Source organism: Paenibacillus sp. MDMC362 (genome assembly GCF_003269305.1).
Classification (GTDB): domain Bacteria; phylum Bacillota; class Bacilli; order Paenibacillales; family Paenibacillaceae; genus Paenibacillus_AQ.
In genome coordinates this window covers 1-57,671 of record NZ_QLYT01000047.1, presented here as the reverse complement: position 1 = coordinate 57,671, position 57,671 = coordinate 1, and the positions used below count along the sequence as shown (strand labels likewise).

Below are 57,671 nucleotides of genomic sequence, written 5' to 3'. Positions count from 1 at the left end.
ATTTACACTGGAAAATAGATATAGATGGGATGAGAACCAAGTTGACCAAAGACAATAAACCACCGCTGTATCGTGTGATGATGGATGAGCTGAAATCACAAATTTCATCAGGCCACTATGCTCCTGAAGCCCAGCTTCCTACGGAGGCCGAGCTAAGCTCCACCTTCGGCGTGAGCCGTATTACAACAAGAAGAGCGCTTGAGGAGCTGGAGCGGGACGGGTTTATCTACCGTGTCAAGGGAAGCGGCAGCTTTGTTAAACCCCGGCAACGTGGGCAGGAGCAGCGGTCGGTTGGAATGGATAGAATGATATCGCTGATCCTGCCTTCCGAAGACGATCGCGGCACGATGGGATATATTCGCGGAGCTTCGGACTGGCTCAACGCGAACGGTTACTATTTGAGCATTCACCAAAGCGACTACGATTCCCAGAAAGAACGCGATCTGCTGGAAATGCTGACCCGAAAGGGCATTGCGGCCATTATATTGTATCCGCGGAACGATCAGACGAATTACGACATTCTGCATCGACTTTGCCTTGAGGATTATCCGATCGTGACGATCGATAAATATTTTGACAGTCTGCCGCTTGGGGCGGTGGTTTCTGACAATTTCAGTGGATCCTATCAAGCCGTATCCAGGCTGATTGAGCTCGGTCATCGAAAGATCGCGTTTCTTACAGCAGTCAGCATTGAATCAACCTCTTCGGTGCGTAACCGGTATTTCGGATACTGCCAAGCGCTGAAGGACCATGGACTTCCCGTGGATAGCCGTTATATCAGGCTGAATATGAAGGATTATCGGGAGAAGGTTGGCTTTGAACGATTTTATAATGAGCTGCTGGACTCTTACCGGACGGAAGGGGTAACGGCTGTTCAGACGGAGAATGATCTGATCGCCGCCAACCTGCTGAACCGCTGTTTGGAACGAGGGATCCGTATTCCGGAGGATATTTCGATCATAGGCTTTGATAATAATCCTGTCACAGAGCATGTCATGATTCCGCTGACCACCGTTGAGCAGAATTTTTACGAGATTGGACGCCAAGCTGCCGAACATGTTGTAAACTGGCTTGAGAGAGGGAAACAGACACCGGACCGGACACTGATCCCCGTCAAGCTGGTGGAGCGTGATACAACCGCAGCAGCTCCGAGAGGGAAAGTCACGGAGTAGATAGGATAGAAAGGATGATATGAAGGCTGATTGCCGGGCAGGGCTTTTTCCTGTTGCAATCAGCCTTTTTATTAGGTATGTAAAAGTTGAGTATAAAAATTCTCTACTTACTCAAACACTCCGTAAGGATGGTACATTATTTAGAGGCACGGAGGAGGTGAACAACATGTGTACCATTCATATGCTGGTGGGGATACCCGGCAGCGGAAAAAGCTATTATGCCAAACAATTATGCAAAAGCGAGCGGGCCGTCATGGTTGCGACGGACTCGATCCGTGAAAGATTGTTCGGCAGCGAATCCAAACAGAAAAATACGTATCTGGTATTTGATGCAGCTTTCGCCGAGATCGAACAGGCGCTTGCGTCCGGACGAAATGTCGTTTTTGATGCCACCAATGTCAGCCGGGAGCGGAGACAGAAGTTCCTGAAGCGATTTGGCGATCGATCGGTGGAATGCCATATCTGCACAACCCCTTATGAAGTGGCTCTGGAAAGAGTTAAGGGACGCAAACGCCGGCTCGACGAGAAGATCATGACGAAATATGCCAAGAACCTTGAATTTCCTGTCATGAGAGAAGGATTCAGAGATCTGCATCTCGTTCATGAGCACGGCGAAACGCAGCTTACAAGAGAAGAACTGGAAGTGCTGTTAACACGCAGACCGGGTCATGATGAGTTATTTCACTACTTGTCCCAATCTCCCTATTTCAATGTGATGCTGGGATATGATCAGGAGAATCCGCATCATTCCAAAACGTTGTCGGAGCACACGTATGCCGTGCTGGAATATATCCATGCTCTCTATGAAGGTGAGCATCTGCTGGCTATTCAGATAGCAGCACTGTTCCATGACGCGGGCAAGCCGTTCTGCAAAGTATGGAAGCAAGCCAGAGGGTACTATTCCTATTATGGGCACGAGCACGTATCGGCAAGCATTGCCTGCCATACATTGAAGGACCTTGGATATGATGATGCATTCATTCAGCACGTCGTTCAACTTGTGAGCTTTCATATGGAAATTTTGCATGGAGGGGATGCAGGAGCATCCAAAATCTATCATTTGTTAGGCGAAGATAGGCTGGCAGAGCTGTATTTCTTCGCGGAAGCCGATACCTTCGGCAAATAAGGAGGTGAACTACGATGAAAATAAAGTATCCCAAAACGATGCATTTGCCTTGGTCCAGAGGATATACGGATGACGATAAGATTTTACGAAACACGGACCATTTTACGGGACAGGAGGTCGTCATTACCGAGAAAATGGACGGGGAGAACACCACGATGTACCCCGGTTTCATTCATGCGAGGTCGCTGGACAGCAAGGATCATCCTTCCCGTCATTATGTGAAGACGCTGCACGGGGGCATCAAGTATATGATTCCGGATGGTTATCGTCTCTGCGGGGAAAACGTATATGCCAAGCATTCGCTTTTGTATTCGGCGCTGCCGTCCTACTTCATGCTGTTCTCCGTGTGGAATGAGTTGAATGTGTGCCTGTCATGGGATGAGACGGAGGAATGGGCGGAACGTCTGGGGCTGGTTACGGTTCCTGTCTTATACCGGGGAATCTGGGACGAGGATGCTGCCAAAGCGTGTTATACAAAGCAATCTTGCTGTGGCGGGGAACAGGAAGGTTATGTGGTTCGGCTGGCTTCCGCATTTGCATATGACGACTTTAAGCGCAGCGTTGTCAAGTTCGTTCGCAAGAATCACGTACAAACCGATGAGCATTGGCTAAGCAAACCGATCGAACCGAATCAATTGGCAACTGCGGAATAGACGATGGGTGAGTGTAATAAACATTAAGTTTTAGAAAATGAGGTGCTGATCATGTAATTCCAGATTGCTTTTTATATGAGATAATGTAAATAGATAAAGACAGGAGCTGCCGCTTAAATCGGGGCTTTTTTTATTGTTGTTTGTACATAGGCTTACCACATTTTGTTAGTTCAAGTATAATGAACCTATACACAAGGATCAGAATGCAGACCATCATTATTTCATGATAGGAGTGTAAAGATGAATATGAAGATGTTTCGAGTTTCTGCTCCTTCAGCGATCAGATTGATGATATCGATGTTGATTTTAGCCGCTATTCTTCTTGGAAATATAATAAGAGGCCATGAAGAAAGGGACTTCTTTTATTATGCCTGCATGGTGTGGTTAGTTTTTTGTTCCGCCGTGTTCATCATCTCCGTATATCGAACCTTTCTGATGAAACCAGGCGTGATGGAAATGGCTCAAGACGGAATCGTCATAAACGGTGCAGTCATTAACGTTGAAGCTGTGAAATGTTTGCTGATCAACCATGACAGGAAACCGGTGATCGGGATCAAGCCGAAAGGGCGTGCAATCGTACCTCTAAAGTTATGTTTTACGTTTGCGGAGGAGCAGACGGAGGGAATCAGGCAGCTGGAGTTTTGGGCACGCGAAAGACGTGTGAAGGTGTCTAAAGGTTTTTTTATGAGATGGCTGTAGGAAGCACTTACTTATTAACACCTAAAGGAGGATGATAATGGAGGGGTTATACTCATTTATTCTCCTTGTTATTTGTGTTGGTCAATGGGTCTTAAGGAAGATCATTGGCGTAGGCGAGGAAGAGATGCGTGATACACCGGTGCATACATAGTATCTTCTGGGCTCATGGGCTTTATTAATTCCGATACTCATCCTTATATGGACGATGGATAGGAGCAGACCCTATCCCATATGGCCGTTCTTATTATCCGTAATCTTCTGCTTTCGCGGATATATGGAGTGGAAATACATGCGTGAAAGCAGGCACCATCAAGTTTCGATCCTACTGGCTGCAGTTTCACTTTTCTTCACAGGTTTGATGATATTCATTCTCTTATTAAAATATAAAAAAAAGCAATCAATAAGAAATGTCCCGGAGATGGGTCAGCTATAATGTAATCAGGTGTTTAGACATGGATTACATAAGGGGAGAGGCAAACATGAATAATATGTTCAATCATTTAGATATGACCCGAATCTTGAACCGAATCGACACATTAAGCGCTCAATCCCAACCGTTATGGGGAAAAATGGATGCTGCCCAAATGCTGTCTCACTGCTCCGCGTTCCAAGATATCGCCATGGGCATCACAAACCCGCCAAGAGGCTGGTTAGGCAGGCTGGTAGGGAATCTCGCGAAGCCTGTGTTTTATAATGAAAAACCGTTACCTCGCAATATGTCTACGATTCCGGATATTTTGATTGCGGATCCAAGAGAATTTGAAACGGAAAGAGAACAATTGAAAGAAAAAATTATAGCATTCCAAAAGAACGGACCTGAGAGATGTACCACGCATCCTCATGCATTCTTCGGTAAATTGACTCCGGAGCAATGGGGGAGGGGATTATACAAGCATCTGGACCATCACTTGAAACAGTTTGGTGTGTAAAGCTCAGGAAACCTGTGCAGTATTGATGCGAATACCCCTCCGTAGAGCCAGCATACAACGTACGTTGACTTTACGAGGCAGGAGGGTTTTGCTGCAGATTATCTATTTTTTTCTTTATAACCAATCCGCGTATTTCTCCATTGTAAACTCGCCTTCCAGCTCCAGCCGGGTATCCGGCTTACTGCCGTCATTAATAGTTGACGTCCATCGTTGTTCCCGTCCAATATACGTAAATTATTTCTTTATTTAACTGTAGCGAAAAATACTCCAACAGCGCAGTGGTCCGCTCGCTTCCCAAAAGATCAGATAACACGCCAAGTCACCGTGGTTAAGCGAGGGAATACGAACCCAGGAATGAAATAGGGTAGAATATCCCGTATGAGGGGGCTGCGAGAGATGAAATATGAATTCAATATTACAGCGTCGATTTCCGAGCTCGTATGGTATCCGGATGAATGGTCTGACGAGTATAAGGTACACCCGAACTTCCAAGCGGTGATGAAACGCCTTGGCATAACGGTTCCCGTAAGAAATATATATGAACGGTACTTCGATAGTCCGGTGAATAGCGGACATGTTCTGGTATACCACGAGGTAGAGGATTCGGTCTCCTGCATCGTCCTGGACACGTATCGTGATCCGCTGGATCAGCTGGATATGATTCAGCTGGGTTGGCGAAGCCATAGTTCGGATTACGAGATTCGCCGGATATCCCGCAAATTTTATGATGAATGCGAGTTTGCGGTTCGCTATCAGGAAGGCCAATCGGTATTGTACGAACTGCTGCGCGAAGATCGATATCCGCGGCAATTCCGCTATGATACGGTATTTGAGCAGAAGATGAAACGATACGTAAATTTCGCGGGTTCCCCTACATCTAAGGAGTGAGCAATTATGAATATATCAAAATCGCATATTCATCCTTATCCGGCTCAGTGGCTGCACTTTGTGTCCGCCAAAGAAATTTACGACGGTAGCGTCGGCGAAGAAACCGAGTCCGAACACCTGCAGTTTACAAAGGAGGATATGCTTGGCTTTGATGTTGTGAACGGAAAATATCGGTTTGAAGTGGAGTGGAACTACTTTTTACTCGAGCAGGAACCGGATCATGAAACACTGATAGAAGCCTCTATTCTACTCAAAGGAGCTGCGCAAGGCAGTCATCTGCTTGGAATATACTTGAGCTGCGTCTTAAGCTAGGCAATGATGACGAATGTCCAGGTTAGAAATACAAGCAGCCTCGTGAATGGAGGCATGCTTGTTTTTTTATTCTATAAAATGGAAAAAACATTGCTGTATTGTTGCCGATTTCCGCTTACCTTTTAAGTGAGGTCATTCTTGTCGATCCGCCTCTAAGGCCCATTTCGCTCGATAAGCGGCAGGGGGGATGCCCTTGAACTTGGTGAACAGCCTTGTAAAGTAATGAACCGATGAGAACCCGGTTCGCTCTGCAATCACCTTGATGGGATCCTGGGTGTGCTGGAGCAGCAGCTCGGCTGCCCGGATCCGTTCGGTGCGAACCATAGAGGTAAAGGATTCATGAATGCTCTCCGCAAACAATCGGGATAATTGCCGCTCGGACACATTCAGGTAAGCCGCTACTTCGGGTAGTGACACAGGCCCGCTGAGGTTGTCTCTTATGTACAACTTTGCCTTTTGAATGAGTTGTAACGCGGATGACAGGAGAGGAGCGCTTTCGAAGCTGCCGGATGCCCCGAGCAGTCCAGGAAAGGATTGCAGGAGCACGTGCGCCAGCTTGGGCAGAAGCGATGCAGGCAGCGAGCCATCGGATTCCGACCGGACCAGCATGGATTTCCATATTTGAGTGGAGGGTGATTCGCCCGCCTGCTCGGTCCAAACAGCACATCGATCAAGCGCTTCCATGTATTTCAACGATACATCCGGAGCTGACGGTTTCTCCAACGCTTCAAACGCAACGAACAACAGATTCAGATCGTGAACGTCTTTAATCTGATGTAACCGACCAGGTCGTGTACAGAAAGCTACCCCCTCATATAATGGATATGACTGATTTCCGTCTGTATATACACCGGTCCCGCCATCCACATAACAAATCTCATAGAATGAATGCCGATGTATGGAATTGGCCGTCAAATGCCGGACGGTCCCCCAGTAATGGACAAGGAACGAGAGGGTCTCACCTTCAAGCCGTCCGGCATAACGATTAAGGCGTTCCTCGCTTTGGCTCCAATGATACAAGGCGGTTTACAGCTCCTTTGGCGTAATTTTGCAAAACGTCGTCATCCCCGTGCAAATACGATTTCGCTTACCCTTACTATAATTAAACTAGATATTCCATAAAATATCGAGAGGGTGCATGGTGATGATGGACGAGAAGGATGTGCAATTTTACAAAGAGAATGGGTATCTGCTGGTTCGGGGCGTTTATAATCAACAGGAAGTTGAGGAAATGAGAGTGGCAGTTGATGGGATTATCCAGAGGGCGGCACGCGCCAAATCGGATCAAAACCATGCCTGGCAAGGTGACTTCCTGCCGCCTGAGCAGCTTAAGAAGCTGGTCCTGAAAGGTTTCCACGATGTGCACTACCATGATGCTGCGTTCATGCGAGCGGCAATCCATCCCCGTATGACAGAAGCGTTGAACGGAATTATCGGACCGAATGTGCAGCTGCATCACTCGAAAATGCTGGTGAAGCCTCCTGCTAACGGGGCCGCGTTTCCCATGCATCAAGACTATCCGTATTTCCCACATCGCGATCACACCATGTTAGCAGCCAGCGTTCATCTCGACGATGCCGATATGGAGAACGGCTGCCTATGCGTTGTGCCGGGATCCCATAAACAGGGCGTATTGCCGCATATCGGCGCTTACTATTTGAACCATAAGGAGCATCCATTATCTTCGGGAACCCCGTGCCCAGCCAAGGCGGGCGATGTGCTCTTCTTTAATTACCTGACCATTCATGGCTCGGACGTGAACCGGAGCGATCGCACGCGGAGAAACATCCTGTTCCAATATCGTGATGCAGCGGATGTGCCTACAGCGGATGTTCACTTCGATTGGGGAATGGGCCTAATGGTAAGCGGAACCAATCCGGATTTCAACAACGTGAAGCCAAAATATGAAATCATCGGTTCGAAATGACCATATCATAGTGCTGAGCCCTTTGCTTTAATTCATAGCAGCTTAAAGCCCCCTGCGGGGCTTTTTTCTATGCTTGAAACCCTTGGCTGGTCATGTTGACAACTAACATGTAAAAATATTTCGTTGTAATGTAAGCCAGCCCCCCTATACTAGATGATAATAGGTCGGTTGATACAAAATGGGGGGAACGCATGAAACTTCAAGCTCCAGGCAAAGCATCGAAATGGTTCGTATATCAGAAAATCGTCATCGTTTTTATTCTATTATTGCTTCCTCTCATCTCGATGAATATTTGGTTGAATTATAAGGGGATGTCCGTTACGAAGGAGTCCCTCTTGAACTCCGCGACGGCAGGCGCATCCTTCTATTCCAAACAGCTCGATAAAGAGATGTATTTTATCCGGAATTTACAGCTGCAGCTGTTAAATGACAAGGATCTTCAGAAGCTGAGCTTTCGAGGCAGCATGCTGGAAGACTATGAAGAGGTGGAGCTCATTGATCAGGTCAGGGATCGGCTTGCAACCCTCATGGTCTCCAGTGAGTACATTGTGAGCGCCGGTGTTTACGTAAAAGATATCGAAAAAACAATCTCCACCACAACGGGCGTAACCAACACGCCCAATAAGGAAATGGAACGGATATCTTCCATGATGTCGGTTATGCCCAAGCCTTCTTTTTACCGCAGCGGTGACCGGATCTTTCTGATTGAAACCGAAAACAACGGCGGCATCTGGTCCTACATCGAAATTTCCAGATCCAAGCTGCTGGGGGCTTTAAGCGAAATTGCCAAGCTGTACCCGGAATCCGAAGTATTACTCGGGAGTAAAGAAGGGGGGGCCATATTAACGACAGCTTCGCGAGCCGAGTCATCCGAGGTCTTGAGTCATATCCTGGACAATCCCAGCCAGGAACAAAGTGTATCGGGGACGGGGCAGCTGGATGGCGCAGACTATTTTATCATCCAGAATGAAGTTAGCGCGCTGCATCTGTCCTTGGTCATGTATGTGAACCAAAATGAAATAACGCGGCCTTTAAGCCAATTCATTACATGGTTTTATACGTTGTTTATTCTGGCGGTGACCGTCATGGTGCTCTATTCGTTCTCGGTTAATCTGATGATCCACAGGCCGCTGTCCAAGCTTGTCAAAGCCTTTCATATGATCGAAACCGATAATTTGAACATCATGATCGAGTCCAGAAGTAAAGATGAGTTTCATTACGTATTTAACGGGTTCAACAGGATGGCGCATAAGCTCAAACATTCGATTGAGGAAAACTATGAGCAAAAAATAGCACTGCAGCACTCGCAGCTGAAACAGCTGCAGTCCCAGATCAATCCGCATTTTCTATATAACAGCTTCTTCAATATTTATATGATGTGCAAGGTTGGAGACTCGGACGGCGCAGCGGAGCTCTCGCAAAAGCTCGGAAGCTATTATCAATACATCACGAGAAGCGGCTCCGACGAGGTTCCTTTCTATACGGAATACAAGCATGCCCTCGATTACTGCGAGATTCAAGGCATCCGCTTCTCGAACCGGATAACATATGAGCATAGAGAAATTTCGGACATCCCTCCGTTCATTACCGTTCCGAGACTCATCATACAGCCTATTGTAGAAAATGCGTTTGAGCACGCGTTTGAAGACGGCATGGAGGAGGGGAAATTGTACATCAGCAGCGATTACCGGGATGGCCAATTACGCGTCACGGTGGAGGATAACGGGAAGCTGCTAACGAATGACATGCTGCAGCGTTTGCAGGATAAGCTTGCGATGGATTCGAAGCATATTGAAAAAACAGGTTTGGTCAACGTGAACAACCGGCTTCAGCTTAAATACGGGCCAGGCAGCGGATTATTCATCTCGCGCAGCGCATATGGCGGCTTAAAGGCGGATCTGATCATGATCATCGATGGGATAGAGGAGGGTTATCATCATGTATAGACTGTTGATCGTAGACGACGAACCTGTCATCGTCAACGGCTTGGTTCAGCTATTTCAGGAGCATGCACAATTGGAACTGGATGTATGCAAAGCTTATTCCGCCAAGGAAGCGCTGGACATTGCCATGAGAGTGAAGCTGGACATCCTGGTCAGCGATATACGAATGCCCCATAAGAACGGGCTTCAGCTAATTGATGAAATTACATACTATTGGCCGCATTGCCGAATCATTTTCTTGACCGGTTACAGTGAATTTGATTATGTGCATGAAGCACTGCGAAAAAACGTGGATAATTACATCCTGAAAACCGAAGGAATCGATCCGATTTTTCAAGCCGTTCAAGAGGCCACTTCTAAGCTTGATGAGGAGAATCGTCGCAGAATCCAGGCGGAAAAGGCAAAAGTGCATTTTCAAATCGCCGAGCCTCTGCTGAAACGGGAGCTGATCCGAAAGGTATTGAAAGGAGAACCTGTTCATCGTCTATTGTCCGAGCCTCGCTATGAAGAAGTGGAGTTCCGCATTGATGTAGACCAGCCGGCATTCTTTATCATGGGAAGGATCAGCGGCGCAGCGGAGACGAAAACAAGGGATGTGGCGCAAGCTGTTCAGATGACGTTTATCAACGATTTGCCCTCCTCATTTACATGCGAGCATGCTGTTCTGGATGATGTCTTACAGGTATGGCTGCTGCAGCCGGATGCGGAGCTTCGGGATCGTTTTCGCGGGGATGAGCCGGAGTATGAGCTGCATTGGCACAGGTTTATATCCTATATGAAGGGTATCCTGGAGCTGGTCCAAAATAAATGCGAGGAACTGCTCGGTGTTCATGTTTCTTTCGGGATATCCGGCAATCTGCTGCATAAGTGGGATACCTCGGGGCAGCAGCTTGATGTTATACAATCCATGCTGCAGAGCAGGGCTGCGCTTGGTCAAAATATGGTCATTGTGGACATTGAGAAGGCTAAAGAGCTTGAAGATAACGTGCGAGATTACGATCGGTTCAAGCAGGAAGATATGAAATTTGATGTGATTGACCAAATCCATAACTATATTTTGGAGCATTTATCCGGGGACGTCTCGTTGACCGCGATTGCGGAGGAAGTCCATTTTAACCCGTCCTATTTGTCTCGCTACTACAAGCAGCTGACAGGGCACAATCTGTTGGAGTACATCCAGGCGAAGAAGCTGGAGGGAGCGCTCCATCTGATGCTGCATACGAATATGAAGTTGCAGGAGATTGCCGCTCGGCTCGGATTCGAATCTCCTTCTTATTTCACGACATTTTTCAAGAAAAAGATGGGGGTCTCCCCTCAGGAATACCGAAATACCCAATAGGTAAAAAAAGTGAAAGCGATGTAAAAAACTTAAAATTGATAGCGCTTTCGGGCGAAATCTATAATGAGACGTAAGCAGCACGGATTTCAAGATTACGCCAGATAAAGGGGGAAAGCAATCATGAGATGGATCAAACTAGCGAAGATGATGTTGATAAGCACGATGACGCTTTCGGTAATGGCTGCATGCTCGAATCAGGTAAAAGAATCTGAGGGGACGCAAGCCAAAACACCTACAGAGGATGCAAAAACGAATACGGCACCGCCCGACCCTCTAGGCAAATATCCTGAAACGGTCACGGTCACGCAAGTGCTCGGCTACAATCCGCCGGAGGATCCGCGGACGCCGCAAGGGATTACACCTGAACAGAATGCTTACTTCAAAGATCTCAAAGACATGCTGAACATTGAGGTTCAGTACAAATGGACGGTGCCTTCCAGCCAGTTTGAACAGAAGTTTTCATTAGCCATGGCTTCGGCGGATCTGCCGGATGTGATGGAACTGGACCAGAAGAACTTCGAGAAGCTGAAGAAGCAGGGGATGCTTGCCGATCTTACCCAAGCTTACAACGACTTTGCATCACCAGCGTTGAAAAAGTACATGGAGTCTGACGGCGGATTTGCGATGAAGACGTTTACGTCGGAAGGCAAGCTGCTCGCGATTCCCGGATTTGAGGATCCTTTCCTGTCTACCCAGCTGCTCTGGATCCGGAAGGACTGGCTGGACAATCTGAAATTGCAGCCGCCGCAAACCATGGATGAGCTGGAACAGGTTGCAAGGGCTTTTGTGCAGCAGGATCCGGACCAAAACGGTAAAAGTGACACGTACGGTATCGCGATGCAGAAGAATCTGTTCTTCTGGGGCTTTGACCTGAGAGGTTTCTTCAATGGATTTGGCGCTTATCCGTCCATCGGGGACAATCAGTCGGCCTGGATTAAGGACGACAGCGGCAAGCTTATACCTGGACTCATTCAGCCGGAAGTAAAGACCGCGCTGGGCAAGCTGCAGTCCTGGTACAAGGAAGGAATTCTGGATAAGGAATTTGCCTTGAAGGACGAGAACAAGTCCGTTGAAGATATTACCGCAGGCAAGGTCGGCATTTCTTACGGCGAATGGTGGTATCCGAACTGGCCATTGAATCTCAATGTCGATAAAGATCCTAAGGCTGAATGGATTGCCCTTCAAATTCCTGGGCTGGATGGACCCGGGAAGTCGATGGTGCCCAAGATTCGCAGCAACAAGCTCGTGGTCGTGAACAAAAAAATGAAGAATCCGGAAGCTGCCATTAAGATGATCAACTTCTACATCGAGATGGGCAATAAAAAGTACATGGATCAGAATAAAGCGGAAAAAGGATATGTATACAATTGGTTCAACCCACGGATTTATAATCCGGCCCAAATCGATACGATCTATACGGAAGTAAACAAAGCGCTTGAAGCAAATCAATCGGAAATCACGCTGAATGACGAGAACTACAAGAATGTGGCCGACGTCTTCAAAGCAACAAAGGATTACCTTGCTGGTAATACCGTGGATGCCTCGAAAGGCGTGAATTGGGGCCAGTATTTCAGCCGGGCGGCGAAAGACGGCGGTTGGGGAATGACGCGTCAAATCAAAGAAAATCAGGCTTATGTGAACAATGAATTCTACGGCCTTCCCACGGCAACGCAAGTGGAGAAGGGATCCCAGCTCGATAAACTGATGCAGGAAACCTTCACCAAGATCGTCATGGGAGCTTCGCTGGACGAATTTGATAAATTCGTTCAGAGCTGGAAGTCGCTTGGCGGCGATCAGATTACGCAAGAGGTCAACGATTGGTACGGCCAGCAGAGTGCCAAATAATCTTTGAAGGATAGAACGGGAGGATAAGCCTTTATGAAGTTGGCAGATTCCTCCCGTTTTAAATGGACGGGGAGGTTCATCTGTGAGAACGCTGAAAAAAGAATATCTGCTGCATTTGATGCTGCTGCCTGGAGTTATCGTTACGTTAATTTATGCTTATGGGCCTATGGCCGGCCTCGTGATGGCTTTTCAACAGTTTGAGCCGCTGGCCGGGTTCTTCCACTCGGATTTCGTTGGCCTTGATAATTTTCGATATGTATTTGAACTGCCCGATTTCAAGCAGGTACTGTGGAACACCATTGTCATTTCCGTATTCAAAATGATTTTGTTTTTACTGGTGCCTCTGATCCTGGCACTGCTTCTCAACGAAGTCACCCGAAGATGGTTCTCGCGCTTTATCCAATCCGCCATCTTCCTGCCATTCTTTCTGTCCTGGACGGTGCTTGGCGGCGTCATCATAGAATTGTTCTCCTTGAATGGTCCGGTAAACGGCTTGCTGGGTGCCCTCGATATGGAACCAATCATGTTTATGCTGGATAACCACTGGTTCCGCGGGATCATTATCGGTTCGGACGTATGGAAAGGGATGGGCTATAACATGATTGTTATGCTCGCAGCCATAACTGGGATCCATGCAACGCTGTATGAAGCTGCAGAAGTAGACGGAGCGGGAAGATGGAAACAGATGATTCATATTACGCTTCCTGGCATGGCACCGATTCTCATCCTGCTGGGTGTATTAAGTCTTGGCGGAATTCTCAATGCCGGTTTCGAACAAATTCTGATTATGTACAACCCGACGGTTTATGAAGGTGCGGATATTATCGATACCTTCGTCTATAGGCTTGGAATGTTCAGTCAGCAATTCGGACCTGCCGCCGCAGTCGGCTTCTTTAAATCCGTCATCTCCCTGGCACTCGTGGCTGTGACGTACTATGCGGCTTATAAATATAACAATTATCGGATCTTTTAGGCTGGAGTGGAGGTAGGAAAATGCACAAACCAACGATCAGCAGAAGGCTGTTTGTAATCTTGAATACGCTGGTTCTATCCGCAATCACCTTGCTCGGCATCATTCCGTTCATTCATTTGCTCTCGATTTCGTTAAGCTCGAATACAGCGGCGATGGCGGGAGAAGTGAGGCTTTGGCCCGTCGGCTTCAACCTGGATGCTTACCGGTATTTGGGTGAAAAGGTGGAGTTTTTTCGATCGTTTCAGGTTTCGCTTACGCGGGTTGTGTTAGGAACGGCTGTGAACATGTTTTTGGTATTCATAACCGCATACCCCTTATCGAAATCAAATCATCAATTTAAGTTCCGAACGCCGTACGTGTGGTTTTTTGCCATTACGATGTTTTTCGGCGGTGGCTTGATTCCCACTTATATGATCGTAAAGAATACGGCCTTGATTGACTCCGTATGGGCGCTGATTCTTCCTGGGGCACTCAATGTTTGGAACATGGTCCTCATGCTGAACTTCTTCAGAACGATCCCGAAGGAGCTGGAAGAGGCTGCAACGATTGACGGTGCCGGACACTGGAGAATATTATGGCGTATCTACCTGCCGGTTTCCCTGCCGTCCATTGCAACGATCGGCCTGTTTACCATCGTGGGACACTGGAATGCTTGGTTTGACGGAATTCTATACTTGAATTCACCGGATAAATATCCGCTGCAAACCTATTTATCCACGCTTATTATGTCAATCAACTCCCAAATGACTTCGATATCGATCGAGCAGATTAAGGCAATGGAGAATTTGAGCGAGAAAACGCTCCGGACTGCCCAAATATTCATGGGAGCGCTGCCGATCATGGTCGTCTATCCGTTCCTGCAGAAGTATTTCGTTAAAGGGATGACGGTTGGCAGCGTTAAAGAATAAGTACTCGCATAAAAAGGAGAAGAAACGGATGAATAAGGTTAAGGTTGCCCTCATCGGAGCAGGACTGCGAGGCATCAATTATATGGAATATGCCCTGCTGCATCCCCATGAGCTTGAGGTGGTTGCCGTCGCGGAACCGAATCAGCAGCGGAGGGAACAGTTTAAAGCCAGGCATGGCCTGGAAGATTCGGCGTGCTTTGAGAATTGGAATGATTTCTTTGCAGGGCCCAAGCTGGCAGACGCGGTATTGATATGCACCCAGGATAAGCAGCATTTCGAGCCGACGATGCGGGCGCTGGAGGCCGGCTACCATGTGCTGCTGGAAAAGCCGATGTCTCCAGATCCCGAGGAGTGCATCCGGATGGGCGAGATGGCTTCGCAGGCCGGACTGGTGTTTTCCATCTGTCACGTGCTGCGATATACGCCGTTTTTCACAACTTTAAAGCAGCTGCTGGAGCGTGAGGCCATTGGCCAATTGATGTCGATCCAGCATAACGAGAACGTGGGCTATTGGCATCAGGCGCACAGCTTTGTCCGGGGGAATTGGCGTCGTAAGGAAGATTCCAGCCCTATGATTCTCGCCAAATCCTGTCATGATCTCGATATTTTGCTGTGGCTTGCCGACTCGGATTGCCTTCGTGTATCCTCTTTTGGCTCGCTGAGTCATTTTACGGCAGCGCAAGCACCTGAAGGCGCACCTGAGCGCTGTCTGGATGGATGCCCGGTCTCGGATCAGTGTCTCTATTATGCGCCTGATTTATATTTGACAGAGGATACGAATTGGCCAACGTCGGCGATCAGTGATGATATGAGTTATGATGCCCGTTACAAGGCGTTGCTGGAGGGGCCCTATGGCCGCTGCGTATATCATTGCGATAACGACGTTGTGGACCATCAGGTCGTCAATCTGGAATTTGACAACACCGTTACGGCTGCATTTACGATGAGTGCGTTTACGCGAGATGTCAGCCGTACGATCAAGCTGATGGGAACCCGCGGGGAAATCCGCGGCGCCATGGAGAAGAATGAAATCGAGATCATTCACTTCGGCGGCGGCAAGATCGAGCGAATATCTTTTGAGGATAGAGGCGGGCATGTCGGACACGGCGGCGGTGATATGGGCCTGATCAAGGATTTTCTGAGACTGGTGCAGTCAGGGGGAAGCGATCAAGGGCTGACTTCGGCAAGCCGTTCCGTTCAAAGTCATCTCATGGCGTTTGCGGCTGAGCAGTCGAGAGTGGATGGAAAGGTCATCTACATAAAGGAATTTGAGCAGCGGTTTAGCCTGTCAATGAGCACGAAGTCCGGGAACTAATATACTCAAGCCTGGTTGCTGTTGCAATCGGGCTTGTTTGTATTCTAGAAAGATATGAGATAATGATTGAAAAGTTTAGGCGTTTGGCTTGAATTGGATATAATTGCTCGGGTTATCCTAATCTCAAGAGTATGTCTTTGAACGAATTCAAAATGCCCAGGTACGGGTAATCATGTTTAATTCCAAGACGATACAGGAGGTTAGCATGAAACATACAAACGGTATATCCGATGTTGCGATTCTCGGCATGGGCACGGCTTTGCCGGTACATTCGGTGGCACAGTCGGATATTGCGGATTTAATTGCTTCTACGCTGCAGGATCAACCGGACCTGGCCCGCTTTGCTCGAAGAGTATTTAGATCCTGCGGTGTCGAAACTCGTTATACTTGCGAATCCAACTACCTTGGTTCATTGGAAGAATGCCGCTATCTGCCTTCCCATGACGAGTCCGACATCCCGACAACCGAGGAACGAATGGATACATACAAGCGGGAGGCCCTCCCGCTTGGCATAGAAGCAGCCGAGAAGGCAATGAAAGATGCCGGTATGTCACCGGATCGAATCACGCATCTCATTACGGTCAGCTGCACGGGCCAATACCAGCCGGGCATGGATGTGCTGTTGATTCGTCATTTGGGGCTTTCTCCTCGCGTTAATCGTCTGCCGTTGATATTTCAGGGATGTGCTGCGGGCCTTAAAGCGATTCAGATGGCAAGGGATGTTGTCAGAGGAGCGCCGGCGTCGCAGGTTCTGATTGTGTGCGTGGAGCTTTGCACCCTTCATTTTCAGCCGGTCAAGGAGAGGGAGGCGCTTTTTGCCGCTTCGTTTTTCGGTGATGGTGCCTCCTCTTGTGTTATCGGTAACCCGAAAACGGATCATCAACATTATTTGGAGCTCGGCTCGGGTTACTCGGTCGTGCTACCGGATTCAACGGAGGATATGACGTGGGAAGTAGGCAATACAGGCTATGATCTTTATTTATCGCCGCGTATTCCCAAGCTGCTCGGTACTCATCTGGAGGAAGAAATGCGTGTTCTGCTGAAGGGAGATAAACTCCCGGAATTGTGGGCCATCCATCCTGGCGGACGGGGTATCGTGGATTCTGTCCAGGAAGTCATGGGCCTGACCGATGAACAAACCAAATACAGCAGGGACATCTTAAGAACGGCGGGGAATCTCTCCTCCGTGACCATTATGTTTGTGCTGAGTGCGATGCGTAAGGAGATGCAAGAGTTAGACAATGCTTCCACGGAAGGAATAGCCATGGCCTTCGGCCCAGGCCTGACCGCGGAGCTTATGCGCTTTACTTACGTGAAGGCTTATGCGTCATCGGTTATGGAGCAGGACCATGTCCTTCTTTAGAACCTTATCCATCCGGGCGCAGGAAGAGGAGCTTATGGATGACTTTTCCATGGGAGGGGAAGAGTTGATCGAAGCGCTGAAGCACTTAAGGCGACTGAATCGAATCTTCGCGGCGCCTGGTCCTACCTTAGACGGCGTGGAGAAGCTTTGGAAATCAATTGGCAGCCCGAGTACCCTTAGCATCATGGACGTAGGAGCAGGTTCAGGCGATGTAAACCAGAAGCTGCTGCAATGGTCGGATCAAAGGAGCATCAAGCTGAATATTACCTTGATCGATATGACAAAAGAAGCATGCGATGAGGCTAAGCGCTTGTTTACGAACGAACCGAGGATTCAAGTTCGACGCGCCGATGTTAGAGATTTACCCGATGCATCGGCTGATATCGTGACAGGTTCCCAGTTCATCCATCATTTCCAGGGCGAGAAGCTGGTGGAGATGGTGAGGCATATGCTGAGAGCTTCTATTTACGGGGTCGTGATCAATGACATTCATCGGCATCCTGTACCCTATACGGCAGTCTGGCTTACGACGCGCATCATTTCCCGCAATCGTTATATCCGCCATGATGGTCCGTTATCGGTTGCTAAGGGATTTAAAGGGAAGGATTGGATAGAGTTGAAAAAGCAGCTCAATCACGACACCATGACCTATAAATGGAAGTCGTTGTTCCGTTATTCTGTTGTTATCCCGAAACAGGGGACTCGCTAGTCCTCTACTCGTTACCAAATGAATGTTCTTCATGCAAGCTATAAGGCAGGTGTTCATAAATGTCAAAGCAAGCGGATGTCATCGTCATTGGAGCGGGAGTAGCCGGTACCAGCTGTGCACTACAGCTTGCAAAACAAGGACATCGTACGATATTGCTGGACCGGCAATCCTTTCCGCGCCATAAAACCTGTGGTGAATTCATGTCCCCAGAGACTAAAGAGATGCTGGACTATCTAGGGGTCCAATTACGTGAAACGGTTGAGCCTAGTTCCATGGGCCACGCCAAAATCGTAATGCCGAACGGCGGTGAGATTGACGCTCCGTTACCGGGGCAAGCAACCGGGATCAGCCGTTATGAACTGGATCGCCTGCTGCATGAGAATGCAGTGACCGCGGGCGCGGACATTGTCACGGGAACAACCGTAACCAACATTCAGAAGCTGGATAATCATCGGTATGAAATCGAAGCAAGGCTAGGGAATGAGACCGTTCGATATGAGGCAAGGGCCGTTATAGGTGCGTACGGAACAAAAAGGCCACGCGGCGTTGCCTCTGCCGAGGCGTATCGGGATGATACCGTGTATGTTGGTATAAAATCGCATTATAGCGGCATTACGATCCCTGCTCGGGTTGAGCTGTATTTTTGCGAGGGGGGTTATGTCGGAATATCGCCGATTGAAAAGGGGATGGTCAATGTAGCCGCGCTGCTGACCTTGAAATCAGTGCAGGGCAGCGGCAAATCAGTGCCTGAAATTCTACAGGCCGCTTCACGCACGAACAAAAGGTTAGCCGAACGAATGGCTGAAGGGGAGCCTGTTTCGGGAACCCAGGTATCGATTGCTCCGCTTCATTTATCCAATACGCCGCATCCATGGTCGGAATATCCGCATATCGGAGATGCAATGCTGATGCTTCCACCGCTGTGCGGGGACGGGATGTCGGTCGCTCTGCGATCATCATGGCTATGCTCCGGCTGGACACACAAATATTTACGTGGAGAAGTAAACTTCGAACAATGGCGAGACCAATATACGCTTGAAGCTAACCGTACGTTTAAGGTGCTTCTCAGAAGGGCAAGGAGAATTCAGAACCTCGCTTTTGCCAAAACCAACCGCTTCTATCCAGACATCGCCCGGATGATTCCAGGATTGGCGTCCTATATCGTAAAAGCGACCCGGTTATCCGAATCGGGCATAGGCACCAGATAATAGCCGCATAATTGCGGCTTTTTGTATTAGTTATTCTACGGCTTTGCGTTGACATGAAACAAACATTATTTTATTATGTCCGTAATATAATAGACAAAAATGAATAAAGTTTATTGTTATTAGGAATGGAGAGGTAGTATGCAAGATGAACATTTTTCAGCTAATCCGATCGGAGTCATTCGGAGTACTCTTGATTTCCAGTTCCAAATCGCTTGGCAGTTGCTCGACTTGCATCTCACAGGGCTTCAAGATGAGGAGTTTCATTGGCGACCTGCTTCAAAGGGACTTCATGTTTACCGTGAATCTGAAATCTGGCTGGCAGAATGGCCGGAATCCGAGGAGTATGAAATTGGCCCGCCGAGTATTTCTTGGCTGACATGGCATATCACATACTGGTGGTCAATGGTACTGAATCATTCGTTCGGCAGTGGGACGTTGGCCCGTGAAGAGATCCATTCTATGGGCAACATTCAGGAGACCAGAGATCAAATACATGAATTGAGCTGCGAGTGGAAACGTGAAATGTCGGCCTTGACGGATGATGCGTTCCTTTCTACGGAGCGGACTGTGTGGCCTTTCACGAATAAGCCTTTCCATGAATTGGCGGCCTGGCTTAATCTAGAACTGATGAAAAATGCGGCTGAGATCGGTTATTGCCGTTTCCTTTATGGTGTTCACAAGAAATAATACATGGATCCATGGGGCTAACATCGTATAATGAGATCAGATTCGTTCATTCTTTGAGAAATGGATCGATGTCTTAACCAGATTTGGGAGGTTCTTGAATGCGCATACAGTATGATCGTTTTCCGAATGGCACCAAAAAAGCCTTGACCCTCAGCTTTGATGATGGCCGTGAATATGATCGCAGATTGGTCAAAAAGCTGAACGATTACGGAATTCGAGGCACGTTTCATTTGAACAGCGGCACGCTCGGTAAGAAAGGGTATATTGATGCCTCGGAAGTGGATTCATTATACTCGGGGCATGAGGTATCTGCGCATACCGTGGATCATCCTTTCCTGGAACAAACGCCGCCGGAACAAGTGATTGAACAGGTTATGGAAGACCGGAAAGCGCTGGAAGCTCTGGTTCATTACCCTGTAAAGGGAATCAGCTATCCGTTCGGCACCTATAATGATCAAGTAGTCGGTCTACTTAAGAGTGTCGGTATGGAGTATGCTCGGACGGTAAACAGTCATGGGGCATTTCATAAGCCGGATGATTGGCTTCGTTGGCATCCGACTTGTCACCATAAGGAAATGGTGGAGTATGCGGAGAAGTTTGTACTTATGCAGCAGATGTTTTCTAAGATGGCCATTCTATATGTATGGGGACACAGTTATGAGTTTGAGAATGACCACAACTGGAATCTCGTAGATCGCTTCGGGGAGATAATTGGTGGACGTGATGATATCTGGTATGCCACGAATGCTGAGATATATGCTTACTGCAATGCCTTGAATAAACTTCGTTTCTCGGCGGATTGCCGCATGATCCATAACCCAAGTGCCAAAACCGTGTGGATTAGTGTAGATGGCGAATCGTTAGAACTACAGGGGGGCCAAATCACTCGGCTATAGTCTGTCGCATGATCTTGACCTGCATATTATAGAAGAGGGATTCGATCAATAACGAGAAAAAGGAAGGGCTGCTAAGTTGCTTTGTGCAACCGGGCAGCCCTTATATGTAGCTTAATTAAGAATCGGTCACTCCGTTATTGATGACGATGCGATCCAGTTTCAAATTTACCGGCGCCGCTATCGTATCGCCTACAGGGCATTTACTCTCCAGGAATTCGACGAACTGCTCAACCTTCTCGGCGGACGAAGGCGTTTTGATGTAGAACGCATACCGAATGTCGGAGTATCCTGGCCGTACATCAGAGCGGTTAAAGAATCCGTCCAGGTCAAGGTCGCCTTCTACGTCAACTCTGAAATCTTCAAGGATGACATCGAATTTAGGCGCATATACACGGGCCACGATCGATTGGCATGCCCCCAGGGAGGCGAGCAGAGCTTCAACGGGATTCATTCCGGTATCCGTACCTCCAAGGCTTTTGGGCTCATCGATGACGAACTCGAACTGCCTTACATTTGTAACAACTTTGACTCCTTCTTGCAAATGGGCAGTTGCTTTGAACGTTTGGACACTTGGCATAAAGTACCATCTCCCTTTGTCTGGACAGCCCCATTAAGCGTGAGTGGACTGTACTCTATTCAAATACATACTATTTTACTTGGATTAGTAAGGATTATAATTCTATTTAACATGATCTGTCAATATAGTATGAAGAGACCGAAATGCCGTTCGTGTGTAATCCTATGGTTGAGACTTGGAAGAAGGTAAAAAAAAGAGCGTGTGCTCTCATAACGAAAACACACGCACTAGATCGGTTCCATATTATTATTCGGAAGCCTTATTTTGTTGTTTCAGCAGATCGCGTATTTCTGCCAACAATAGTTCTTCCTTTGATGGAGCCGGAGGTTCTTCGGCCTTCGTTTCTTCCTTGCGTTTGAAGCGATTAAGTGTACGGATGAACATGAAGATCGAGAAGGAGACGATCAGGAAATCTACGACCGTCTGTAGAAATACTCCATACGTCAGGGTTGCATCCCCGATTGTCGCCTTTAGTCCTGATAGATCCACTCCGCCAAGAATCAATCCAATTACCGGCATAATGATATCACTCACCAAGGAGGATACGATTTTGCCAAAAGCAGCACCAATGATAACCCCAATGGCTAAATCGAGCACGTTACCCTTAAGCGCAAAGGTTTTAAACTCTTTTAATAAATTCATAAATAAGTCACCTGCTTTTCAATTCAAAATGTAGGGCGGCATTTCATCTACCACTCGAAATATCCTATCAGCAACTAGTGAAATGCGCAAGATCGTTAAGCCGTATCTTTTTACGGAAAATGCCAACATCGAGCTTTGCACAGTAGAGGTTATATCCATGCGAGCTTTTCGCAGCAATGAATTCTGGACGAACAGCGACACTGCAGATGAACTTGCTAAAGGCATTGCACCACTGACTCTTCCTGTCACTACACTACAGCCATAATATCAAAAAAGCTGCCCGCTTATTAGTTAGCGGCAGCTTTTTTACGTTACGTTATCATATCCAACAGATGCTCTTACAGTTTACTTAGTCCTTCCAGTAGCCGGTCAAATAAAGCCCTTCCATCGCGTAATTTCAAATGGGATCATCATCTACCAGCTTCGCATTTGTCACCACTCTCTCATGTACGTGTATGATTATCGTATTCAGCCTCTTTTCGGGACGCATGGACATTTATAGGGAGGGAACCGTTTGTTTTGATCGGAGTGTCTTACAAAAATGTAAGCTTGTAGAAAGGTTAATCGATAAGTGAATCTTTCATTATGGTTTAGACTGGGGGTAATTGAACATATAAGAAGGTGATATATGATGAGGAATGTGATGATCATTTTATTTGCAATTACAAGCATTATGCTGATGGGGACGTGCAGGGAACTGGAGTTAGAACAAGCAGAATGCGGGGAGATACATTGAAATGGGGATCAAGCGAAGGTCGAATACATGTAACATCATACGTACCTAAAGAAGCCGCAAAGCATGCAGCTTCTTTTCTTTCAATGATTTCACGGTCAGATTCCAATGGGAAGAGACAGAGAGCAGAGGGCTTCCTTGGTTATCCTCTCAATTACGTTCTCGAATCAACTGCTGCAGTTGATTGGTGTAGAAAGTCAGCTCGTTCTCCGAGGACAGATCCTTAAGCAGCGCTTGGATTAGAAAAGAACGTGAACGTTCAGCGGTGAGCTCTTCCCGCAGCATCGCCGTAACCTCAAACAAGTCTTTTTTTCTGGAGTTCGTGATGGACATATCCGGGATGATCGACTCAATCGTATCCATCAGTGCCGTTCTTCGTATTTCTTGCGTATGAGTAAGTGCCTCTAAATCAACCATCGAATATTCCTTCATGAGTTCATCGGTGAGCAGGGGGCGGGGAGCACGTTGTTCCAGTCCCAGCATAAGATCATCCATTCGCTCAGCAATGAAAACAGCCAAATCCTTTTGAATGAGCGGTTTGAATCCAAACAAGACATGAAAGGTATACTCGCGGATCAATCCGTTAAAGACGGCTGTAGCATCCCATTTCCATTCCGCTATCGAATCCCCATAATAACGGAGTAAAATATCCTGGTAATAACGAAACATATTCAATTGAAGCTGATGGATGACAGTACCGATCTTGTCACTGTTCGCCGGTGGGAGCTCGTTATGATCACGCGATATATAATATCCATGCTCGATGAAAAAATCGAACTGATAAGCGATCTCCTCAAGAAATGTTTCCCTGCGGGATAAACCTTTTTTGCGGATCAGTTCTACGGCATCAATCATATCCTGCTGTCGTTTTTCCAGAATACGGATGTACAGCTCTTCTTTGGAACCATAGTATTTATAGATTGAGCCTTTAGCAATGCTGCAATCATCCGCGATATCTTGAATCGAAGTCGCTTGGTATCCTTTTTCAGCAAAGGAGCGAATAGCCGATTGCAATATTTTTTCTTTTAACAAACTCATAGCGCGGCCCCCTTAACGAAGTACAAATAAACCGGATTCGATCACTATCATATCGTTTTTTGCAGAGCAAATCCACAGGCACAATAACGGCGCCTCAATCTTGAACGAGCTTGATATCCGGATATTTCTTCGCTAGTTCATCCATGGCGTTATGCCGTATTCCCTTGAGATGCTTGACGGTTTCTTTTTGGGTTTTCTAAAAATGATACAAGCCGTTAGGATAACGGAAGCCGCGTAGCTAGGAATCATTTGCCATCGGCAATCCTCAACGATGATCTGCGCAACCGTAACGATATATAGCGCGATTAACGAGTAAACCAGCCGGCTTTTCTTCGATTTTGGTCCCCAAATCGTAGCTATAGCCAGAGCGATAATGAATAGTATGATAACCATTTCTCCGAATCTCAAGTTAGTTCCTCCTATGTGTAACGGTTATTGTGGTTTATCGATGTCTGCTGTTCAAAGGAAGGAAGATTCATCGGTTATTTGTTTAGGTTTTCTAAGAAACAAGCTGAGTACCAGTCCTACGCAAGCAATGCAGGCAGCCAGGAAAAAGGTGTCCGCAAAGGATGCAGCATGGGAATCCATAGGGTTGGCTCCAACAGCGTTACTCGGCAGGCTTGACGTCATCCGGGAAGATAAATATCCCGTGAAGCCGGCTACGGCAAACGAGGCGATGACCTGCTGTGATGCACTCGTGAGCGGAGTAACCCGGCTTACAAGGTGCTTAGGGGTTGCATTTAATACATGCGTATTCAGGGACATCATCGATAACCCCATGCCGGAGCCCATGAAGAACAATACGATCATGACGAGTAGTAAAGGAGTATCGGTTCGAACAAAGGACATCGTGAACAATGCAGCTGTCGTCAGCGTCATTCCGGCCACAAGCGGGGGACGTGCGCCCACCTTATCAAAAAGCTTTCCTGCCAGAGGCATAAAGATCATGGAACCGACTGCCTGCGGCAGCAGGATGAGCCCGGTCGTCAGCGGAGTGAAACCTCTAATCTGCTGAAGAAGCAGCGGGAATAGCAGCACGGAGCCGAACATCGCTGCCTGCATGATCCAGGAGATGATGATGCCACGTGTAAAATCAGCCGATCTGAACGCACGCAGCTCAAGCAGCGGTTGTTTATGCCGTAAGCAGGACCAAATGAAGAGAAGAAGCGCAATCCCGCCGATAATGATTCCGGATAAAGTCTTGGCGGAAGTCCAGCTTACCCCTCCTTCACTGACTCCATAAGTAATCATGGCAAAAGCTGCGGGTCCAAGCAGCATGCCGACAATGTCCAGAGACGGAGCTTCCTTTTCTGAAAAGGAAGGCAGATGTTTGATGCCCACGTATAGTCCGATCATGCCAATGGGGAGATTGATCAGAAATATCCATTGCCAGCTGACAAACTCGATCAGCCATCCGGACAATACGGGACCGAGCGCTGGTGCAAGCAGTAATGGAATTCCAAACATCCCTATGATAGAACCTCTTTTGTCCGGAGGTGCCAAACGGTATACCATCGCCATTCCGATTGGCGATACCATGCCGCCACCCATGCCTTGAATAACCCGAAAGGCGATGAGCTGCTCGGCTGTCTGGGCAAAAGCACATAACACGGATCCTATCGTAAACAATCCGATCGATATGAGAAACACTCGTTTGGGCTGAAATTTATCCGACAGCCATCCCGCGAGAGGGATGACCGCGGACAATGCAAGCGTGTACGCGGCGATCAACCATTGAATGGTATGCAGGGGGCTATCAAAATATTGAACTAGCGTAGGTACGGCGACATTGACAACCGTGCTGTCCAACAGAACCATGAAGGTGCCGATGATGACGGCCAGTAATGGCGCAAGGATGTCTTTAATTGCAAAAGCTCTTTCTTCAGAGGTGTTACCGACAATTGCAGATGGATCTGACATGATGGTGAACCTGCTTTCTTTTAAAAATTTCGAGATTTGTACTTTATAGTTTTTAAAAAAACCAACCAGTCATTTATAATAGTAACGATGAACGTAATTTGTGTCAAACGGGCATCCAAGCTTTATGCGACCGTTACCCTTGAAGGTGTAAGCAAACCCTTTAACTTGGATATTCCGATACAAAAATAAATTCGCAATTGATAAGAAATATACGTACATTTGGCATGCTATGATCTGAAGGGAGAGGAAGTCTTGGAAGCAAGCTGGTTTTGACATTTAATTTACTTATACGAGGGAGTGTACCAATCGATGATTAGCAAAGTTGGTCAAATTATGGTGTATGTGAATAATCAGGATCAAGCCGTAAAGTTTTGGACTGAAGTGGTAGGATTTCAAGTCATATCAGAAGAAAATAACGGTGAAATGAGATGGATTGAAATTGCTCCTACGAAGGAAGCAGAAACAACCATCATTCATTCTGCATGATAAGGAGCTCGTAGCCAAAATGTCGCCAGGATTACATTTGGACACACCTTTTTTAATGTTTATCACGGACGATTTCGATGCGCTGCACAGCCATCTAACCAGCCACAATATCACGGTCGGCGAAGTGGTGAATATGCCTTCCGGTAGAGTGTTCAACTTTGCAGACTATGAAGAAAACTATTTTGCTGTCATGGAAAAATAATAATAACCGGTCCGTAAGAACAACCATAGATCACATGGATGTGAAGTCGCCTATCTGGCGGCTTTTTGTATGTCTTTTATAGGGAAGAAATACTCCTGCTGACATGCTTTTGCCGCTTGATTCAGACCGATGAGATGATGTGCGTTATACTTTTTCCCTGCATTCGCTATAATGGATACAGTGATTTAAGGAAAGGAATGTCATGCATGAAGAACGTGATCGTTATTGGTTCGGGAATACTTGGGGCATCGACTGCTTATCAGTTAGCCAAAATGGGAGCGGAAGTGCTTATTATAGACCGCAATGATAAAGGACAGGCTACGGATGCCGCCGCAGGCATCATCTGCCCCTGGCTATCGCAAAGACGGAATCAGGCTTGGTACCAATTAGCCAAGGCCGGCGCGCGTTATTATCCTGAGTTAGTAAAGGAGCTCATCAGCGAAGGCGAGACAGAAACAGGTTACGCACAGGTCGGGGCTCTTAGCATTCACGAGGATTTGGATAAAATCCGCAAGATGGAGGAACGGGCCTATAACAGAAAAGCGGATGCTCCGGAAATCGGTGAGATAACCCGGCTGAATGAGGAAGAAACCCACGAGCGTTTCCCATTGCTCCGAGAAGGCTATCATTCCGTTCACATTAGCGGCGCAGCCCGTGTCGATGGTCGTGCACTGCGCGATGCGCTGATCCGGTCCGCTCAGAGGAATGGGGCCAAGCTTATAAACGGGGATGCCGCATTGTTATATCAAGCAAATCGCGTAACCGGAGCAGCTGTCGGAGCAAGCAGCTTTGCGGCAGATGAAGTCATTGTTTGTGCTGGTGCATGGGCTAATCAGCTGCTTCAGCCACTAGGCATTCATTTTCAGGTTCGTTTTCAAAAAGCGCAAATCATGCATGTGCAGGCGGCTGATCAGCAAGATACAGGCGCTTGGCCGGTCGTCATGCCGCCATCGGATCAATATTTACTCTCTTTTGATAACCAGAAGATTGTGATCGGAGCGACTCACGAAAATGAAGTCGAAGGCTACGATACGAGAATAACAGCCGGCGGCATGCAGGAAATCCTGAATAAAGGATTGGTCTTGGCGCCGGGACTAGCTGACAGCACGTTTCAGGAAGTACGTGTCGGATTTCGTCCGTTTACCCCTGGATTTCTTCCGGTAATAGGTGCTGTCCCTGGCTGGGAAGGCCTTATAACGGCAAACGGCCTGGGCGCGTCAGGACTGACGATGGGCCCCTTTATCGGTAGTCAATTGGCGAAATTGGCTCTTGGAATACTACTGGATATCGACATCGATGCCTATGATATCCGTACAGCAATCGAAGAGAGTTGAAGCATGGCTAATCGGTTTTGAGCAAGCAATTGGTGAGCGGCATCTTCAGTCACGGGATCATGCGTGCATGTGGACGAAGTGAGGTTGAATTTGAATATGAGGAAAGCCGCGAAATTCGCGGCTTTTGTTGTTGAGAGAGATTGGTTTCCAATTGATTATACGGCGGATAATGATTCGTTCACGCTTTTTGCTTTCAGCCTGCCAAACAGGAAGCGTACGGTTGGTCCTACAATGAGGAGTTGAAGCGGCAGCGCAAACACGAAATTTTTAATGAAGATGGAGAAGTAGCTTCCAAGCAGTGATTCCCCTCCGAGCCCGTTTGCATAGTAGGAGGACGCTAGCCCGTACATGGACATAAAAGTAACCATGCCGATCACCATACAAAACGCCATCATCACAATCATAAGAATTTTACTGGATTTATTACGCAAAAAGGAAAAAACAACTTTCTTTGCTATGGGTCCGACAACAAACGATTCCAATAAGAAGGCAATCACAAAGCCCAACGCCAATTGCAGGAGTATGACCATAAACGATATTTTCCCAATTAATCCGTTTGTGAACAAATTGTAGCAGGTCATCATGATAACCATCCCCGCACACATCATCAAACCAAAATACACACTTTCTTTTTTTGTCGCTGGCAATTTCATCATCCTTTCTAGTTACCTTTGTCATTATAGAGATTGGAGAAAGCCTCTCGTAAGTGAAAATTTTGTGAACATTTTCTGAAAATATTCCTTTGTAAAGTAAAACAATGACTAATTTTATTGCGACACCGTCTCGGTATACAGGACATGTTTATGATCAAAAAGAAGCGGCAGTTTCAGGAAGATGTCCAGAACATGTTCTCGCTAGTTGATGAGCTCATTCAAGATCGTAGGAAGTATGGCGGTGAAGAAGAGGATTTGCTCGCGCATATGCTGGAAGGCGTCGATCCTGACACAGGCGAGCGCCTGGATCAAGAGAATATTCGTTATCAGATGATAACGTTTCTTATCGCGGGGCATGAGACGACAAGCGGATTGCTGTCCTTTGCTATTTATTATTTCTGAAAAATCCGGATAAATTGCAAAAAGCGGTAAGCGAGGTGGACCACGTCCTGATAGATCCCGTGCCGACTTACAACGCAGAAGAGGCTGCCGCCTGGCTATCTCGGCTGGAGGCGTCGGGATAATATGTAAAAGACGTCTGGGCGGGATGAATGTCATACCAGCGACGAAATTCGATCTACAGATCTCCTTTCGATCCAGTACTGTTTTTATGTTAAGATGATCGTACATGAGTAATCGAAGAGATTCCAAGGAGAGTGTGACTTATGCGCGAAACAGAATCCTGTGTTCCGACTGGCGTAAAACCTCATGACACCGGCTTTGGTTATACGTTATCCTTGATCGGCGGTAAATATAAAATGATTATCTTGTACTGGCTGTCTGAAAATAAGGTAATGCGGCATAATGAGCTGAAGCGAAGCATTGGTTCGATATCCTTTAAAACGCTAAGCATCATGTTAAAGGAGCTGGAGGCCGATGAGCTAATCGTTCGAACGGAATATCCCCAGGTCCCTCCAAAAGTCGAATACACCTTGTCGGAACGCGGACTCTCCCTCCTTCCTGTGTTGCATATGATGTGCGAGTGGGGAGAGAAGAACAGTTTGCCGGCTCCGGAAGCTGTACAGCGTGAAGCGTGAGGTTTTGTTATATCCAAAGAAGTATTTCCTTGTCCAAGGAAATACTTCTTTTTATAACGGCTTCATTCGGTTTAATTATCACAGGTTGTCTATGAACTTCAAATAGTCTCGTGCACTTATATCCAGCGCGCTATCAGGAGGCGATAGGTCCGTGTCAGGCGTGTTGCCGCCAGGAGCAGCCTCTTGCTCATAGTAGGCAAAGAACGAACGATAATCGGCGTCGCAGTAGAGGAAGGTCGTTTCAAAAGGAGTTAGGATCTCGGCAAGCGTGTAGCGATACCTCCCGTCTTCCCGATAATCTTCTTTCTTAATGCCGGCGGATACAGCTAAAGCCACTTTCCGATTCTTTAATTTATCGCCGTTTGAGCCGTAAGCCCAACCATAAGCAAAAACATCGTCAAGCCATTTCTTGAGGAGAGGCGGGCAATTAAACCAATAGATCGGAAACTGCAAAACAAGATGACTATGCGATTCGATAAGCTTTTGTTCTTGTTGCACATCAATCTTCCCATCGGGGTAAACCTTATGCAATTCGTGTACGGTATATTTTTCCGGGTATTGTCGGAGTTCTTCTACCCACCGCTTATTAATGACGGATGTTTTCAGGTTTGGGTGTGTAACGATAACAAGAGTTTTCAATGATTTGTCCTCCTTGAGTTTGATTGATATCCTTGAGTATAAAGCGATCACTGCAATTATGTAAGTATGCACTTTTAGTACAGGTACTTACCAAAAGGTGAGTGCTGTAAAGGACAATACCGTTAATACATTGTAGAGTCACAGAAAAATAAATGACAACCATGATTGCATATTATGATATATAATAATTTGCACTGAGTGTATTAGAATGAGCTCTCGCGGGTACATAATTTCTAGATCACTCTCTGAATGACCGTTAAATGTATGTAAGGTCTAAATTCGGAGATATTATCTGGTATCATATTATTTTCATAAAGGAGTTCTTGTTTAATGGTAGATTTTTTTATGAAATTCAATCCCATTATCCAAGCATTACTAGCCACCTTGTTTACTTGGGGAATGACGGCATTAGGGGCGGCTCTTGTTTTTTTTACAAAAACCTTGAACCAGCGCCTGCTGGATAGTATGTTGGGTTTTGCCGGCGGTGTCATGATTGCGGCCAGTTACTGGTCCTTATTGGCTCCAGCCATCGAGATGTCGGAAGGCAATGCGATTGGAAACTGGTTTCCGGCAGCCTTTGGATTTTTATTAGGTGGAGTTTTTATATGGGGAATCGATAAGGTATTACCCCATCTTCATCCCAATTCTCCGATTGGAGGAGCGGAAGGATATAACCCCAAAGTGAGAAAACGGAGTACTCTGCTGGTACTCGCAATTACCCTCCACAACATTCCTGAAGGGTTAGCGGTCGGGATCGCATTCGGTGCGCTTGCCAATGGAGGGACTGAAGCATCGCTGGTGGGGGCTTTGACGCTGGCTTTGGGAATCGGTATTCAAAACTTCCCGGAGGGCGTTGCGGTTTCCATGCCTCTGCGAGGTGACGGAATGTCTCAGAGAAAAAGCTTTTTCTATGGACAATTCTCGGGTATGGTAGAACCCATTGCCGCGGTAATCGGCGCGGTAGCCGTCGCCTTTATTGAACCCATGCTTCCTTACGCATTGAGTTTCGCGGCCGGTGCGATGATTTTCGTTGTAGCCGAAGAGGTCATACCAAGCTCGCAAGAAAAAGGGAATAAGGATTTGGCTTCCATGAGTTTAATGTTCGGTTTTGTATTGATGATGATTCTTGATGTGGCGTTGGGATAGCGCAAAGAACAGCCAGCCGGGTGCGGACTGGCTGTTTTGCTGTTCATATCGGTTGAATGGGAGTAGGGTTTACACGCCATGCTATCATGTAATGATCGTATGTGATTTTCCCGGCTAAGCTATACTGGACTAAAGTCGAGGTTCCCGTCTCATTCGCGGGACCAATGCTCAAGTCTCTAAATGGATGCTATACTGAATAGGACTTCAGGATTTGGCAGGAGAGAGACAAAAAGGGACGACGGAAGGAATGGGAACAAGCTATGCAAAAGAAAACAGGTATATTGATCGTAGTGGCCGGCGTACTGCTGCTGCTCTTTACGATGAACCCGATGAACATTTTTTCGGATGTACCATTCGGATTTTCCTTTAAGACCAAAAAAATTAATGAAGAGAAAACATTCGCCGCTGATGATTACCGGGATTTGTCCCTACAGACTGGAAGCTCCGACATTGAAATCACCAAAGGAAATGCAGACGAGATTAAAGTCCGGTTGAACGGAAAGGTAAGCACGAAAAATGCAGACCAAGTGAAATTGAAGGTCGAGCCGAACGGAGATACGCTGGTAATCGGGGTTGATGTTCCTGACGGTATTGAGCTTGGCGTGAATATTATGGATGTCGATTTAACCGTGGAATTACCGGAAAAGCAATGGACAGAGGCCCAAATTGAAAGCGGAAGCGGCGATATCGAGATCGGGAAGATGCGGGGAGATGCTGTCACCGTTAAGGCAGGCAGCGGGAATATCAATATTCAAGAAGTAAATGCAGGCTCACTTTCGGTGTATACGGGCAGTGGTGATATTGAGGCAATGGAGATTGAAGCCGAATCCTTCATGCTGGAATCAGGATCCGGCACTATAGAGGCGGAACGCTACCATGCCACAACGGTGAACTTTCAGGCTGGAAGCGGGGACGTTGAACTGAAAGACGGGGAGTCGGCCTTACAAGGAAAGACAGGCTCCGGAAACATACACCTGGAATCGGAGCGGTTGATCCATAATACCGACCTCCGAGCCGGAAGCGGGAACGTAACCATCGATCTGGCTCAAGAGCCTTCCTCCCTCGAAGTTGATTTTCAAGGAAGCTCCGGTGAAGGGAAAATCGAGTGGGACGGAATACAGTTTGAGGTGAAAGACGAAGACGAAGGCAGGCTGAAAGGGACGTTCGGCAATGGCGACATAACGCTGAAAGTTCGCACAGGCTCTGGAAACTTCAAGCTGGAATAAAAAGTTGATCACACAATAGAATTTGACGAGTTGAAGAGAAGACACCCCGAATTGGTATTCTCCCCTCATGGCAGACAACGAAAAGGAGACATCTGTTAAGATGGCCTTCATGTTGTCTGCCGGAGGGGTTTTTTCATGGGAAAAACAGGACGTGCCAACAAGAAAATATGCTGAGGCTGTTAAGAAAGAGGCCGTGCGGCTAGTTATTAGGAGAACATGTTCTATCGCCAGGCGCCGGACGACCGGGCTGCGGAATATGACACAGACGGAGGTTGCCAGCCTTGAGGAAGAAGCGGCTTCTGAAGCTGGCGGACGTTTCGGGTTGATTATTGCAAGTGTGCGGGAGGCTTATGAGATGATGCACGAAAACAACAGGAGCAGCTGCTAATAGAACACACTATGGCTTCCACCTCTGGAGCCACCCTTCTGTACTTGCGTATAACACTCGTCTCATCTCACGGAACGCTCAAGAAAAATGAAACGACCGCTTCCCATTGGAGTTCCGGGAAACGGTCGCAGCTTACAGATGTCACTTTATTGGCGTCAACTTGGCAGGGGTATGACCAACTTCGATGTCTCTTTCATTAAAAACCAAAGGCTTGTTGAATCAGTCTCGCATAGATGGCGGCAGCTTCCTTGCGCAGAAGTTTGTCGGACGGCCGGTAATCGGCAGCCCCGTGTGCGTCTGTTGTCACCTCGGGTCCATGCATCCCGGATCCGACCATGAACTGTACGGCTTCGTCTGCCCATGCAGCCGGTTTTGAGCTGAGTTTAGCCGGAACCGCCTTGGCACCAAGGGTGTTTTGTGCCACACGCCATATTATAGCAGCAGCCTCTTGGCGCGTGATCGGCTGATCCGGTTCAAAGTTCTGGGTCGGTGTGCCGGTGACACCCCCCATGTCCGCGACATTCTGCACATAACCTGCGAGTGGGTGCCCTTGCATATCCTTGAACGAACTCGGGTTATCGCTAGGCTTCATCCCGGCCAGCCGGCTCATAACACTGACAAACTCTGCCCGCGTAATCGGTTCATTCGGTCGGAAGGTGGATTGCTCATTCTCTCCAAAAGCCTTGAGGGACTGTAAGAAGTAGATATCCTTGGCATAAGGGTCCTCTTCCGGAACGTCGCTGTACCCAGCAGGCTCCTCGAGCTTCTCTGACATGCTGTCTATCGCCGTATAATACATATACGTCACATTGCCGTTATGATCTTCCTTGAACGCGGCCGGCGTACCGTTCTCATCTACGAATCGCAGCGGACCGACCGGCTCGAGTTTATGTTCGCCCAATGCATCCGAGACCAATAACTCACCTTGGCCAGCCTTCACCTGCGTGGCGATAATCGGTGTTCTCAAACTTCTGAACATGCCCTCGAATTTCTTGAGCTGCTCCTGATTAAGCGGGAAGTCGTTCTGCTGAACCTGCTTCTTCGGATAAAAATGATCCATAAACGCGGTGAAAAATTCGGCTCGTATCGATGTGCTCACGTCACTGTTAACAACGATCAGGCCTCCGACATTCTGGTCGGGAAGAAGCCAAAGCCAGGAATGATAGCCATCCAAATCGCCACCTTTGCCAATGAGGGTTTGGCCGTTATGGCTGCTGTGCATAAACGACTCAAAACCGTATGACATCAACGGAAGACCGGCTGCATCATAATGCGTCTGATGCATCAAGTGCATGGTCTCTTCCTTCATTATGCGGGAAGATCCGAACTGGCCCTTATTTAGATGGGCCGTGATGAAATTGGCCATATCGGTACCGGTGGCGAACATGCCGCCTTCCGGTGCGATGGTAGGTATGTTTTGGTATGGCTTATACGGATGACGTTTGGCATTGTAGCCAGTGGCAAGGTTTGCGATGATATCCTCATCCATCCGAAATGCAGCGTGCTCCATCTGTAGCGGAGTGAAAATATGCTTTTTTACATAATCTTCAAACGGTTCTCCCGATACCCGCTCGACAATGTAGCCCTGCATGGAGGAGGCTAGATTATCGTAGCGGTAAGCCTCTCCTGGTGTGCGAACCACAGCTGGTGCATTTAACCGGATAAAGTCGGCAAGCGGCATCTCGCCCTTCTGAATGATATGCTGCGGAAGCGAGTAGTCGTCCGTAAAGTCGAAGCCAGTCGTATGGGTCAATAAATGCTCAACGGTGACAGGTCTCCCGGTGTTGTTGGTGATCTTAACATCCGGCATATAATCGGTTATGTTTTGCTTCAGGTCGATCTTCCCTTCCTCTACAAGTTGCATGACCGCCGTCGCAGTTATCGATTTGGATATCGAGGCCATGCGGAACAAGGTCCGATCGGGATCAATCTTTTTCTTGGATTCAAGGTCGGCATAGCCGTAGCCCGTATTCAGCAGTACCTTGTCGTCTTTTACGATCACAACAAGCGCACCGGCCAGCATGTCCGAAACCTGGGGTTTGGCAAAATAGGCGTCGGTGAACGCCTTGACTTCTTTGGAGCTCAGTACCGGTGCTCCCGTATGCTGTGTTAAGGCTGTACTTGAGGCGGGTTTAGCCGTATCGGCAAAGATATCGGCAGGGAAAGCCAGCAGGCTAGCGGACAGTACGGAGGCTCTCAGGACACGAATGGTTCTGGATTTGCTTTGTTTATTTGGCTTCATGGGTTCCTCTCCTTGTCAATCGTATTGGATTTCCACTTCATGGTAGACGATGGAGAGGGATGGAAGAACGGTCCACAGAATGAGTTTTAACCGGCTCTTCGGAGGGAACCGGACCTCGACTTTGGTCCAGGAGAGATAGAATAACCGAGCGCGGAATCGATGATTTTATACTATACTCTCTCAATTTGTACAATAAAGTGGCGTTAAATAGGGGATAAACTATCATCTTTTATACTTACTATTTTATAATAGTATAAACATAAAGTTGACTGGGGGATGAGGAAACTGAATCTATACATCAAGGAGAGCGGAAATAAGCAGGCAGCAAGGATGATCGTTTTTTTGCATGGCGGCGGTGTAAGCGGATGGATGTGGAGCAAGCAGATTGCCTTTTTTGAAAACAACTTCTGCCTGATACCTGACTTGCCCGGACATGGGCGCAGCCCCGGCAATCCGCCTTTTTCCATAAGCCGCACCGCGGAGCACCTTAACGAGGTCATTTCGACCAGAGCTGATGGACGGGAGGTTGTTGTCCTCGGCTTTTCACTAGGGGCGCAAATTCTCGTAGAGATGATATGTCAACGACCCGGCCTTATTGATTACGCCATCGTAAACAGCGCATTGCTGAGGCCAATGCCGGCAGCGCTTAAGCTGATTGAACCTTCAGTGCGAATAAGCTTCCCATTAACGAGATACAGATGGTTTTCCAGATGGCAGGCAAGCACGCTGTATGTGAATAAGGTTGACTTTGAGCAGTATTACGCGGAAACTCTGCAGATGAAGCGGGAGATGCTGGTTTCGGTGCTGAAGGAGAATATGTCCTATTCAATCTCTCCGCGGATTCAAGAATCAACAACGAAGCTATTGGTTACGGTTGGGGAGAAGGAGAGAGGCCGTGTTAAAAAGTCGGCTGAAGATCTCGTGCAGCTGAGCGAAAACGCTGACGGGATCATGTTTCCCGGTGTTGGGCACGGCATACCGCTTGCTGATCCGGCGCTGTTTAATCGGGTAGTGAACCATTGGCTTAACACCGGTACTATTCCGGAGGGTACCCCTCATTTATAGCGGAGACGGGCGGATCATAATCCTCCTTATAAATTGCTGTAGACTTTGCCCTTAGGGCAAGGTGTATAGTGATCTTGAACCAAGAGCGATAAACCAGAAAAGAGGTGAACCTTTGCTGTCGATTGGAGAATTCTCCAAAATATGCGAAGTATCTACAAAGACACTTCGATATTACGATGAAATCGGATTAATTCATCCGGATCAGATCAATCCGGAAAACGGTTACCGATATTATTCCATTAGTCAATTAAAGAAAATGCTCTATATTAACCGTTTGAAGTCTTATCATTTTTCGCTGGAAGAAATCAAGGAGATTCTGGACGAGGAAGCGGATCAATCCGAAGAGAAGCTTCGCTTCGCCCTTCATCGCAAGCGTAGGGATATTCAGGAGAAGTTAGACACGTATGAATATATCCTAAAACAAATGAACCAGGATATCTTGAATCTGGAGCAGGGCATACATCTGATGTCATATCTGGATCAAATCGAAGTGCAGCTTATTGAAACGAGTCCCATGAATATCCTTTACATGCGTCAGATGATGAGCAGTGATGACTATGCTTTAGGATACGGCGGGTATTACAGCAGATTGTACGAAAAGATTGCCAGGGAGCAGCTTACCTTGGTCGGAACACCCATGACGATATATCACAGTCCGGAATTCTATCCTGCAGGCAATGACACCGAGTTTGCCCTTCCGGTCAGGGAGGCTGTAAAGGGAACAAGAGAGTTGTGCGGGGGCCTTTGCGCGAGGTCTGTTTTAAAGGGGGCTTACTCCAATTTGACATCGGTATATGCCAAACTGAGGGAATGGGTAGAGGATGAAGGATATGCATTGACTCAATCCCCCTATGAAGTTTATGTAACCGACCCCTATCAAGCCTTGACTGCCGAAGAAATGGTTACCGAGGTATATTTCCCCGTGACCAAAAAATAAGAGATTTACATATACCATATAGCTTAAATAACAAATTCTGGGGGTGTCTATTATGAAAAGCTACTGGCCAACGACATTATGGCAAACTCTAGCCCCTGCGAAGGTAGGGATGGACGCTGACAAGCTTTCAGGGCTGGACTCATGGATCAAAACCGAATATCCCGATATTCATGGCATAGTCGTGGTTCGACACGGAGCTATCGTTTATGAAAAATATGATCATGGGTATGGACCGGAGGATCGGCACCATGTTGCATCGGTTACAAAGAGTATCATATCCGCACTCATTGGCATTGCTATAGACGCAGGCTATATACAACATGCAGATCAGAAGGTGCTGGATTTTTTCCCCGAATATGAACATAAGGCTCACGCTCAACAACAGGAAGTCACGATACGCCATCTGCTCACGATGACGGCACCTTATCCATTTGAGGATTGGCACGAACCGCTGGACAAACTGTGCATGCAGTCGGATTGGGTTCAATATGCGCTGGATATGCTGGGTGAAGGAGGAAATCTGGGGGCATTTAAGTATTCTACTGCAGGGGTGCATCTTCTCTCAGCTGTCATAACCCGCAGCACAGGAAAAAGTGCCCGCGCGTTTGCTAATGAACACTTGTTTAAACCGATCGGCATGAACGAAATTCCGGATTATGACATGAATTCTTTCGGATTTGATGATTTATTCGGAAAAGACGTCAGGGGATGGGTCAAAGATCCGGCCGGTAATTCTACTGGAGGATGGGGGCTTACGCTAACTCCTCGAGATATGGCTCGTTTCGGCTTTCTTTATCTGAACCGCGGCACATGGGACAATCAGCCCATTATATCGGGGGCATGGATTGACCAATCAACGGCGATGAATTCCAACCATTATGGATATCTATGGTGGCTGCGCGATGAGGACGGGGTATCTGCATACTCGGCAGTAGGCGATGGAGGCAATATCATTTGCTGCATTCCGAAGCAAGACTTGGTCGTAGCCATTGCATCAGGATTCACCGTCAATCCTCCGGATCGATGGACACTGATTAAAGAACGCATTGTCCCGGCGATCCTAAACTAAATAGATCATCGCAATCTTTATCTCGGCATCAGTTTCAATATGAGTACGATGTCAAGAGAACAAGAATATCTGCGCATCTGAGGCCGCCAAATTGGCGGCTTTTATGGTTGCTGCACACTCTTTCAGGCAAAAATCGCAATCGGTGGCCCTTCTTAGCCATTCTGATGTTACGCGTATTTTCATACATTGTATGGACAAGCGAAAACAGAAATAAGCAGAGGGTGGGGAGGAATCGTTGTGAAGCTGCATCAAATCCAAGTGACGGGCATGACTTGCACGGCTTGTGCAGCCCGGATCGAGAAAGTTCTTCGTAAGGTGCAAGGCATTCAATCTGTTCGTGTTAGCCTCGCCTTATCTCAGGCCACGATTCATTATGAACCGACGCAGATTGGTATAGAGAAGATCATGGAGAAAATCGAAAAACTTGGCTATGGAGCGACTGACAGGCTGTCGCATCCACAGGCCGGGATCGATGCGGAGACGGGAGCTTATCGCATCCGGTTTATTATTGCCGCTTGTTTATCCATGCCGCTTATATGGGCGATGATGGCTCATGTTGCCGATTGGCCAGCACAATGGATACCGAATTTGTTGATGGAACCCGTATTTCAATGGGTGCTCGCTACCTTGCTTCAGTTTGGCGTAGGGTATCCTTTCTATTACGGAGCTTACCAGGCATTGATCCATCGTACGGCAAACATGGATACTCTCGTTGCGTTAAGTACCTCGGTGGCTTACTTCTACAGCCACTATGTCATGTTTGAATCCCGGGACAGCTTCACGCATCCAACGCTTTATTTTGATACGATCGCGATGGTGATGACTGCGGTTCTGCTGGGTAAGTGGCTTGAGACCATGGCTAAAGGCAGAGCGTTGAAACAGCTTAGTGCCTTATATGAGCTTCAGGTTAAACGGGTTCGAGTCATACGCAGTCATGGGGAAGAATGGATTTCTGCGGATCAGGTGCAGATCGGAGACCGCATCCGGGTCAATCAGGGGGAATGGATTTCCATTGACGGATTTGTTCAGTCGGGATCGGCGGATGCCGATGAATCTATGCTGACTGGTGAAAGTACAGCGGTGGCCAAGGGCATGAAAGATCGAGTCTACGCTGGCACGCGTTGTCTGATTGGGAGTTTGGACATCGTGGTTGATAAGTATCATGACGAAACCCGCCTGTCTCAAATGATTGGGCTAATCGAGTCCGCGCAGCAGGGGAAACCGGCCATTCAGCGAACCGTAGATCGTATAGCGGCGATATTTGTTCCCTTGATGATCGGTTGTGCTGCGCTTACATATGCGGGGTGGCTCTGGTTTTCCCAATCTCCCGATGCATCCGAAACGGCCATGCGCCACGCGCTGTCTGTTTTACTGATCGCCTGTCCCTGTGCGCTTGGATTAGCTACGCCGGTATCCATCCTGATCGCAACCGGCTCGTCCGCCCAAAGAGGCGTTCTATTCAAAGACGGCCGTTCTCTGGAGAGTTTGCGCCGAACCGATGTCGTCCTGTTGGATAAGACCGGCACGTTGACGGAAGGAACGCCTCAACTTACGGCGATTCACACTGCGGACGGCACCAAAACGGCTTACACGCTATCCATGTCGGCTGCGCTGGCTTCCCGGTCCGCCCACCCGTTAGCACAAGCCATTGTACGAGCTGCCCAAGACAAACATTCCCCCATTTTGGAAGCCCAGAAATTTCAAGAGCGGGTGGGGAAAGGGATGGAAGGCTATGTCAAAGGAGAGCATGTATGCGTGGGAAATCGAAGATGGCTGCTGGAGCAGGGCATACAGCTGGAGAGTCCTCCAGATCACCCCGGCTATACAAGGATTTATGTCGCCGTGAACGGGAAGGGCATCGGATCGCTTGTATTGATTGACAAGCTTAGAAAAGACGCCCGGAAGATTGTGCAGGAGTTAAAGCGCAGAGCCGATGTGTGGATGGTAACCGGCGATGAGGAGCAAGCCGCCGTGGCGGTGGCTGCCGCGGCCGGGATCGATCAGATGCGTGCAGGCATGCTTCCTGAAGACAAGCTGGTGTTCATCCGCGAGCTTCAACATCAAGGGCGTTCCGTTGCGATGATTGGCGATGGCATAAACGATGCGGCTGCGCTAGCCGTGGCTGATGTCGGCATGGCGATGGGCGGGGGAGCGGACGCGGCTAAACAGGCCGGCGACATCGTATTGATCGGAAACAAGCTATTCAACATCATCGATGCGTATACGTGGAGCCGCCAAACGATGCGGAATGTACATCAGAATTTGCTGTTTGCTCTGTTATATAACGCCGTTACCGTACCATTGGCCGCATGCGGTTATTTGGATCCGCGCATCGCTTGCATCGGCATGGCGGCAAGCTCCGTGATTGTTGTTGCGAATGCGCTTAGATTGCAGCTGAAGGTGAAGAGACTGGATAAGAACCGCATAATAATGTGAAGACGGAGTCCCAACCCGTTGATATGCAGCCAAAGGTACGGATCTCGAGCCGAAATGTGGAAGAGACATAACAGATAATTGGCAGGGAACCATGTTGACTATACGGCTAACTGATCCTGAATAACCTCTCTATGAGGTGTAAACCGTCCACTCTTGCGATGCAATAAAAGATAGTAAGAGGAAAAAGCCGCAGTCCGGGGACTGCGGCTATTCCTCAAGGCAGGGGTGTTTGCCATCACACATCTGAGGCAGGAAGGATCACTACGCCAGCTCCAACACAACCATTTGATGATTATCCAAATATGGAACCGTGTAGTTGATCTCCTCTTGATTATTGAGTGTAAAAGGAAGTTCCTCCATCGAGGGAGCTAAATAGACCCGTTTAACCGAAGCCTGGGACGGGAGACGCAAGCCGACGGAAACATCCCGCAGCGGAACGATGTCTTCAATGACTTCAACACGCCCCTTCAACACAGGAGTGGCATACAGCAGGTGATTTATGTAGCGATTCTCGCCCTGCTGAAACTGAAGCGTCACAATGCCTCGTGCCGGCAAATCGCAGCTCAAGGAAGGCTGCGGCAGGAGCCGGGCGAGAGCATGCAATACCATCTCTTTCAGAATGAGATGTCCGTTGTCCGCGTAATCGCCGAACACATTCCAAGCGATATAGATACCGCTCACGCTTTCGATCATGCCGGGGCCGCTGTCCTCCCCCGCGCTTGGCGTGTGCTGATGCGAGCAGAACGTGAACACGTCCCGGTTAAAGTACGGATTCTCCCGGCTGCCAAGCGTACGGCCACCGTTTAGTTCAACCTGCTGTCCCTCGCCGTACATGACAAATGAAGCAGGGAGAAGGGGCCCTGGAGTAAAGTCCGGACGGAAATATGACGGACGGTAAGGGCTGGCGCCTCTCCAGTTCAGTCCAAGATCAAGGGCAAAGGCGCTGCCGTCCGGAACCAAACCTGAGCGACCCGTGGCCAGAAGCTTGCCGCCGCTTGCGGTAAAAGCGCGGATAGCTTCTCCCAATGCCGGCCATACCGGCACATCATCCGGCAAAATCAGCACTTTGTAGAGGCTGAAATCAGCACTGGCATCCACGATGTCGTACAGGTAATGTCCTTCGGTCAGGATGCGTACGGCTCCGGCATCCGCCAGATTGTTCCGGTCTTCCGACTTCCGTGCTTCGGGACAAGCCTCCCAAGCAGCCTCCAGCGACAAGACGGCGATATCCGCCACTGAAGATGTTTCGCTGCACCATGGCTCCTTCGCTTCCACCTCCGCATAGGCGGTGCCGATCAAGGCGTAGGTCGCTTCATCCATGAGGCCGGAAGGGTGAAGCTGATCGCCGATTGAGCACTTGGCGCCGTGGGCGAGACTGAGCGCCGTTTCGAAGCGCAGCGCGTTCGGATGCTTATAACCGCCGAATTCGCCCCAGGAGGTATGGAATTTGCCCGTCATGCCGAGATAGTCCATGCCAAGCGTCTGTGCATAGCGTGCGGACAGCGGGAAGTGATCGTAACCCCAGCCTCCGGTCGGCAGCGATTCCAGTTCCAGATGACTGTTGACTTGGGCAAGGTCGCGGCGGCCGCGACGCTGATGGCCGCTGTTATGGAAAACCGGAAGACCGGGCTTGATCTCGTCCACCGTTTCCCGAACGCGGCGGGCATAATTCAGGTAGGTTGCCTCGCCCAGGGCGGCAACGGCTGCTTCATCGCGAGGGTCTTGACCGGCTGATCGCAGCGCGGCCACGCAATGCTGACACCGGCATTTACGGGTCCCGACGATATCAAGGAAAATGCCGTCCGCATCATAGCTGGAAACTACCTCACGAATTTGCTCAATCAAGATGTCCAGGTAAGGCGTATTCAAGCAAAACTCGTGGTAGCCGGGGGTCATGAAATCTTTCACCCAGCGCGTACGATCTTCCGCATCGCGGATCAGCCATTCGGGATGGCGCCGCGCCAGCTTTTCGTCCAGCCCCGCGGATAAGTACACCGGCGTTTTGACGTCGATTTCGTGGGCGGCAGCAATCATCTCGCCCAGCAGATCGAATGAGAGATGCGGGTGCATTTCATTGGCTTCGCTCGGATGGTATGCCCAGCCGTGATGGCATTTTGAAAACACCGTAATGGAATCGACGTGCCCGGCACGCAGCATGTTCTGGAACTGGGATTTTGAAAAACGGCTTCCGATGTCGGCAATGGCCTCGGATGTATGGAAGTCGAGATGAACCTGACGATAACGCATGCGCAAACAGCCTCCTTAGTCGCTATATGTTAGCGGTTACTTGTGATCAAATGTACCTCTTTTTCATGCGGGCAACCAGTGATAATATAGACTTTAATTAGCACAAAATGAACTTGCGAAAAGGAGGGGATGGCCTTGCTGTGCTTAGAATTCGCCATACCGCCGCTGCCGCAGTCCGTAACGGCCGGACATGCCGTATGGAAGCCGGGAGACAGCCATTTCGCTCGTACCTTCGGCGTTTATGACCTGCTGCTGGTCACAAAAGGAACGCTCTACATGAGGGAGGAACAGACGGAGTATGTGGTAGGCCCGGGAAAGCTGCTGTTGCTGGAAGCGGGGCTGCGGCATGTCGGGCACCGAGCGTGCTTGGAGCATACGGAGATTTATTGGGTGCATTTCATCCATGAGCATCCGGCCGTGCACATCCTGCAGGAGGATATACCCTGGACAAGCCTGCTGTCCAAAGGCACGGTCGAAGACGTTGAGCCCTCATCGCAGCAGCGCATGTACTTGCCGAAGTTTGCATCCATTGAGGTGCAAACCGTGGAGCCGATGCTGCGCGGATTGAACGATACCCACAACGGACTGAACGGGGAGAATGCGCTCCAGCTCCATCTTTTGCTGACCGAGCTGTTTGCCGCGCTGCAGGCAGGCTGCGCTCGGACGTCCGAGCCGGAGCCTTCCGTCCGGCTGGCCCAAGCCGCCGCAGCCTATTTAAACGAACATTGGAGGGAGCCGTTTGAACGGGCCTCGCTTGAGGAAAAGCTCCACTTCCAGGCGAGTTATATCGCCAGATGCATGAAGAGGCATATCGGCAAAACGCCCCTGCAGTATGTACTGCACCTGCGCCTGGAGGAGGCCAAGAAACTGCTTGGCGGCACGGTGCTTGGCATTTCCGAGATCGCGGAACGCGTAGGAATCCGCGATTCCAACTACATGACGCGCCTGTTTACCGCCAAGCTTGGCATGCCGCCCGGCGCTTATCGGCAGATGCTTCGGCAGAAGAAGGAAGGTGGAGGGGATGCGTCACTTGGGCATCCCTCATAAGTAATAAGGCTGTGTACCCAGAGATACGGTGAGTGCGTATCCGTGCAGGGTAACCTTTCGAAAGTTTTTTGCGACATGGTACGTATTTTGTAAGCGGGGGATTGCGCCGGACGATTTTGTCATTTGGGGCGATTATTTCTTCCTTGAAGCGCAAATGCGTTTAAACAACGGGCGGCCCGGTTACTGGTATGAACCCGTGAGGTCAAAAATAATAGAATAATTTCATTTTTTCCCCAAAAAGTGAGAGGCCCTGTGACTTAAAAATAGACAGGGCCTCTCTATACCATGAGCCCTTACTGTTCAGGGCTTTTTTTTGTTCGTGCCTAGTGAAATGAGACAAGTCAGCCTTTCCGATGAACTCGGATAGGAAGCTGCGTCAACATTTGTCCTGCGGCAGAAGGACTCAGGTTATCTTCCAGTTTAAATTCAGGAACCGGTTCAATGCGCGGGAAGAAATCCATGAACCTGCTTATCGCAATATTTGCTTCCAGCCGTGCCAGCGGAGCGCCCAGGCAGAAGTGAGCGCCATTCCCAAAGGTTAAATGCTTTTTGTTATTGGCACGGTGGATGTTCAAGGTGAAGGGATCCTCAAATACCTCTTCATCCATATTGGCAGCACTCATCCAGGCGACGACGAGATCCCCTCGTTTCATATCCACGCCGAGAACATGATTGTCCTGTTTGACGGTTCGATCCATTTTTGCAATGTTAAACCGATAGCGGAGCATTTCCTCGACGGCATTGGGAAGAAGCTCGCGGTTAGCCTGAATTTCCCCGTAAATTTGGTTGTTGTCATATAAGAAGGAATAAAACGAATTGGCTAGCAGATGAGTCGTCGTTTCAATGCCTGCACCCAGGATAAACATCGTCGTTCTGACGATCTCATCGTCCGATAACCGATCCCCGGCCACCTCGGCTTGGATGAGGTCGGAGATGATATCGTCCGCGAGATTGGCTCTTTTTTGGACGATATGAGGATAGAGGTAGTTGTAATATTCCTTGGCTGCATGACGTTTCAGTTCTTGTACATCTTCCGAATGGTTTTTGGGCAAGGGAAGGAACAGTTGGTTTACCCATTCCTTGAATAATAACCGGTCTTCGGAAGGAACTCCGAGCAGATCCGCTATGACGATCGTCGGCAGCGCACTGGCATAATGTTGGACGATGTCAATGACATGGGCGTCTCCCATTTCCTGCAGAAGCTGGTCCGCAATCTCTTGAATGCGCGGTTCCCAGAGCTTCAAGCTGCGAGGGGTGAAAGCGGCCGATATCAAGGCACGGCTTTTTTGGTGTTCCGGCGGGTCTGATTGCAGGTTAATCTTGCTCATTTTCTGGCCTTCGTCATTATCGGCGCCAACGCTGATCATCGTCCGCGTTCTTACACTAGTGAAATATTCATGATCCTTAAGAACCCTCTGGACGTCATTATAACGGAAGACGTTCCAGCTTTGGGTCGCCTGATTATAAACGATGGGCTCATGCTGCAATTTGTGCTTGTACCACTCATAAGGATTGAATTCTTCGGTCGGTGAATGGAATTGCGTGATTTCCTCTAACGAGATGATCTCATGATTCATTACATTCCCTCCAATGCTAGTGTAATCTAACATATGTTAATTTAACATAATGTTATTATTGGTCATAGTTTCCAATGACCCATGTCCAAAGTTCTGTTTATATTCTTCCTTGTCGGATTTTGGTTGAACATATACGCTAGAGGAGTGCTGTTCAATCTGCAGCGGTTTTGTCAAATCCGTCGACGAAAGGCCTGAACGAACATGTATCTTGAACTTCTCATTCTGATCCAAATCGATAAATCCCCGAAACACGGGTATGAAATAAAAAAAGAAATCCAAAAGGATCTCGGTTATTTGATGGACGTCAATCACAACATGTTATACCCGACATTACGAAAATTTACGGATGAGGGATTTGTTCGTAAACATCGAAATGAGCAGGAAGGCAGACCGAATCAGTATGTGTATGAAATTACAGAAGCCGGGAGGGGAAAAATAGCAAATCTCATTAACCAATTCACCGAGAAAGATGCAAAACATCAAATCGAATTCATGGTCAGGGTGTCCCTGTTCGATCGTATTTCGAAGGAGGACCGAATGCGGATATTACATAGGAGAAAGAAGGACTTGGAGGAGCTGCTGGCCGATATCGAGAGAAGACGGAATGAAGGCGGGGACGAGTTGTTCCGTGACGAGGTTCTGCGGTATTCGGTCTCCCAGGTTCAAGGCGAACTGGCGTGGATCGATAGGCTGGTCGACAGTTTAACCTGATGGTTTAAGAATGGCTCGACCAGATCATTGATCAACGTAGCATCAAGCACGACGATGTTTTAGCGATAGGAATGATCAAGGGATTAAGATTTTTAGATATTGGCAAGTTAGAGCAAATGAAGAACATTACGAAATGATATAAAGGAGTATAGTGGAACATGGATCAGACATTGGAAACACTTTTGAACGATATGAACCAGGAGATCGACCAATGGATGGCTTTTATCAGCGATAAAATGCGGATCCCGACTGGACCATTGGCGTTTATGAGCGGGTTCTGAACGGGAACTGCTGATCTTTGCCGCTATCCTGATTCTGAAATACGAGCCCTCTTACAGCAGAAGCACTGGTTTAGCAATGTTGAATTGTGCTAAGGAACTGGGAAGCGAGCGTGCCGAACGATTGACTATGGAAGGAAGCGGGACCTTCGCCAAGGAAGACGTCTGTTTCCGTGACGAAATGGTGGAATGTACGGCCAACGATGTGTTTGCCGAGGTCTCCATAGCCATTAAGCAGGAAACGGGGGAGAGTTACGCTTGCGCGCTCCGGTTTCTGACACACCTACTCAGCTTGTGATTCCCGAAAAGCTGCCAAAAAACTGAAGTCCTCAGTCAAGCAGTGGCTGCCGATTAAAGATGAAACTAAAGATCCAATCGGACATGGAAACCGACGTAAACGTTAAACTGCTGCTCGACCAAGTCCGCGGCCTTCCGTGCTGTGCAATGTGGTATGCGGAAAAACGCGAATGCAAGAATTCGTTCGTATTATGAGAAAAAAAGAAAAGAGGGCAAGCCCTACAAGGTGGTCGTGATCGCTTGCGCCAACAAGCTGTTGCATCACATTTTTGCCATCTTGCAGAAGGGGCAGCCCTACCAAGCTTGAACCATATTTAACCAAAACCTCCATAGATGTGGAGGTTATTCGGGTTGGTCGGAAGAAGTATATTACGAAAAGAGAACTCATCCTACCTGAAATGCTTGACAAACATTAGCTGGTTTTTTTATTGATTTTAGGATTAGAAGTCATATCCAACCGCTTTTTTCACATAAAATGTACAAGCTTGGTATTTGTAGGCGGGAGTGAATGCGATTGAACGTGAATTTGTTGATTAGCTACATTATTCTGGGATTAACTTTGGCTGCTCCCATCGGGCCCGTAAACTCGGCCAGGCTTGATAAAGGCATTAAGAACGGCTTTTGGCATGCTTGGATAGTCGGAGCCGGTTCAATGCTGGCAGATGCAGCTTTTATGTTGCTCATTTATCTAGGTCTCGTTCAATTTCTTAATATTCCGATCGTTCAGATCTTTTTGTGGCTCTTTGGCGGATTCATATTAATTTACAGCGGGGTTGAAAGCATTACGAAAGTGAATAAATTGAAAATCAGTTCGGCGGCGAGAAAAAAGGATTCATTGTTCAGTTGTTTTTTACTTGGATTTTTCATGTCCATCACAAGTCCTTTGTCGATATTGTTTTGGCTGGGGATCTACGGCTCCATTCTGGCCAAGACCGCCTCATCCTACGGGACGAGCCATTTGCTGCTGTATAGCAGCATGATCTTTTTGGGCTTAACCCTCTGGGATCTATGCGTTGCCGGTTTAACGACAGGACTTCGTCGCTTTCTGAATGAGAAAATGCTGACTGCGATTTCGATCATCTCAGGAATATCACTGGTCGGTTTCGGTGTGTACTTTGGTATTCAGGGCGTTCTTGCTTTAACAGGATAACCAAGTGGTCATCTGCCCAATTATGTTCAATCTACATTGGACAAAGCGACAGTATTGGAATGTAAACATAAAATGTTCTCAGTCAATTAGGCAGAAGTTTACATTACAATACGTTGCGAAGGGGCGAAAAACGACTTGCTGAGATCTATCGTGATTCCTGAGCGTTACCAATCCAAGCTAAACAGGATGGAAACGGCTATCGCCATACAAAAAACCAAATCGTATTTCAAGACTGGACTTGAGAAGGCTCTCCGCTTAACCGAGGTCTCCTCACCCGTTATGGTAAAGGAAGGCACAGGTATTAACGACAATTTGAACGGCACGGAACGGACCGTATCTTTTGATGTGATGGATATGAAGGAAGGGCGGGTCGAAATTGTGCAGTCCCTTGCAAAGTGGAAGCGGTCGGCCCTTGCCCAATACGGCTTTAAGAGTGGGGAAGGTTTATACACCGATATGAAAGCCGTCAGGCGGGATGAAAGCATGGATAACCTGCATTCCATATACGTCGATCAGTGGGATTGGGAAAAAGTGATAAGCGAAGACATGCGTACGCTCGCCACCTTAGAACATGAAGTTGTAAGGATATATGATGTGATCAAGTCCGCGGAAGAGCACCTTTATGAACTCTATCCCTTCTTGGAGCCGATCCTCCCGGAGCGAATTTTTTTCATCACGACACAGGAGTTGGAAGATCGTTATCCTCATTTAACGCCAAAGGAAAGGGAAAATGAAATTGTCAGGATATATGGTGCCGTATTCATTATGCAGATTGGCGGAACGATGAAGTCCGGTCAAGTGCATGACGGCCGCTCGCCGGATTATGATGATTGGACGTTAAACGGGGATATTGTTTTGTGGTATCCGGTATTGAATGGTGCGGTGGAGATATCATCCATGGGGATCCGGGTTGATGCTCAATCGCTGTGTCAACAGCTTCTGGCAAGCAGCAGAATGGAACGTTTGAGCCTTGATTTTCACCAAGCCGTCGTAAAAGGAGAGCTGCCGCCAACCATCGGGGGAGGCATCGGACAATCGAGACTGTGCATGTTCCTTCTAAGAAAAGCCCATATCGGCGAAGTACAGGTGTCCGTATGGAATGAGAAAACCCTGAAAGAATGTGAAGAGGGGAACATCCCGCTCCTATAAGAAGCAAAAAGAAAGGATATCTTACAATGAAGGTATCCTTTCTTTATTCATTAGGGATGGTGTTGGTCTGCATCTTATTCCATATCTTAACCATGATTAGCGTCACGATCGCCACAAGCGCTGCCAGGATCAAACTGACAAAAAAACCGGGCCGAATGCTCTCCTCCATGATGGTTCCGGTTACGGCACCGAGCAGGAGGATGATGCCGAATCCACCCAGAATCACATCCCACATTCTGACCTTCAGAATTTTGTAAGCCGAAATGATAATGAACGACCAATTATACATCTGCAATATACCGGCAGCCGTTGTAATGTATTCGTATATTTTCCCGGGCAATAGGAGTGCCGTGACGATTGAAGCGGATAAACCGACCGCGGCAAGCAACAAGGAAGGGAGCGGCAGCTTTCTGAACTTTTCCAGCTTCTTCGTAAAAATACTCGGTGCATCGCCGTCCTTAGCCATCGTCACAAGCAAATTCACTACGGCAAACAACGAAGCACTCATCGTCGAGAATCCGGCCATAATGATCGCTCCATTGAACACATGGGGAAAGAAAGTTAGCGGGTAGCTGGATAGCGCTGTAACGAACGGGCTTTCCTTTTCACTCAAGAGTTTGTAGGAAACCATGAAAACAGCAAGCCCGATGGATATCATGTAAATCACGGTCAGTCCGATGAGCATGACTTTTCCCGACTTAGGAGCATCCTTTTTGTTTTTGAGCTGCATGGACATCAAACCAATGGTTTCGACACCCCCATAGGCATAGAAAGCATATAAGAGCGAGGACCAGAATGCGGGGAATCCGCCAGGGAACACTTGTCCAACCGAATCGGGAAATCCCGGTCTCGCATCGCTGCCCCCGCGAATCCAGCCCATAAGCGCCGCAGTTGAGAGAAGAATAAACATGAGAATCGCCGCTGTTTTTATGACGGCCAATACATTTTCCACCTTATCGAAGCCTTTCGTACCCAGCAGAACGACGGCAATCGATAGTACGGCATAGATGGCTGCGAATATCCATAGCGGAATATCAGGGAACCAAAACTTGGTCAAGATGGACAGAGCCGTCAGCTGACTTCCCATGATTAGAATTTTCGTGCTCCAGTAATTCCATGCGCTTCCGAAACGTGCCCACCGCCCAAACGCTTTTCCCGCATAATAACAAAAGGATCCCTCTTGAGGATCCGCCGTCGTCATTTTGGCCAAAAAATGAAAGACGATATAGGTTCCTATAGCAGCGACTAGAAATGATAAAACCATGGAAGGCCCCGTCAGCTTAATGCCAATGCCGGAACCTAGAAAATACCCCGTACCAATCGTACAACCGATGCCAAGCAGAGAGAGCTGCCACCACTTTAAGCTGCCTTTGCCGCTCTTTTGATCCGATGATGCGGAATCGTTCGGTCCTGCACACCCAGGTGAATCCATAGCCATACCTCCTCTATGGTTAAGCTGTTCATATATCGAGCGGAATATGCATCTTGGCTACGTTCACCAAATCGCCCGTATAATCTGCACAAAAGAATCCACAATAGAGAAGGGCATACAAAACTTTAGGAGGTACGAGAATGCAATTCGAACAACCACAAAATCATCAAAACATGGAGACCGGTATGATTCCTCCACAATTGAACCACGGCGGTCATGAGATGTTTGATGTCCACGAAGTATTGGCAGGGGCTATCAATACGATGAACACGTATACCATGCTGAGCGGACATGTGCAGGACCCGGAGCTTCGGGATATTCTGCAGCGCCAGAAGCAATTTATGGCTGATGAGTATAACATCACGTTAGAGTGTTTTAAATCAGGTCAAGATCCTTCAAAGCCGACGCAAAGCTATAAAATGAAGCAAGGCAACGACTTTATTTACGGCATGAAACCAGGCCAGCCGAAAAAACCGATGCAGTCCACAGCCGAGATCAACGATGAAACCATCGCGCTCAGCATGTTGAATGCAGTGAAATCGGGTGCTACGATGAAAACGAATGCAGCCATGGAATCTACGAATCCGGTCGTACGCCGCGTGCTTGCCGATTCCCTTCCTAACTGCATCGAAATGGCTTATGAAATTTCGCTATATCAGAATAAGCATGGATACTACCAAGTACCGCAGCTGCCTCAACAAGATATGCAGTTCATGCAGAATAGCTACGGCACAGCCCCAATGCCTGGCCATATGCCCCCTCATTAATAACCAAGCGCTTTGTCCGTATGGACAGGGCGCTTTTTTTAATTCTTCTAAAAGGAACAACGATACATAACATCAGCGACTGGATATTAATTGAGAATGATTATCACCTAGATTATAATAGGATAAAACAATGTTACAGTCTGAAGGGGTGGCCGTCAGCATGGAAGAAACGCAATATTCGCTGTTTGGAGCACACTATATCAAGCTTGGTCATACCGAAGAGGCTGCCGGCGGATTCATGGAAACACATACCATGTTATTGGTAAGTAAAGGCTCAGGTGATTTGTATTTGAATGGAGTTAGGCATCGATTGAAAGCGAAGGCGATTTGTTATTGTCCGCCGGGGACGATTGCCGACATACGCCGGACGCCAAACTCGTCGGTTCCCCTCGAGCTTTATGAATTGCAATACGATGTATGGGAGATCAAGGAGCGGACAATAAGCCGAATCGCATACGGCAAGCGAATCTCTGCACTGATGGACACCGGCAAGCTTCCCGTCACCGCTACGCACGAGGCACTTGTTCTGGTTCAAGAACTATACCAATTCAAGCAATTACCCGGAGTCAGCAGCGAGAGACTTGCAACAAACCTTCGAATAGATGCGGTATTTAAACAACTGTTGGGTACGCTGCTGCAGTCAACCGACGATGAGGAGCGGGAAGAGGATTGGCTGGAGCGGATGAGACTTGCGGTGGATTATCTGGAAAAGCATTTTGCAGAGGCGATAACGCGTAACGGCATGGCCAAAAGGGTAGGACTAACGCCGGAACACTTCTCCGTATCGTTCAAAAGAGCAACGGGATCCGGCTTCACGGAGTATCTGACGCGGCTTCGCCTAGAGAAAGCTAGGGAGGAATTGCTTAGCGGCGACGATCGTAATCTCGATCGAATCGCGCGGGAAATCGGCTACCAGGACGGTTTATATTTAAGCCGGAAATTCAAGCAGTATTTCGGTTACTCTCCTCGCGATTATATTCAGCGTCCGAAGCGTATTGTGGCCTTGCAATACGTGGGCCATTTGCTGGCGCTTGGACTTACGCCCGCAGGAACCTCGACCAATCTGCTGCGTGCCCGTCCCTATGTCGGGAAGCTGGGGAATGCAGCGGACGTAGGAGATGCTCGATCGCTTCAGACGATATCATCGTTGCAGCCCGATCTGATCGTCACGTCCGGACCGAACAGCGAGCCCTTATCCCAGCTTGCTCCAACCATTTCACTTCCTTGGGGACAGGAAGACCCGCTCGATGAACTGCATCGGTTAGGCAGAGCACTCAATCGTGAACGCGAAGCGATGGACTGGATTGATGGATTTCGAGCGAAGGAGGAGCAAGCTGCTGCTCAAGTAGCTAAACTGATCGGTTCACATGCTACGGCTGCCGTGTTTGAGTTTTGGGCGGATCGGCTATGGGCGGTTAATGTGGCGTATGGCAGAGGCCTGCGGAATTTATATCAGACGTTCTCGTTTCGGCCACCAGGACCGCTTGCAGAACACGTATTAGGTGAGGGAGTCGGCTTGGAGCTAACGCCGGACATGCTGGCAGCATATGCCGCAGACTATATGTTTGTAACCATCTGGGAAGGTGGTGGAGGTGCAGGATATGCAGAACGTGTCATGAGCAGCAAGGAATGGAGAACTTTGCCTGCCGTCCGAAACGGGAATGTATTCTTTCTCGATCTGGAGCTTTTTAAATATAATGACCCGCTCGCTTTGGAGCAGCAATTGTCCATACTTACCGACCTTCTAACAAATGTCCATAGAACCGCTTACGGAACGCAATAGACTCGTTCAACCCTTGCCGTTATCATAATAATAATGATAATCATTATCAATGCGATGGAGGGTTCAAAGATGTGGTTGCTTAAAGGATTGATGTTGTCTCTGATCGGAAGTATGATCATTGTGCTGGGTGCTTGCGGAGACACACAGCAGAAAAGGGAAGTTGTTAAAACCGACGGCGACCCGCAAACAGGGACAACACGTAAATATGAAACGGTCATGGGCGAGATCGAGATTCCGAAGGATCCGAAGCGAATTGTCGCGACGCAGTATCTCGGCCATCTGCTAACCTTGGGCGTTAAGCCAGTCGGCGCCGGTACGGCCAGCCTGAATCAATATTTTTTGCAGGATCTGACCGATGGCATCGAGGATATCGGTGACGATCAGGCGGCGCTTGAGAAAATCATATCCCTTGATCCCGATCTCATTATTAGACCTTCCGATAAGAACTATGAGCAATTCGCCAAAATCGCGCCGACGATTGTTATTCCTTGGGGAGCAAAAGATCTGTATGCCGAGCTGCGTGAATTCGGAGAATTCCTCGGGAAATCGGAGGAAGCAGAGGAAGCGATTCGGCATTATGAGGAGAAGCTTGCAGAGGCCAAGGCGAAGCTGGACGGAGTCGTGAAGGAAGGAGAAACGGTTGGCGTCTATGAGATTTGGGCGAAAAATTTCTGGGTTGTAGGTGAGAGCTTTGGGCGCGGTACCCGCAATCTGTATTCGGGTCTCGGCTATCAGCCGCCAGAAGCCGTCAAAGAGCAGATCGTAAACGGAGGGGCCGGTCTGGACATTTCCCTGGAATCGTTGCCGAAGATGGCCGCGGATTATATGTTCGTGACGGTCTACGATGCGGACGGAGGCGGGGATCGTGCCAAGGAGATTTTGGAGAGTGCCATCTGGAAGTCCCTTCCGGCCTACAAAAACAAGCGCATTTATATATTGGATATCAATCAGTTCTCGGCAGGCGATCTCATCTCGCTGGAGAAACAATTGGAGATTCAGACGAAGCTGCTGCTTGGCAGCGGGAAGTAGCTGCATAGCGACAAATTGTCAATTTGATATTCATACTTATTCTTTTGCGAAAGGTTGTCGAAACACCGGCCAGATGCAGTCGATAAAGTTTCGGAGATCAAGGGATGCAGATAGGCTTAAGAAGTCGCGATTTTCGCGGCTTTTTTTAGTGGTGAATAAGGACTTAATTCAATAGCATAATCCTAAGTTTATACTTGGTTTCTTGGAGTTTGGGAATTGTGGAGGATCTTCTCACTTTGTTAACAACTTTAAATCGTTTATAATGATTAGATAATAGTAGGTATTTTAATCTATCAATATTTATAATAGACTATAATATGGTGATAATTGACACAGAAAAGGTGTGTTTTCAGAGGACGCCTTGCTTTTTAATGACGTTTTTAGCAGGGATGTCTATTCTTTTTTCAAATATATGGGATAAGGAAGGTTTATAATGAGCAACATGGAGAAAAAAACAGACGTAATCTTAATCGGTGCCGGCGTCATGAGCGCAACATTGGGAGCCTTACTGAAAGAGTTAGTACCTGAGTGGGAGATCAAAGTGTTTGAGAAACTCGCAAGCGCGGGAGAAGAAAGCTCCAATGAATGGAATAATGCGGGGACCGGCCATTCCGCATTGTGCGAGCTTAACTATACGTCCGAAAAACCTGACGGATCTATAGACATCAGCAAAGCGATCAATATTAACGAGCAGTTTCAGGTTTCAAGACAGTTCTGGTCTTACCTGGTAAGCAGCAATCTGATTCGAAATCCGCAGGACTTTATCATGCCTATTCCGCATATGAGTTTAGTGCAAGGCGAAAAAGACGTGGCTTTTTTGAAAAAACGTTTTGAAGCGCTGTCAAACAACCCGCTCTTTCAAGGAATGGAATATTCCGAGGATCCGGATCAGCTGAAGGAATGGATTCCGCTTATTATGGAAGGGCGTACATCGAATGAGCCGTTAGCGGCAACCAAAATCGACTCCGGGACGGACATTAACTTTGGCGCTTTAACGCGCATGCTGTTTGACCACTTGAAGAGCAAAGACGTCGAAATGAACTACAAGCATTGCGTCAAGGATATTAAACGTACACCAGATGGTTCGTGGAAAGTGAAAGTCCATGATATCGAGCACGGGAAAACCGAATATCATACGGCCAAGTTCATCTTTATCGGCGGCGGGGGCGGAAGTCTGCATTTATTGCAAAAAACCGGTATCCCCGAGTCCAAACATATTGGAGGATTCCCGGTAAGCGGACTATTCATGGTCTGCAAGAACCCGGAAGTGGTAGCGCAGCATCATGCCAAAGTATACGGAAAAGCCAAGGTCGGCGCTCCACCGATGTCGGTTCCCCACTTGGACACAAGATATATTGACAACCAGAAGGCATTGCTCTTCGGTCCGTTTGCCGGCTTCTCGCCGAAGTTCTTAAAAACGGGGTCGAATTTTGATTTGATCACATCCGTCAAACCGAACAATCTGTTCACCATGCTGGCGGCTGGCGTAAAAGAAATGGCACTGACCCGATACCTGATCCAGCAAGTGGTGCTATCGAATGAAAAACGCATGGAAGAATTACGCGAGTTTATTCCGAACGCCAAAAGCGAGGATTGGGAAATCGTCGTGGCGGGCCAACGTGTACAGGTGATTAAGGATACACCGAAGGGTAAAGGAACGCTTCAATTTGGTACCGAAGTGGTTAGTGCCTCGGATGGCTCGGTCGCTGCCTTGCTCGGTGCTTCCCCAGGCGCTTCGACAGCTGTTCACGTTATGCTCGAGGTGTTAGAGAAGTGCTTCCCGCAGCACATGGAAGAATGGGAGCCGAAAATTAAGGAAATGATTCCTTCATACGGCATGTCTCTTGCGAAAAACCCGGCCTTATTCGAGGAAATTCAAGAATCAACTGCGCAAGCGCTAGGCCTAAGCTTAAAAGTACTGGTGCATAGTTAATACTAGACAGGTAGAAAGCGGCATTTAAAAGATAGATCGCACAGTTACTGGGCAACGCATAAATAAGCATCATCCCCTATACGTATCGGCCATATGGCCAAAAGTCGAAGCGGTTCATTCATTGAACCGCTTTTTTACGTTTTTTAACAGACAAACATCACAGATAACAATATTTCGGATAATATTGAAAGTTTGCAGGATATTATGTACGGACCAAGCCTCTTATAATGAAATCAAGAAATGATACCACTTACATAACGATCATAGGAGGCTTACCCATGAAAATTACCCGGCATCCGGAGAATCCGATCGTAGTGCCTGGACTTTACGATTGGAGAAAGGTGACGGTATTCAATCCGGCCGTCATTATCGATAACGGAAAATTTTATATGATAGAACGGACGGCAGGCTCCCTGACGCCCTGCAAAAACTACCTGGGTCTCCTGGAGAGTGCGGACGGCGTACATTTCACTCATGTGCTGGACGAACCCGTCGTAACGCCGGACCAGCTGGGATTCCCCTACGGCAGCATCCAGGATCCGCGGATCGTCAAGATCGACGATACCTTTTATTTGAACTACGCCTTACGGCCGTGTGCCATGAACTATTACCCGACGGGAGCCGGCATCCCCGAACGCTCGATTCCCGAGTATCCGGACGGCTGGGGCGAAGAGGAAGGCCACTGGCTGACGCGCTCCGGGATACTGACTTCCAAGGATCTCATTCACTGGGAGTACCTGTGCGATACAACGCCGCTGGATATCAATGATCGCGACAACATTCTGTTCCCGGAGAAAATCAACGGCAAGTATGTGCTGCTTCGCAGACCGGAAGAATACGTAGGGGAGGAATACGGCACCGAAAAAGCAGCCATGTGGATCAGCTACTCCGAAGACATGATGCATTGGGACGAGCCCAAGCTGCTGGCAAAGGCCGAGAACACTGATTGGGAGTTTAAAAAAATCGGCGGCTCAACGCCTCCGGTCCGGACAGACAAAGGATGGCTGGTGCTCTACCACGGCGTGGACCAAGATACGGTGTATCGCGTAGGGGCCTTGCTGTTGGATTTGGAAAATCCGGAAAAAATCATCGCCAGAACCCGCCGCTTCATTATGGAGCCGGAGACGTATTATGAGAAGTTCGGCTATCAGATTCCGAATGTCGTATTCCCGACAGGCAATGTGGTCAAGGACGGGCTCCTCTATATTTATTATGGCGTGACGGATACGGCGATTGCGCTCGCTACGGTTCCTCTGGATGAGTTGGTAGATTATATTTTGAACGAACCGCAATAACGAGAGGAGTGAGGGCGTGGCAGAGCATGAGTTTCTCTGTTGCGCTTCCTCTAGAATCTTATTTGTAAGCGATACCATTGATTTGAAATTTTGTGAAGTTTATGTCACTAAAATTGACGTTAGAAATGTAAATATGCCTATTATCAAGTTTCAGTTAATTAAAATGACTTAAAAAAATTAGATGAAATCGTTTTTTAATGGATATTGGGATCGATAGCCCGATTGTATAATTAATATTATCTTATATTGTTAAATATAAGAACATAATATGTAATATATAAAGAGAGGGGTATGTCAAATGAAAACGTCTAAGA

At 48.0% G+C, this 57,671-nt stretch carries 51 protein-coding genes and 5 pseudogenes; 44 read left to right on the top strand and 12 right to left on the bottom strand.

The features are described 5' to 3' along the window. Positions 1–41 precede the first annotated feature (41 nt). From DP091_RS23015 to DP091_RS22980, 8 genes and pseudogenes are all read left to right on the top strand, one after another. The gene (locus DP091_RS23015) at positions 42–1,172 is read left to right on the top strand and encodes a GntR family transcriptional regulator (protein ID WP_113060443.1); all 1,131 of its coding nucleotides are present in this window, start codon (positions 42–44) and stop codon (positions 1,170–1,172) included. Positions 1,173–1,338: 166 nt separating this feature from the next. After that, positions 1,339–2,298 (top strand): AAA family ATPase, encoded by a 960-nt coding sequence (locus DP091_RS23010; RefSeq protein WP_113060442.1) that lies wholly within the window; start codon positions 1,339–1,341, stop codon positions 2,296–2,298. 14 nt (positions 2,299–2,312) lie between these two features. Continuing rightward, on the top strand, positions 2,313–2,951 hold the full coding sequence (locus tag DP091_RS23005; protein WP_113060441.1) for an RNA ligase family protein: 639 nt from the start codon (positions 2,313–2,315) through the stop codon (positions 2,949–2,951). A gap of 240 nt (positions 2,952–3,191) precedes the next feature. Beyond that, a complete protein-coding gene (locus tag DP091_RS23000) occupies positions 3,192–3,650 on the top strand; it encodes a hypothetical protein (RefSeq protein ID WP_113060440.1) in 459 nt (152 codons plus the stop codon). Positions 3,651–3,807: 157 nt separating this feature from the next. Then, on the top strand, positions 3,808–4,083 hold the full coding sequence (locus tag DP091_RS32025; protein WP_306438131.1) for a DUF4181 domain-containing protein: 276 nt from the start codon (positions 3,808–3,810) through the stop codon (positions 4,081–4,083). Between the two features lie 46 nt (positions 4,084–4,129). Beyond that, positions 4,130–4,579 carry a DUF1569 domain-containing protein gene (locus tag DP091_RS22990; protein WP_113060439.1) on the top strand — a complete coding sequence of 150 codons (450 nt, stop codon included), beginning with the start codon at positions 4,130–4,132 and terminating at the stop codon, positions 4,577–4,579. A gap of 396 nt (positions 4,580–4,975) precedes the next feature. After that, positions 4,976–5,467 (top strand): hypothetical protein, encoded by a 492-nt coding sequence (locus DP091_RS22985; RefSeq protein ID WP_113060438.1) that lies wholly within the window; start codon positions 4,976–4,978, stop codon positions 5,465–5,467. A gap of 6 nt (positions 5,468–5,473) precedes the next feature. After that, a pseudogene (locus tag DP091_RS22980) lies at positions 5,474–5,677 on the top strand (siderophore biosynthesis protein); the annotation flags it as partial. Between the two features lie 234 nt (positions 5,678–5,911). Here the strand turns inward: DP091_RS22980 and DP091_RS22975 are convergent. Next, a complete protein-coding gene (locus tag DP091_RS22975; protein ID WP_113060437.1) occupies positions 5,912–6,799 on the bottom strand; it encodes an AraC family transcriptional regulator in 888 nt (295 codons plus the stop codon). Between the two features lie 124 nt (positions 6,800–6,923). Here DP091_RS22975 and DP091_RS22970 point away from each other — a divergent pair, with 124 nt between their 5' ends. From DP091_RS22970 to DP091_RS22915, 12 genes are all read left to right on the top strand, one after another. After that, on the top strand, positions 6,924–7,706 hold the full coding sequence (locus tag DP091_RS22970; protein ID WP_113060436.1) for a phytanoyl-CoA dioxygenase family protein: 783 nt from the start codon (positions 6,924–6,926) through the stop codon (positions 7,704–7,706). A gap of 191 nt (positions 7,707–7,897) precedes the next feature. After that, positions 7,898–9,652 (top strand): sensor histidine kinase, encoded by a 1,755-nt coding sequence (locus DP091_RS22965; RefSeq protein ID WP_113060435.1) that lies wholly within the window; start codon positions 7,898–7,900, stop codon positions 9,650–9,652. Beyond that, positions 9,645–10,988, top strand: a complete 1,344-nt coding sequence (locus DP091_RS22960) for a response regulator (RefSeq protein WP_113060434.1) — start codon at positions 9,645–9,647, stop codon at positions 10,986–10,988. The genes DP091_RS22965 and DP091_RS22960 overlap by 8 nt, the downstream gene beginning before the upstream one ends. Positions 10,989–11,108: 120 nt before the next feature. After that, the gene (locus DP091_RS22955; RefSeq protein ID WP_113060433.1) at positions 11,109–12,833 is read left to right on the top strand and encodes an extracellular solute-binding protein; all 1,725 of its coding nucleotides are present in this window, start codon (positions 11,109–11,111) and stop codon (positions 12,831–12,833) included. Positions 12,834–12,915: 82 nt separating this feature from the next. Next, on the top strand, positions 12,916–13,806 hold the full coding sequence (locus DP091_RS22950) for an ABC transporter permease (RefSeq protein WP_113060432.1): 891 nt from the start codon (positions 12,916–12,918) through the stop codon (positions 13,804–13,806). A gap of 20 nt (positions 13,807–13,826) precedes the next feature. Next, on the top strand, positions 13,827–14,714 hold the full coding sequence (locus DP091_RS22945; protein WP_113060431.1) for a carbohydrate ABC transporter permease: 888 nt from the start codon (positions 13,827–13,829) through the stop codon (positions 14,712–14,714). Positions 14,715–14,742: 28 nt separating this feature from the next. Further along, on the top strand, positions 14,743–16,029 hold the full coding sequence (locus tag DP091_RS22940) for a Gfo/Idh/MocA family protein (RefSeq protein ID WP_113060430.1): 1,287 nt from the start codon (positions 14,743–14,745) through the stop codon (positions 16,027–16,029). Between the two features lie 205 nt (positions 16,030–16,234). Beyond that, positions 16,235–17,392, top strand: coding sequence for a type III polyketide synthase (locus tag DP091_RS22935; protein ID WP_113060429.1), 1,158 nt, complete (start codon positions 16,235–16,237; stop codon positions 17,390–17,392). Further along, positions 17,379–18,101 carry a methyltransferase domain-containing protein gene (locus DP091_RS22930; protein WP_113060428.1) on the top strand — a complete coding sequence of 241 codons (723 nt, stop codon included), beginning with the start codon at positions 17,379–17,381 and terminating at the stop codon, positions 18,099–18,101. The genes DP091_RS22935 and DP091_RS22930 overlap by 14 nt, the downstream gene beginning before the upstream one ends. A gap of 59 nt (positions 18,102–18,160) precedes the next feature. Next, a complete protein-coding gene (locus DP091_RS22925; RefSeq protein ID WP_113060427.1) occupies positions 18,161–19,309 on the top strand; it encodes an NAD(P)/FAD-dependent oxidoreductase in 1,149 nt (382 codons plus the stop codon). Between the two features lie 138 nt (positions 19,310–19,447). Further along, entirely contained in the window at positions 19,448–19,996 is a 549-nt protein-coding gene (locus DP091_RS22920) for a DinB family protein (RefSeq protein WP_113060426.1), read from the top strand. 98 nt (positions 19,997–20,094) lie between these two features. Continuing rightward, the gene (locus DP091_RS22915; RefSeq protein ID WP_113060425.1) at positions 20,095–20,892 is read left to right on the top strand and encodes a polysaccharide deacetylase family protein; all 798 of its coding nucleotides are present in this window, start codon (positions 20,095–20,097) and stop codon (positions 20,890–20,892) included. 115 nt (positions 20,893–21,007) lie between these two features. Here DP091_RS22915 and DP091_RS22910 read toward each other — a convergent pair whose 3' ends face one another. From DP091_RS22910 to DP091_RS22890, 5 genes are all read right to left on the bottom strand, one after another. Continuing rightward, positions 21,008–21,469, bottom strand: a complete 462-nt coding sequence (locus tag DP091_RS22910) for an OsmC family protein (protein WP_113060424.1) — start codon at positions 21,467–21,469, stop codon at positions 21,008–21,010. A 246-nt stretch (positions 21,470–21,715) separates the two neighbouring features. Beyond that, positions 21,716–22,111, bottom strand: a complete 396-nt coding sequence (gene mscL / locus DP091_RS22905; protein WP_113060423.1) for a large conductance mechanosensitive channel protein MscL — start codon at positions 22,109–22,111, stop codon at positions 21,716–21,718. Positions 22,112–22,994: 883 nt separating this feature from the next. Further along, complete coding sequence (locus DP091_RS22900; RefSeq protein WP_113060422.1) at positions 22,995–23,882, bottom strand: TetR/AcrR family transcriptional regulator; 888 nt, start codon at positions 23,880–23,882, stop codon at positions 22,995–22,997. Positions 23,883–24,014: 132 nt separating this feature from the next. Then, positions 24,015–24,290, bottom strand: coding sequence for a hypothetical protein (locus DP091_RS22895; RefSeq protein ID WP_181469900.1), 276 nt, complete (start codon positions 24,288–24,290; stop codon positions 24,015–24,017). 51 nt (positions 24,291–24,341) lie between these two features. Then, on the bottom strand, positions 24,342–25,802 hold the full coding sequence (locus DP091_RS22890; protein WP_113060421.1) for an MDR family MFS transporter: 1,461 nt from the start codon (positions 25,800–25,802) through the stop codon (positions 24,342–24,344). 309 nt (positions 25,803–26,111) lie between these two features. On the opposite strand from DP091_RS22890, the pseudogene DP091_RS22885 reads away from it, so the two are divergent. Further along, positions 26,112–26,490 (top strand): annotated as a pseudogene (locus DP091_RS22885) (VOC family protein). A 206-nt stretch (positions 26,491–26,696) separates the two neighbouring features. Beyond that, complete coding sequence (locus tag DP091_RS22880) at positions 26,697–27,824, top strand: NAD(P)/FAD-dependent oxidoreductase (protein WP_113060420.1); 1,128 nt, start codon at positions 26,697–26,699, stop codon at positions 27,822–27,824. A gap of 155 nt (positions 27,825–27,979) precedes the next feature. On the opposite strand, the gene DP091_RS22875 is transcribed toward DP091_RS22880, so the two are convergent. Beyond that, positions 27,980–28,471: a DUF2798 domain-containing protein gene (locus tag DP091_RS22875; protein WP_113060463.1), complete on the bottom strand. Its 492-nt coding sequence runs from the start codon at positions 28,469–28,471 to the stop codon at positions 27,980–27,982. Positions 28,472–28,603: 132 nt separating this feature from the next. Here DP091_RS22875 and DP091_RS22870 point away from each other — a divergent pair. Next, a pseudogene (locus DP091_RS22870) lies at positions 28,604–28,950 on the top strand (cytochrome P450); the annotation flags it as partial. Positions 28,951–29,142: 192 nt separating this feature from the next. Beyond that, entirely contained in the window at positions 29,143–29,514 is a 372-nt protein-coding gene (locus DP091_RS22865) for a winged helix-turn-helix transcriptional regulator (protein WP_113060419.1), read from the top strand. Between the two features lie 78 nt (positions 29,515–29,592). On the opposite strand, the gene DP091_RS22860 is transcribed toward DP091_RS22865, so the two are convergent. Continuing rightward, the gene (locus tag DP091_RS22860; RefSeq protein ID WP_113060418.1) at positions 29,593–30,153 is read right to left on the bottom strand and encodes an NAD(P)H-dependent oxidoreductase; all 561 of its coding nucleotides are present in this window, start codon (positions 30,151–30,153) and stop codon (positions 29,593–29,595) included. A 330-nt stretch (positions 30,154–30,483) separates the two neighbouring features. Here DP091_RS22860 and DP091_RS22855 point away from each other — a divergent pair, with 330 nt between their 5' ends. The 3 genes from DP091_RS22855 to DP091_RS22845 all read left to right on the top strand — a co-directional run bounded on the left by DP091_RS22855 (position 30,484) and on the right by DP091_RS22845 (position 32,913). Beyond that, positions 30,484–31,299 (top strand): ZIP family metal transporter, encoded by an 816-nt coding sequence (locus DP091_RS22855; RefSeq protein WP_071221625.1) that lies wholly within the window; start codon positions 30,484–30,486, stop codon positions 31,297–31,299. Between the two features lie 260 nt (positions 31,300–31,559). Then, positions 31,560–32,525 carry a DUF4097 family beta strand repeat-containing protein gene (locus tag DP091_RS22850; protein WP_113060417.1) on the top strand — a complete coding sequence of 322 codons (966 nt, stop codon included), beginning with the start codon at positions 31,560–31,562 and terminating at the stop codon, positions 32,523–32,525. A 151-nt stretch (positions 32,526–32,676) separates the two neighbouring features. Continuing rightward, a complete protein-coding gene (locus DP091_RS22845) occupies positions 32,677–32,913 on the top strand; it encodes a hypothetical protein (protein WP_146747015.1) in 237 nt (78 codons plus the stop codon). Between the two features lie 196 nt (positions 32,914–33,109). On the opposite strand, the gene DP091_RS22840 is transcribed toward DP091_RS22845, so the two are convergent. After that, on the bottom strand, positions 33,110–35,155 hold the full coding sequence (locus DP091_RS22840) for a serine hydrolase domain-containing protein (protein ID WP_113060415.1): 2,046 nt from the start codon (positions 35,153–35,155) through the stop codon (positions 33,110–33,112). Between the two features lie 330 nt (positions 35,156–35,485). On the opposite strand from DP091_RS22840, the gene DP091_RS22835 reads away from it, so the two are divergent. The 4 genes from DP091_RS22835 (at position 35,486) to DP091_RS22820 (ending at position 40,662) form a co-directional block, all read left to right on the top strand. Beyond that, positions 35,486–36,220 (top strand): alpha/beta fold hydrolase, encoded by a 735-nt coding sequence (locus tag DP091_RS22835; protein ID WP_258394659.1) that lies wholly within the window; start codon positions 35,486–35,488, stop codon positions 36,218–36,220. A gap of 112 nt (positions 36,221–36,332) precedes the next feature. Beyond that, positions 36,333–37,157 (top strand): MerR family transcriptional regulator, encoded by an 825-nt coding sequence (locus DP091_RS22830; RefSeq protein WP_113060414.1) that lies wholly within the window; start codon positions 36,333–36,335, stop codon positions 37,155–37,157. Between the two features lie 49 nt (positions 37,158–37,206). Next, positions 37,207–38,226: a serine hydrolase domain-containing protein gene (locus DP091_RS22825; RefSeq protein ID WP_113060461.1), complete on the top strand. Its 1,020-nt coding sequence runs from the start codon at positions 37,207–37,209 to the stop codon at positions 38,224–38,226. Between the two features lie 237 nt (positions 38,227–38,463). Then, positions 38,464–40,662, top strand: a complete 2,199-nt coding sequence (locus tag DP091_RS22820) for a heavy metal translocating P-type ATPase (protein ID WP_113060413.1) — start codon at positions 38,464–38,466, stop codon at positions 40,660–40,662. 261 nt (positions 40,663–40,923) lie between these two features. Here the strand turns inward: DP091_RS22820 and DP091_RS22815 are convergent, their stop codons facing one another. Further along, a complete protein-coding gene (locus tag DP091_RS22815) occupies positions 40,924–42,909 on the bottom strand; it encodes an alpha-amylase family protein (RefSeq protein ID WP_113060412.1) in 1,986 nt (661 codons plus the stop codon). 135 nt (positions 42,910–43,044) lie between these two features. Between DP091_RS22815 and DP091_RS22810 the strand changes: the two genes are divergently transcribed. Continuing rightward, entirely contained in the window at positions 43,045–43,956 is a 912-nt protein-coding gene (locus tag DP091_RS22810; protein ID WP_113060411.1) for a helix-turn-helix transcriptional regulator, read from the top strand. A gap of 59 nt (positions 43,957–44,015) precedes the next feature. Then, a pseudogene (locus DP091_RS32020) lies at positions 44,016–44,176 on the top strand (glycoside hydrolase family 88 protein); the annotation flags it as partial. Between the two features lie 121 nt (positions 44,177–44,297). Here the strand turns inward: DP091_RS32020 and DP091_RS22800 are convergent. Then, positions 44,298–45,533: a cytochrome P450 gene (locus DP091_RS22800; RefSeq protein WP_113060410.1), complete on the bottom strand. Its 1,236-nt coding sequence runs from the start codon at positions 45,531–45,533 to the stop codon at positions 44,298–44,300. A 201-nt stretch (positions 45,534–45,734) separates the two neighbouring features. Between DP091_RS22800 and DP091_RS22795 the strand changes: the two genes are divergently transcribed. From DP091_RS22795 to asnA, 6 genes and pseudogenes are all read left to right on the top strand, one after another. Next, positions 45,735–46,244, top strand: coding sequence for a PadR family transcriptional regulator (locus tag DP091_RS22795; protein WP_113060409.1), 510 nt, complete (start codon positions 45,735–45,737; stop codon positions 46,242–46,244). Positions 46,245–46,402: 158 nt separating this feature from the next. Further along, positions 46,403–46,525 (top strand): hypothetical protein, encoded by a 123-nt coding sequence (locus tag DP091_RS32015; protein ID WP_258394658.1) that lies wholly within the window; start codon positions 46,403–46,405, stop codon positions 46,523–46,525. 7 nt (positions 46,526–46,532) lie between these two features. Then, positions 46,533–46,820, top strand: a complete 288-nt coding sequence (locus DP091_RS22790) for a DUF6138 family protein (protein ID WP_306438130.1) — start codon at positions 46,533–46,535, stop codon at positions 46,818–46,820. A gap of 132 nt (positions 46,821–46,952) precedes the next feature. Continuing rightward, positions 46,953–47,126: pseudogene (locus DP091_RS32480) on the top strand (IS110 family RNA-guided transposase); the annotation flags it as partial. Positions 47,127–47,333: 207 nt separating this feature from the next. Then, a complete protein-coding gene (locus DP091_RS22780) occupies positions 47,334–47,969 on the top strand; it encodes a LysE family transporter (protein ID WP_113060460.1) in 636 nt (211 codons plus the stop codon). 186 nt (positions 47,970–48,155) lie between these two features. Next, positions 48,156–49,118: an aspartate--ammonia ligase gene (gene asnA, locus DP091_RS22775; RefSeq protein ID WP_220091183.1), complete on the top strand. Its 963-nt coding sequence runs from the start codon at positions 48,156–48,158 to the stop codon at positions 49,116–49,118. 43 nt (positions 49,119–49,161) lie between these two features. On the opposite strand, the gene DP091_RS22770 is transcribed toward asnA, so the two are convergent. Then, positions 49,162–50,550 carry an amino acid permease gene (locus DP091_RS22770; RefSeq protein WP_113060408.1) on the bottom strand — a complete coding sequence of 463 codons (1,389 nt, stop codon included), beginning with the start codon at positions 50,548–50,550 and terminating at the stop codon, positions 49,162–49,164. Positions 50,551–50,690: 140 nt separating this feature from the next. On the opposite strand from DP091_RS22770, the gene DP091_RS22765 reads away from it, so the two are divergent. The 5 genes from DP091_RS22765 to DP091_RS22745 all read left to right on the top strand — a co-directional run bounded on the left by DP091_RS22765 (position 50,691) and on the right by DP091_RS22745 (position 57,357). Beyond that, entirely contained in the window at positions 50,691–51,317 is a 627-nt protein-coding gene (locus DP091_RS22765; RefSeq protein ID WP_113060407.1) for a spore coat protein, read from the top strand. A 160-nt stretch (positions 51,318–51,477) separates the two neighbouring features. Beyond that, on the top strand, positions 51,478–53,100 hold the full coding sequence (locus DP091_RS22760; RefSeq protein WP_113060406.1) for a helix-turn-helix domain-containing protein: 1,623 nt from the start codon (positions 51,478–51,480) through the stop codon (positions 53,098–53,100). A 69-nt stretch (positions 53,101–53,169) separates the two neighbouring features. After that, complete coding sequence (locus tag DP091_RS22755) at positions 53,170–54,129, top strand: ABC transporter substrate-binding protein (RefSeq protein WP_113060405.1); 960 nt, start codon at positions 53,170–53,172, stop codon at positions 54,127–54,129. Positions 54,130–54,562: 433 nt separating this feature from the next. Further along, the gene (locus tag DP091_RS22750) at positions 54,563–56,062 is read left to right on the top strand and encodes a malate:quinone oxidoreductase (protein WP_113060404.1); all 1,500 of its coding nucleotides are present in this window, start codon (positions 54,563–54,565) and stop codon (positions 56,060–56,062) included. 278 nt (positions 56,063–56,340) lie between these two features. Further along, entirely contained in the window at positions 56,341–57,357 is a 1,017-nt protein-coding gene (locus tag DP091_RS22745; RefSeq protein ID WP_113060403.1) for a glycoside hydrolase family 130 protein, read from the top strand. Positions 57,358–57,671 lie beyond the last annotated feature (314 nt).

Excerpts from the sequence above, each read along its gene's own strand:
- DP091_RS22915 (WP_113060425.1), top strand. The coding sequence starts at position 20,095 with ATGCGCATACAGTATGATCGTTTTCCGAATGGCACCAAAAAAGCCTTG.
- DP091_RS22750 (WP_113060404.1), top strand. The coding sequence starts at position 54,563 with ATGAGCAACATGGAGAAAAAAACAGACGTAATCTTAATCGGTGCCGGC.
- DP091_RS22855 (WP_071221625.1), top strand. The coding sequence starts at position 30,484 with ATGGTAGATTTTTTTATGAAATTCAATCCCATTATCCAAGCATTACTA.
- DP091_RS22765 (WP_113060407.1), top strand. The coding sequence starts at position 50,691 with ATGCAATTCGAACAACCACAAAATCATCAAAACATGGAGACCGGTATG.
- DP091_RS22745 (WP_113060403.1), top strand. The coding sequence starts at position 56,341 with ATGAAAATTACCCGGCATCCGGAGAATCCGATCGTAGTGCCTGGACTT.
- DP091_RS22795 (WP_113060409.1), top strand. The coding sequence starts at position 45,735 with ATGTATCTTGAACTTCTCATTCTGATCCAAATCGATAAATCCCCGAAA.
- DP091_RS22910 (WP_113060424.1), bottom strand. The coding sequence starts at position 21,469 with ATGCCAAGTGTCCAAACGTTCAAAGCAACTGCCCATTTGCAAGAAGGA.
- DP091_RS22960 (WP_113060434.1), top strand. The coding sequence starts at position 9,645 with ATGTATAGACTGTTGATCGTAGACGACGAACCTGTCATCGTCAACGGC.
- DP091_RS22835 (WP_258394659.1), top strand. The coding sequence starts at position 35,486 with ATGATCGTTTTTTTGCATGGCGGCGGTGTAAGCGGATGGATGTGGAGC.
- DP091_RS22770 (WP_113060408.1), bottom strand. The coding sequence starts at position 50,550 with ATGGATTCACCTGGGTGTGCAGGACCGAACGATTCCGCATCATCGGAT.
- DP091_RS32015 (WP_258394658.1), top strand. The coding sequence starts at position 46,403 with ATGGATCAGACATTGGAAACACTTTTGAACGATATGAACCAGGAGATC.
- DP091_RS22990 (WP_113060439.1), top strand. The coding sequence starts at position 4,130 with ATGAATAATATGTTCAATCATTTAGATATGACCCGAATCTTGAACCGA.
- DP091_RS22755 (WP_113060405.1), top strand. The coding sequence starts at position 53,170 with ATGTGGTTGCTTAAAGGATTGATGTTGTCTCTGATCGGAAGTATGATC.
- DP091_RS22920 (WP_113060426.1), top strand. The coding sequence starts at position 19,448 with ATGCAAGATGAACATTTTTCAGCTAATCCGATCGGAGTCATTCGGAGT.
- DP091_RS22815 (WP_113060412.1), bottom strand. The coding sequence starts at position 42,909 with ATGCGTTATCGTCAGGTTCATCTCGACTTCCATACATCCGAGGCCATT.
- DP091_RS22985 (WP_113060438.1), top strand. The coding sequence starts at position 4,976 with ATGAAATATGAATTCAATATTACAGCGTCGATTTCCGAGCTCGTATGG.
- mscL (WP_113060423.1), bottom strand. The coding sequence starts at position 22,111 with ATGAATTTATTAAAAGAGTTTAAAACCTTTGCGCTTAAGGGTAACGTG.
- DP091_RS22965 (WP_113060435.1), top strand. The coding sequence starts at position 7,898 with ATGAAACTTCAAGCTCCAGGCAAAGCATCGAAATGGTTCGTATATCAG.
- asnA (WP_220091183.1), top strand. The coding sequence starts at position 48,156 with ATGGAAACGGCTATCGCCATACAAAAAACCAAATCGTATTTCAAGACT.
- DP091_RS22930 (WP_113060428.1), top strand. The coding sequence starts at position 17,379 with ATGTCCTTCTTTAGAACCTTATCCATCCGGGCGCAGGAAGAGGAGCTT.
- DP091_RS22945 (WP_113060431.1), top strand. The coding sequence starts at position 13,827 with ATGCACAAACCAACGATCAGCAGAAGGCTGTTTGTAATCTTGAATACG.
- DP091_RS22760 (WP_113060406.1), top strand. The coding sequence starts at position 51,478 with ATGGAAGAAACGCAATATTCGCTGTTTGGAGCACACTATATCAAGCTT.
- DP091_RS22935 (WP_113060429.1), top strand. The coding sequence starts at position 16,235 with ATGAAACATACAAACGGTATATCCGATGTTGCGATTCTCGGCATGGGC.
- DP091_RS23010 (WP_113060442.1), top strand. The coding sequence starts at position 1,339 with ATGTGTACCATTCATATGCTGGTGGGGATACCCGGCAGCGGAAAAAGC.
- DP091_RS22890 (WP_113060421.1), bottom strand. The coding sequence starts at position 25,802 with ATGTCAGATCCATCTGCAATTGTCGGTAACACCTCTGAAGAAAGAGCT.
- DP091_RS23000 (WP_113060440.1), top strand. The coding sequence starts at position 3,192 with ATGAATATGAAGATGTTTCGAGTTTCTGCTCCTTCAGCGATCAGATTG.
- DP091_RS22925 (WP_113060427.1), top strand. The coding sequence starts at position 18,161 with ATGTCAAAGCAAGCGGATGTCATCGTCATTGGAGCGGGAGTAGCCGGT.
- DP091_RS22940 (WP_113060430.1), top strand. The coding sequence starts at position 14,743 with ATGAATAAGGTTAAGGTTGCCCTCATCGGAGCAGGACTGCGAGGCATC.
- DP091_RS22800 (WP_113060410.1), bottom strand. The coding sequence starts at position 45,533 with ATGAATCATGAGATCATCTCGTTAGAGGAAATCACGCAATTCCATTCA.
- DP091_RS22865 (WP_113060419.1), top strand. The coding sequence starts at position 29,143 with ATGCGCGAAACAGAATCCTGTGTTCCGACTGGCGTAAAACCTCATGAC.
- DP091_RS23005 (WP_113060441.1), top strand. The coding sequence starts at position 2,313 with ATGAAAATAAAGTATCCCAAAACGATGCATTTGCCTTGGTCCAGAGGA.
- DP091_RS22970 (WP_113060436.1), top strand. The coding sequence starts at position 6,924 with ATGATGGACGAGAAGGATGTGCAATTTTACAAAGAGAATGGGTATCTG.
- DP091_RS22880 (WP_113060420.1), top strand. The coding sequence starts at position 26,697 with ATGAAGAACGTGATCGTTATTGGTTCGGGAATACTTGGGGCATCGACT.
- DP091_RS22850 (WP_113060417.1), top strand. The coding sequence starts at position 31,560 with ATGCAAAAGAAAACAGGTATATTGATCGTAGTGGCCGGCGTACTGCTG.
- DP091_RS22955 (WP_113060433.1), top strand. The coding sequence starts at position 11,109 with ATGAGATGGATCAAACTAGCGAAGATGATGTTGATAAGCACGATGACG.
- DP091_RS22900 (WP_113060422.1), bottom strand. The coding sequence starts at position 23,882 with ATGAGTTTGTTAAAAGAAAAAATATTGCAATCGGCTATTCGCTCCTTT.
- DP091_RS22840 (WP_113060415.1), bottom strand. The coding sequence starts at position 35,155 with ATGAAGCCAAATAAACAAAGCAAATCCAGAACCATTCGTGTCCTGAGA.